Origin of the sequence: Streptomyces sp. NPDC008121, assembly GCF_042957155.1 — a bacterium.
In the GTDB taxonomy this organism is placed as follows: domain Bacteria; phylum Actinomycetota; class Actinomycetes; order Streptomycetales; family Streptomycetaceae; genus Streptomyces.
Window position 1 is genome coordinate 502,051 of record NZ_JBIBHT010000005.1, and the last position, 55,271, is coordinate 557,321.

Genomic DNA, 55,271 nt, shown 5'->3' on the forward strand with positions numbered 1-55,271 from the left:
TCACCGGACCACCCCCGGCTTTGATGCACTACTTCGCTGTCCTGCAAACACTCCTGGACTGAATCTCGTACGAGATCATCCAGATTTACCTCCCTATTGGGGGGGTTTCCGGCTGCCCATTCAATGACACAGGCAAGCCACTGGTCTGCGGGCCTGGTTCCAGCATCAACTTGCGGTTTGCTGTCAGTCGATAGCACTTTCAAAATCTCGAAAATCGCCTCAGCCGCACGAACCGATGCATTCTTTTGTGTTCCTTTGGCGTCATGTTGCGCCTTTTCTGCGTCAGCAAGATCGCTGATCCCCCGGACGACAAGGGTCGGGAGATCGTCTGCTACATGGGCGGCATGCGCAGCTCCAGAGCCTTCCATTTCGATGGCGCAGGCATCGTTGTAGTGCCCTCGCAGAAACTCTCGCAACTCAGACTCTTCACCTGCGATCACAACGTCCCCAGAGGCAATCGGCTTGTAATGTACACACACATCTTCCCGGAGGGCTGCCATTGCGGCCTGCAAAAGTCTGTAGGAAGCATGCCAGACTTCTGGCCTTACGGAGAATCCTTCCGCTGAAGCCTTACCACCGTGGATACCATAAATTTTAGTGCCGACTATAACATCTCCGATGGAAATATCAGATTTCAAGCTTCCGGCCACTCCGGAAAAGAGCATGATCTCTGGATCGATCCACGCGATAGCCTGCATTGTGGTCGCAGCAGCGTTGATGACACCAGGGCCCAATTGTACGAGTGCTACCCGCCACTCCGTGTCGTCCAAAGTGCCGAGCTCTATGCGGGTCCCATCCCTGTGAATTTTAGTCTCGATCTTGGCCAATCCTGAACGGACGGCGAGGTATTCGACGGGTAGTGCCGTAACGATAAGCGCGGTGCGATCTACGGAAGGCAAGAGGGCTCGTTTCGGAGGATGGCGATTAAATCAAGAAGTATGGCTGCTGGACGATTCCCACACTTTTTCGAATAGGCGAGCGAAGGAGCCGTACATTGGAGAAGTTGCCGGATACTTGAGCACTTTTGAATCGCGACCGTGTGAATCGCTTGAGTAGGGTGTGAAGTAAGCGACGCGATCGGTCAGAAGTATGCGACCCAGATGTGGAAAGTCGTAACGTCGTATCTCAACAAGCCCATCACGTTGGTGAGTTTCCAAATGTGAGATGTTCGTTTCGATTTGCCGATTAAGCTGTCCGTTGCCAAAACTTCTATCGAACGTGGCGAGCTCTGCTTCGCGATCAAGTGTCCACCTGGCACTTGGGCCCGACCCAGTACAAGGCAGAAGGACTCGCATGTTCGGACTGCCTCCTGTGGCGGTGCTCCTATTCAGGAATTGATCGAAAGTCGCTCGCTGCAGTTCATTGCCTCTGCCTGTGAGTAGGGCAACGCTTCTGGCTCGACGGAGCTCTCTGGATATATCGACTTCTGCGGCCTTTTTGTCTGTCCACGATTGGCCGAAATCGCCCGAACTTAGCCGCGACAGTGCTACGACGAGCATCCAGCGGAAACGTCCTGACCACAAAAATGCGGCAACCAAGCCTAGCCATGTAGCAGCGATCGATGAAAGTACACCGACCAGGAAATCCCCCAACGTGACCACTCCCACCTAGCCCAACGTTTGGGCAAGACTGTACTCAGAGTCGACGCGGCGAGTCCTGGTTTTGCTCGATGCGATGAGGCGATGCAGCGTCTCGCACGACGTCTACGCGAAGAAGGTAGGGGAGGCCTGTAGAAGTCTTGTTGAGTGTTGCCTGCACACGGCTGTCCGCGACACAACGAACGACCCCTGACCTACCACCCACCCCACCTCCCATCCCGTCCGCCGTCGACCCACACGTCTGTGGAGCGGGCGTGGTTCATGGCGTCCAGGTGGAGCGCGCCACTGTACGAACGACCTGGACGCCATGGGCCGCGTCTGCTCGGCTCTGCCTGGGTCAACGGTGGACGGGATGGGAGCCCACCACGCTCACCACGATGGGCCCGCGGCCGGGAACGGCGCCCCCTCCCACCCGGTGCCGGCCGATCCCCTGCCGGAGGCATGTCCTTGATCGTGGGCCGCGTGCGTCGGGTGATCGACTCATGACCTCCGGGCCTATCCACAGTGGGCGGGCGTCGGCGCAGCCGGGGCGGAGCGGGCCGAAGGCAGGAGCGGCGCCCGAGCGGAGCCGGGAAGTCCGCCCGGCGGAGCGGAGCGGAGCCGGGAAGTCCACCCGGCGGAGCGGAGCGCAGCCGGGTGCTTGATGAGGTAGAGAAATTTCCACCGTATTAGGAACGTGCGGCTTCCAGAGCCGCGATCACGGTCGCAGGGTCGCCGTCGTACAGGAGATGCGGTTCGTCTGCCTGGGGAGGGATGAAGCGGGTTCGGTACCGCTGTAGGTCGCTCTCGGAGAAGTAGATCGCGTTCGGATCATTCGCGTGGAACTCGTTGCGCATGCTGACCCGTGCCCACAACTCTTCGTGGCTGGCCGCGAGATAGACGAGGACGGGAGTCGCGCCGGCATCGGTGGCGATCGCTCGCAACCTCGCTCGGTCCTCCGGAGTCCAGAAGCCGTGGTCAACGACGATGTCGTGCCCAGCCATGAGCTGTTCCCTGAGATCAGCCGCCACGTCCTCCAGGACCGGCCGCTCAAGGGTCGGGAACCCCGGGGGAAGTCGATCCCGTAGACGCCGTGCCGACGGAACATCTCTTCGTCAGGACACAGGCGCGCGAAGCCGCGGGCAGTGAGAGCGCGAGACAGGGTGGTCTTGCCAGAGCCGGGGAGTCCGGCCATCAGGACGCAGAACGGCGGGTGCTGGGGCATGGGCCTTGTCAGAGTCCGGGAGATGGCGTCCATCTCCGTTTCAACTTCGGGCGTGCTTGCGCCTGCTCGGCGGACCGCGAGACGACTCAGGGCCGACGGTTCGCCGCCGTCGGCCCTGATCTTCAGTTCCGGGCTCTACGGCCCTGACCTGCGCTTACAGCACCGGCAGGTTCTTCCGCAGCTCGAAGGCCGTGACCTCGCTGCGGTACTCCTCCCACTCCTGCTTCTTGTTGCGCAGGAAGAAGTCGAAGACGTGCTCGCCCAGCGTCTCCGCGACCAGTTCGCTCTTCTCCATCAGGGCGATCGCCTCGCCCAGGTTCTGCGGCAGCGGCTCGATGCCCATCGCCCGGCGCTCCGCGTCCGAGAGGGCCCAGACGTCGTCGTCGGCGCCGGCCGGGAGTTCGTAGCCCTCCTCGATGCCCTTGAGGCCCGCCGCGAGGAGGACCGCGTAGGTGAGGTAGGGGTTGGCGCCCGAGTCGATGGAGCGGACCTCGACGCGGGAGGAGCCCGTCTTGCCCGGCTTGTACATGGGGACGCGGATCAGGGCCGAGCGGTTGTTGTGGCCCCAGCAGATGTACGACGGGGCCTCGCCGCCCGCGCCCGCGCTGCGGGCCGAGCCGCCCCAGATGCGCTTGTAGGAGTTGACCCACTGGTTGGTGACCGCCGAGATCTCGGCCGCGTGCTTCAGCAGGCCCGCGATGAAGGAGCGGCCCACCTTGGAGAGCTGGTACTCCGCGCCCGATTCGTAGAAGGCGTTGCGGTCACCCTCGAAGAGCGAGAGGTGGGTGTGCATGCCCGAGCCCGGGTACTCCGAGAACGGCTTCGGCATGAACGTCGCCTGCACGCCCTGCTCCAGCGCGACCTGCTTCATGACCAGGCGGAAGGTCATGATGTTGTCCGCCGTGGAGAGCGCGTCGGCGTAGCGCAGGTCGATCTCCTGCTGGCCCGGGGCGCCCTCGTGGTGGGAGAACTCCACCGAGATGCCCATCGACTCCAGCATGGTGATGGCCTGGCGGCGGAAGTCCATGCCCACGTTCTGCGGGGTGTGGTCGAAGTAGCCGGAGTTGTCGGCGGGGGTCGGCTTCGAGCCGTCCAGCGGCTTGTTCTTCAGGAGGAAGAACTCGATCTCGGGGTGGGTGTAGAAGGTGAAGCCCAGGTCCGAGGTCTTCGCCAGGATGCGCTTCAGGACGAAGCGGGGGTCCGCGAAGGACGGCGAACCGTCCGGCATCAGGATGTCGCAGAACATCCGGGCCGTGCCGGGGGCCTCGGCGCGCCACGGCAGGATCTGGAAGGTGCTCGGATCGGGCTTGGCGATCATGTCGGATTCGTAGACGCGGGCGAAGCCCTCGATCGCCGAACCGTCGAAGCCGATGCCCTCGTCGAACGCCTGCTCAAGCTCGGCGGGCGCGACGGCCACCGACTTCAGGAAACCGAGCACGTCGGTGAACCACAGCCGCACGAACCGGATGTCACGCTCCTCGAGCGTCCGGAGGACGAATTCCTGCTGCTTGTCCATTTCCACACCCATCTTTGCTGGTCAGGCCGCCTGTTCCCACCGCCTCGGGTACATCGGGGGGCACCTGAGCATCCCACCACTTGGTTTCGCGCACGTTGCATACCCATAGTGCCTGGTCGCTGTGGCGCAGGTAACAGGGGGACCGGCCGATTCCGGGTGCCCGCCGGGTGCCCCGCGGTGCCCACCGGAGGGGCCGCCCCCGTGCCCGCTCCCCCTCGGCCGCGACCGAGGGGTACCCCGTACGGCCCACACGCGGTCTTCTCCTACTACGATCTCGCCCCATGGGGGCCCCGCGGCTCGTACGGCCGCCTCGGCACGCGCGTCCCACGGCACTGGTGAGTGCCGTGGCGACGCTCCTCGCCGCGCTCTTCGTCTGCGCGGGCACTTCCGACGCCGCCGCGCACCACCCCGGGGAACGACGGGTGACGCTCGCCGCTCCGGCCGACCACTCCGGTGCGCCGCGGGCCGCGCTCGCTCCCGGCGGTCCGGCCGTCCCGACCGTACGGGCCGTCGAGTACGTCTGCCCGTACGACCGCGGCGACTGCTCCCTCTTCCCCTCGCTCGGCCCGGCGGTGCTCACCGCGCCGCCGCTCGACCCGCCGCCGCACGCGGAGGGCCGTCTCCCGCGCCTCGACACGCCGCACCACCCCGGCCGGGCGCCCCGCTCGGGCGCGCAGCCCCGCGCGCCCGACCTGCACGTCCTTCAAGTCCTGCGGACGTGACGGCCGGATCTGCCTCACCGCTCTTCCCGTACGCCACGTCACGTCATGACACCCCTCACCGAAGAAGGACGACATCACCATGGCCGCCAACCGCTCCTCCACCGCCGACCGCCGCGCCCGAATAGAGGAGATGCGCCGCGCCGAGCAGTCCCGCGAGCGCCGTGTCCGCTTCCTCACGATCGGCGTCGCCGGCGTCATCGTGCTCGGCCTCGTGGGCTTCGGCGCCTACGTGCTCAACCAGGAGTCCGAGAAGAAGGAGGAGAAGGAGGCCGTCGCGAAGGCCCCCATCAAGGACGAGAAGTCCTGGGACGCCAAGAAGCTCGGCCGCAACCACGTCACCACGGCCGTCTCGTACCCGATGAAGCCCCCGGTCGGCGGCGATCACGACCAGGTCTGGCAGAACTGCGACGGCGACGTCTACAAGACGCCGGTCGCCGAGGTGAACGCCGTGCACTCGCTGGAGCACGGCGCCGTCTGGGTCACGTACAACAAGAAGGCCCCCGAGGGCGAGGTGAAGAAGCTGGCCGAGAAGGTCGGGAAGACGCCGTACTCCCTGATGAGCCCGGTCGACGACCAGGCCGGCGCGATCATGCTGAGCGCCTGGGGCAAGCAGGTGTCGGTGGACAGCGCGACCGACCCGCGCGTCGACGCCTTCTTCACCAAGTACGTCCAGGGGCCGCAGACCCCCGAGCCGGGCGCCGCCTGCACCGGCGGGATCGGCCAGTGAGCGGCGTCCGGCCGAACCGTACGCAGTGGGCGGCGATCACCGCCGTCGTCCTCGCGCTGCTCTTCGCCGGGGGCGCCGTCACCGTCGCCTCCGCGGACCGCGAGGAGGCTCCGGCCACGCCCGCGTCGGACTCGGCGGACGCGGGCTTCGCCCGTGACATGTCGGTCCACCACCAGCAGGCCGTCGAGATGTCGTTCATCGTCCGGGACCGTACGACGGACGAGGAGGTGCGCCGGCTGGCGTACGACATCGCCAACACACAGGCCAACCAGCGCGGCATGATGCTGGGCTGGCTGGACATGTGGGGGCTGCCGAAGGTCGAGTCGGGCACCGAGCCGATGACCTGGATGGACATGGGCGCGGAGCACGGCGCGTCCGGCCACGGCGGGTCGGGACACGGCGAGGCCGGTCCGGCCGACGGGGCGCTGATGCCGGGCATGGCGACCAAGGCCGAGATGAAGCGGCTGCGGGAGGCCCGCGGCGAGGAGGCCGAGATCCTCTACCTCCAGCTGATGACCGACCACCACGAGGGCGGCGTCCACATGGCCCAGGGCTGTGTGGACAGGTGCTCGGTGGAGGTCGAGCGGGGCCTCGCGCAGGGCATGGTCGACGCCCAGGAGTCGGAGATCCGCCTCATGGCGGAGCTGCTGGAGAAGCGGGGCGCGAAGCCGCGTCCCTGAGCCGACGGAGCCGGTGACGCGCGTGACGCGTGGCGGCCCCCGCGACCCGCACCGGTCGCGGGGGCCGCCGCGTACGCGGAGAATGGATGGGGGCTCGGGGAGGCAGGCACCACCACGTTCGACGGAGGGACGCACCCCATGACCACGGCGAAGGACATCATGCACTCCGGGGCCCGATGGATCCCCCGGCACGAGACGCTCGACCGGGCGGCGCAGATGATGCGCGACCTCGACGTCGGCGCGCTGCCGATCGCCGACGAGGAGGAGCGGCTCTGCGGCATCATCACGGACCGGGACATCGTCGTCGGCTGTGTGGCCGAGGGCCACGACCCCTCGAAGATCACGTGCGGTGAGATGGCGCACGGCACCCCGCGCTGGATCGACGCCGGCTCGGATGTGAGCGAGGTCCTCGACGAGATGACGGGCCACCAGATCAAGCGGCTCCCCGTCATCGAGAACAAGCGTCTGGTCGGGATGATCAGCGAGGCCGATCTGGCGCAGCATCTGGACGACGAGCAGATCAAGGAGTTCTGCGCGCGCGTCTACGCCACCTCCTGATCAGCTCATCGGCCGAGCTCAAGCACCGCCCGCGCCACCGCGTCCGGCCGGTCCAGCATCATCAGATGGCCCGAGGGTTCGACCGCCTCGTAGCGGGCGTCGAGCCGTCGGGCCAGCGCGCGTTGGCGGTCGGCCCAGCGGGCCGAGCCGTCGGGGGCGGCGAGGACGGTGACGGGGACGTCCGGAGGCAGCGGGGAGCGCTCGCGCAGGGCGAGGAGTTCGGCGGCGACGGCGCGGTAGTGGGTGTTCTCCAGGAGCGCTCCCCGCATCACGCGGGAGGTGCCGTACACCCGGCGGAGCAGCGCGGCGGGCGCCGGGTCGCCGCCCGAGGCGCGGGAGAGCCGGACGGTGGCGCGCCGGACGGCAGGCCCGGCGGCGGCGGGGCCGCCGACGGCGCCGACCAGGGCGCCGAGCGCGCGGGCCGCGGCGGTGCGCAGGGCGGGGGCGGCGGGCGTACGGGCGTGCTCCTCGACGGAGGCGTCGACGAGGACGATCCCGGCGGCGCGGTCCGGGTGCAGCCGGGCGAAGGCCTCCGCGTGGAATCCGGCGATGGAGTGCCCCACGACGGTGGCCGGGCCCGGCATGCCGAGGGCGTCCAGGAGGGCCGCGATCCGGTGGGCCTCCCCCGGGGCGCTGGGGGCGACGGCGGCGGGGGCGGAGAGTCCGTGGCCCGGCCGGTCGAAGCGGACCACCGTGCGGTGCGGGGTGAGCAGCGGGACGACCCGGTCCCAGTCGAACCAGCTCATGGCGAGGCCGGCGCTCAGGACGCAGACGGGGCCCGAGCCCTCGACGACGACGTGGTGGGCCACGCCGCCGATCCGTACGAACACGCTCAAGAACGCTCCCTGGCCGACGAGTCGGAGAGTAGTCCGGCCAGCCTGCCACGTGCTCGCGCGGCGCCCGCCGCCGGGCACCCGGTGGGCGCCGGGACCCCTGTCCACGCCGGGGAGGCGCCGTGTGCCCAGGGGCTCCGGGGGGCGATCCCAGGACATCGCGTCGCTTTGACGATTACAATGGCCGGGTGCCTCAACTACGCCTCGCTCTGAATCAGATCGACTCGACCGTCGGCGATCTCGCCGCGAACGCCGAGGCGATCGTGCACTGGACCCGGCACTCCGCCGGGCAGGGCGCGCATCTCGTCGCGTTCCCCGAGATGGCGCTGACCGGCTACCCCGTCGAGGACCTGGCGCTGCGGTCCTCGTTCGTCGAGGCGTCCCGGGACGCCCTGCGGGCGCTGGCGCGGCGGCTCGCCGACGAGGGGTTCGGGGAGCTGCCCGTGGTCGTCGGCTATCTCGACCGCTCCGGGCGGGCGCAGCCGAAGTACGGTCAGCCCGCCGGCGCCCCGCAGAACGCCGCCGCGGTGCTGCACCGGGGCGCGGTGGTGCTGTCCTTCGCCAAGCACCACCTGCCCAACTACGGCGTCTTCGACGAGTTCCGCTACTTCGTCCCCGGCGACACAATGCCCGTCCTGCGCGTCCACGGGGTCGACGTGGCGCTCGCGATCTGCGAGGACCTCTGGCAGGACGGCGGCCGGGTCCCTGCGGCCCGGAGCGCGAAGGCCGGGCTCCTGCTGTCGGTCAACGCCTCGCCGTACGAGCGGAACAAGGACGACACCCGGCTCGAACTGGTCCGCAAGCGCGCCCGGGAGGCCGGTTGCGTCACCGCCTACCTCGCGATGACGGGCGGGCAGGACGACCTCGTCTTCGACGGTGACTCGATCGTCGTGGACGCGGCCGGCGATGTCGTCGCCCGCGCGCCGCAGTTCTCCGAGGGCAGTGTGGTCCTCGACCTCGATCTGCCGGCCGCCGCCGCCGACGCGCCGACCGGTGTGGTGGACGACGGGCTGCGGATCGACCGCGTGGTCCTCTCCGAGGAGCCGCTGCCGACGTACGAGCCGGAGCTGACGGGCGGGTACGCGGAGCGGCTCGACGACGACGAGGAGCTCTACTCGGCGCTCGTCGTCGGCCTGCGGGCGTACGCGGCGAAGAACGGCTTCCGGTCCGTCCTCATCGGCCTGTCCGGCGGCATCGACTCGGCGCTCGTCGCCGCGATCGCCTGCGACGCGGTCGGGGCGTCGAACGTGTACGGCGTCTCGATGCCGTCGAAGTACTCCTCGGACCACTCCCGGAGCGACGCCGCCGAACTGGCCCGCCGGACCGGGCTCGACTTCCGTACGGTGTCGATCGAGCCGATGTTCGACGCGTACATGGGCGCGCTCGGTCTCAGCGGCCTCGCGGAGGAGAACCTCCAGTCGCGGCTGCGGGGCACCATGCTGATGGCGATCTCCAACCAGGAGGGCCACATCGTCCTCGCGCCGGGCAACAAGTCCGAGCTGGCGGTGGGCTATTCGACGCTGTACGGCGACACGGTCGGGGCGTACGGGCCCCTGAAGGACGTGTACAAGTCGACGGTGTTCCGGCTGGCGCGGTGGCGCAACCGGGCGGCCGAGGCGCGCGGCCTGACCCCGCCGATCCCGGAGAACTCGATCGGCAAGCCCCCGAGCGCCGAGCTGCGCCCGGGCCAGGTCGACACGGACTCGCTCCCGGACTACGACGTCCTGGACCGGCTCCTGGAGCTGTACGTGGACCGTGACCAGGGCAAGGACGCGATCGTCGCGGCGGGCTTCGACGAGGAGCTGGTGGCGCGGACGCTGCGGAGGGTGGACGCGGCGGAGTACAAGCGGCGTCAGTACCCGCCGGGGACGAAGATCTCCGCGAAGGGCTTCGGCAAGGACCGCCGTCTGCCGATCACGAACCGCTGGCGGGAGTCGACGGCGGGCTGACCCGCTCGGCACGGGTCCCGGCCGCGGCCTCCGTCCCGGTCGTGGTCCCGGTCGTGAGCGGGCTTCCCGCGACGACCCGGGAGGCGCCCTCCGGGGCCGGGCGGCGGCCCGTCCGGTCGAGGAGGCCCGCCGCCACGGCGATCGCGAGCCCCACCACGGCCAGGGCCGCGCCCACCAGGGTCGGGGACGTCCAGCCCCACCCGGCGGCGACGGCCGCGCCGCCCGCCCAGGCACCGCCCGCGTTGGCGAGGTTGAAGGCGGAGTGGTTGGAGGCGGAGGCCAGGGTGGGCGCGTCCTTCGCCTTGTTCATCACCAGCATCTGCAACGGGGTGGTGGTCATGAACCCGACCGCGCCGAGGACGACGACGGTCACCAGCGCCAGCCACGGCACGTGGATGGTGAAGCGGAAGGCGACCAGGACGAGGGCGAGCGCGCCGAGGGAGCCGTAGAGCGTCGGCCGCAGCGCCCGGTCGGTCAGCGGGCCCGCGGCGAGCGCGCCGGCGGTCATGCCGATGCCGAAGAGGGCGAGGACGAGGGTGACGGAGGACTCGCCGAAGCCCATCACCTCCGTGGTCATCGAGGCGAGGTAGGAGTAGACGGCGAAGACGCCCGCGAAGCCGAAGACGGCGGTGAGCAGCCCGAGCAGCACCTGCGGGCGGCGCAGCGCGCGCATCTCCCGGCCGAGGCTCTGGTGCGTCTCGACGGGGACGTACGGGACGAGCCGTGCGAGCGCCGCCATGGCCACCAGGCCGATGACGGTGACGACGAGGAAGGTGGCGCGCCAGCCGAGGTGCTGGCCGAGCAGGGTCGCGGCGGGGACGCCGAGGATGTTGGCGACGGTCAGGCCGAGGAACATCGTGGCGACCGCCCGGGCCTGCCGGCCCTCGGGAACCAGGCGGGCGGCGACGACGGCGCCGACGCCGAAGAAGGCGCCGTGCGGCAGGCCGGCGAGGATCCGGCCGCCGATCAGCCAGCCGAAGCCGGGCGCGAACGCGGAGGCGAGGTTGCCGACGACGAAGAGGGCCATCAGCAGGAGCAGCATCCGCTTGCGCGGGACGCGGGAGCCGAGGGCGGTGAGCAGCGGGGCGCCGATGACGACACCGATGGCGTACGCGGAGACGAGGTGGCCGGCCGTGGGGACGGAGGTGCCGAGATCGCCGGCGACATTGGGCAGCAGGCCCATCATCACGAACTCGGTCGTGCCGATGCCGAAGGCGGAGACGGCGAGCGCGAGCAGCGCCAGGGGCATGAGGAGAGCCTTTCCGAGGGTTAGTTCTTCTTCGGAACAAATGCTCTCAGGCGGAATGTTCCCGCCGGCTTCGGCCGGGTGAAGGTGAGGTTGCGGGCGCGCGGCCGGGTCAGCGGGACCCGCGCGCGGGCGGTGGAGCGGGCCGGGCGCCGGGCGCGGGCGGCCGGGTCGTCAGAGGCGGACGGTCAGAGGCGGACGCGGGCGGCGATCGGGAGGTGGTCGCTGCGCGTCTGCGGGAGCGTCCAGGAGGAGACCGGTTCGAGGCCCTTCACCATGATCTGGTCGATCCGGGCCATCGGGAACGAGGCCGGCCAGCTGAAGCCGAAGCCGTCGCCCGAGGCGCCCTGGGTCGAGCGCATCTGGGAGGTCACGGCGTTGAGCGAGCGGTCGTTCATGGTGCCGTTGAGGTCGCCGAGGAGCACGACCCGCTCGTTCGGGTCGTGTGCGATGGCCTCGCCGAGCGCGTCGGCGCTGTTGTCGCGCTGGTTGGCGGTGAAGCCGGCGTTGAGCTTGACCCGCACGGACGGGAGGTGGGCGACGTACACGGCGACCTCGCCCCGGGGCGTGTCGACGGTGGAGCGCATGGCGCGGGTCCAGCCCATCTGGATGTCGACCTCGCGCGAGTCGCTCAGCGGGAACCTGCTCCACAGCCCGACCGTGCCCAGGACGGAGTGGTACGGGTACGCCTCGGCCAGGCCCCGCTCGTACACCGGGACCATCTCGCCCTTGAGCTCTTCCAGGGCCACCACGTCGGCGCCGGATCCGGCGATCTGGCGGGCCGTGCCCTCGGGGTCGGGGTTGTCGGCGTTCACGTTGTGGGTGGCGACGGTCAGGTCGCCGCCGGTGGCGGACTTGTCGCTGACCAGGCCGCCGAAGAGGTTGAGCCACACCACGGACGGGAGCAGCAGGGCGATCAGCGCGGTCGCGGAGCGCCGCAGCAGGGCCAGGACCAGCAGGACCGGGACGAAGAGGCCGATCCAGGGGAGGAAGGTTTCGGTGAGGCTGCCGAGGTTGCCGATCCGGTTGGGGATCTCGGCGTGGAAGACCATCAGGAAGGTCAGCAGCACCGCGCAGACGGCGAGGAGGATCCCGCGGCGCCAGATCCCCTGGTCACCGCGCCAGCGGTCGAACGCCGATCGGACCCGCGACGCGGAGCGCTCGTCCCGTGCGCCGCCGCTCTCGGTCTCCGTCATGTCCACCCGCGCCATATCCGCTGTCCTCACTGCCTTGCCGTCGTGCCGCCCGGCCGTCCGGCCGTGGTGCCTTCGTGCCGTACGGCGGTCGTGCCGTTCTTCTTCCGCGACCCGACGTCGACACTAGGTGATGTCGGGCCGGACCTCCTTCCCCGAGGACGTGGGAAGGCGCGCGGCGGGTTCCTGCGCGGGAGGCGCGCGCCGGGGCTGTGACAGAACGCGCACATTCGTGCGGGTCGCTCAGCCCGGCGGACGGACGCCCGCCAGGACGGCGTCGACCACCTGCTCCGGCAGGCCGGGGTCGAGCGGGGCGCCCGGCCGGATGATCGTGCGCACCAGGAGGGGGCCGACGAAGAGGTCGTTGACCAGTTCGATGTCGAGGTCGGCGCGGATCTCCCCGGTCTCCACCCCGCGCCGCAGCGCGTCGAGGCCCATCCGGCGGCGGGGCTCGATGACGGTGTGGTGGTACGCGTCCCAGAGCCGGGGATACGACTGCATCTGCGAGAACACGTTGTGGAGCAGGGCGGAGGTCCGCTTGGCCAGGCCGCGCCGCCGCAGCGCTTCGAGCAGGGTGACGAGATCGTCCCGGACGGAGGTGCCGGGCAGCACCGGGTCCGGGGGTTCGACGGAGCGCAGCAGGTCGACGAAGAGCTCCTCCTTGCCGGGCCACCGGCGGTAGATGGTGGCCTTGCCGACGCCCGCGCCGCGGGCGATCTTCTCGATGGAGAGATCGGCGAGCGGTATCCCGTCCTCCAGCAGCGCGACCGCCGCCGCGAACACGGCCTCCTCCACCCCTTCGCTGCGCGGCCGCCCGCGCCGGGGGGCGGGGGCGGCCCCGACGCCGGGGACCGGGGGCGCCGTCGGGTGCCGCTCGTCGCGCGGGTCTTCCGGGGCTCCGCCGTCATCCAGGGACACGTTCCGCTCCACCTCTCACCGTTCTCGCCGCCGCGCGGGGGGCGCGGGTCACCGCCGTACCGATTCTCCCGCCCCGGCCGAGGGCCCCGGCACCGAGCGCCGCGAGCCGGCGGGACCCGGCGTGCCGCCCCCCACGGCCCCCGGTCCCGCCGTACCGCCCCCGTCCCGCCGCGCGTCGCCCGGGCCCGGCGTACCCCCGCCGTACCGCCGTGCGTCGCCCGGGCCCGCCGTACCGCCGCCGTACCGCCGTGCGTCGCCCGGGCCCGCCGTACCGCCGGACCCCGGGCCGTCGGCGCCCGCGGGCCCGCCGGCCGTCGGGGTGCGGCCGGGGAGGAACAGCGCCACCACGACCGCGCCGATCAGGGCGACCGCCGCCGAGCCGATCGCCGTCACGTGCATCGCGTCCAGGAAGGCCTCCTGGGCCGGGGCCACCAGAGACCTCCCGGCCGGGCCCAGCTTCTCGGCGACGCCGAGGGTCGCCTCGATGGATTCGCCCGCCGTCGCCCGCAGCGCCGGCGGCAGCGCCCCCAGGTGTCCCTCGATCTCGCCCCGGTACGTCGTGGAGAGCACCGAGCCGAGGACGGCGACGCCCAGCGCCCCGCCCACCTGCCGGAAGGTGTTGTTGATCGCCGAGCCGGAGCCGGCCTTCTCCCGGGGCAGGGTCTGCATCACCGACACGGTCACCGGCGGCATGATGTGGGCCATCCCGGCGCCCTGGAGGAAGAAGACGATCTCCAGGACCCAGACCGGCGTCGACGCGTCGAAGAAGGTGAAGGCCGCCAGGCCCACCGCGACCGCCAGCATGCCCGCCGTGCACACCACCCGGGCGCCGAAGCGCTCCACCACCAGCCGGGCGCGGGGCGCGAAGACCATCTGGGCGACGGCCAGCGGCAGGATCAGCAGCCCGGACTCCAGCGCGCTGTAGCCGCGCACGCTCTGGAGGTAGAAGGCGGAGAAGAAGGTCACGCCCATCAGCGCGAAGAAGACCAGGGCGATCGCGGCGACGGCGGCGGAGAACGCCGGCTTCCGGAAGTACGCCATGTCGATCGCCGGATGGTCGCTGCGCCGCTCGTACAGCACGAAGCCGACGAGGACCGCCAGCCCGGCGAGGAGCGGCGCGAGGACCGTGGCGTCCGTGAAGCTCGCCAGCTCGCCGCCGCGGATGATCCCGTACACGAGCAGGACGAGGCCGACGACGGACAGCAGCACGCCCGGTACGTCGATCCGGCCCGGCTTCGGGTCCTTCGAGTCCGGAACCAGCCACATCATCAGCGCCAGGGCGAGGAGCACGACGGGGACGTTGACGAGGAAGATCGAGCCCCACCAGAAGTGTTCGAGCAGGATGCCGCCGGTGATCGGGCCGATCGCGATCGCCAGGCCGACGCTGCCCGCCCAGATGCCGATGGCCTTGGGCTGCTCGTCGCGCTCGAAGACGTTCATCAGGATCGCGAGGGTCGCCGGCATCACGAAGGCGGCGCCGAAGCCCATGACCGCGCGGTAGCCGATGAGCTCGGCGGGCGAGCCGGAGACCGCGGCGAGGGCGGAGCCGACGCCGAAGACCGTGAGGCCGAAGAGCAGGACCTTCTTGCGGCCGAGCCGGTCGCCGAGGAGGCCGGAGGTGAAGAGCAGGCCCGCGAAGACGAGCGTGTAGGAGTTGATCGCCCACTCCAGCTCGCTCTGCGTGGCGCCGATGCCGGTGGGGGCGGGGGCCGCGATCGTCTTGACCGCGACGTTCAGGATCGAGTTGTCGAGGACGACGATCAGCAGGCTGAGCATGAGGACCGCGAGGATCGCCCACCGGCGGCGGTGGACCGCCTCGGAGACGCGGGACGGGGGCGCGGGAGCGGTGGTGGACGGCTGAGACATGCGGTCCAGGCTAGATCGCATTTCGATACGAGACCGTCTCGTATAGGAATTCTGGGGAATTCTTTGCTCGACTTTGCGCCATCGTTGCCGTGGTGTGAACAGCGCCACTCCGCGCCACTTCCCCCGCTCCGGCACGAAGTGCCACCATGGATGTGGTCCGGGGACGCCGTGAGGGCGCCTCGAGATGACGAAGGAGCCGTTCACCATGACGCTTCAGGCTGCCCCGAAGCAGTCCCCCGACAGCAGCAAGGCGCTGTACGGCGGGACGGGCACACGCCGCATCACCGTCCACGACATCGCCGCCGCGAAGACCCGCGGCGAGAAGTGGCCCATGCTCACCGCCTATGACGCGATGACCGCCTCCGTCTTCGACGAGGCCGGCATCCCGGTCGTCCTGGTGGGCGACTCCATGGGCAACTGTCACCTCGGCTACGACACCACCGTGCCCGTCACGATGGACGAGATGACGCTGCTCTCCGCCGCCGTCGTACGGGGCACCAAGCGCGCCCTCGTCGTCGGCGACCTCCCCTTCGGCTCGTACCAGGAAGGGCCTGTCCAGGCCCTTCGCAACGCCACCCGGCTCGTCAAGGACGCCGGAGTCGGGGCGGTCAAGCTGGAGGGCGGCGAGCGGTCGCTGCCGCAGACCGAGCTGCTCGTCCAGGCCGGCATCCCCGTCATGTCGCACCTGGGCCTGACCCCGCAGTCCGTCAACACCATGGGTTACCGCGTGCAGGGCCGGAGCGACGAGGCCGCCCACCGGCTGCTCAGCGACGCCAAGGCCGCGCAGGACGCGGGCGCGTTCGCGGTCGTCCTCGAACTCGTACCGGCCGAGCTGGCCGCCGAGGTCACCCGCTCCCTGCACATCCCCACCATCGGCATCGGGGCCGGGCCCGAGACCGACGCCCAGGTTCTCGTCTGGACGGACATGGCCGGACTGACCGGCGGCAAGGTGCCGCGGTTCACCAAGCAGTACGCCGACCTGCGCCGGACGCTCGGCGACGCCGCGCGCGCCTTCGCGGACGACGTGGCCGGCGGGGCGTTCCCCGCGGAGGAGCACACCTTCCACTAGCCATCGCGGCACCAACGACAGCCCGCCGACATCCCCCATCGGCGGGCTGTCGGCCGTCGCGGCCCGAGCCGCGGGACGGCGGTGCGTCGGTGGCGCGTCGGTGGCTGCGGGCGGGCTGTCGGACGCCTGTCGGTGCTTTGTCAGTGGCGGCTGATGTAGTAGGGCCATGACGCGATCCGCACGCAACGCCGTCGAGGTACGAGGCCTCGTGAAGCACTACGGCGAGACGAAGGCCCTCGACGGGGTCGACCTCGATGTCCGCGAGGGCACGGTCCTGGGTGTCCTCGGCCCCAACGGCGCCGGCAAGACCACGCTCGTCCGCTGCCTCTCCACCCTGATCGTCCCGGACGCCGGCACCGCCGTCGTCGCGGGGTACGACGTGGTGCGCCAGCCCCGGCAGCTCCGCCGCACCATCGGCCTCACCGGGCAGTACGCCTCGGTCGACGAGAAGCTCTCCGGCTGGGAGAACCTCTACATGATCGGGCGGCTGCTCGACCTGTCCCGGGCGGACGCCCGGCGCCGCGCCGACGAACTCCTGGAGCGCTTCTCGCTCACCGAGGCCGCCAAGCGCCCGGCGATGAACTACTCCGGCGGTATGCGCCGCCGGCTCGACCTGGCCGCCTCGATGATCGGGCAGCCGGCCGTCCTCTATCTGGACGAGCCCACCACCGGCCTCGACCCGCGCACCCGCAACGAAGTGTGGGAAGAGGTGCAGCGGATGGTCGCGGAGGGGGTGACCGTCCTGCTCACCACCCAGTACATGGAGGAGGCCGAGCAGCTCGCCGACGAGCTGACCGTGATCGACCGCGGCCGGGTCATCGCCAACGGCCAGGTCGACGAGTTGAAGGCGCGGGTCGGCGGCCGGACCCTGAAGGTCCGCCCCGTCGACCCCTCCCAGCTGCCGGCCATGGCCGACGCGCTGCGCGAGACCGGTCTCGACGGCATCGCCGGCTCGACCGTCGTCCCCGACGAGGGCGCGCTGTACGTGCCGATCCTCAGCGACGAGCAGCTGACCGCGGTCGTCGGCCTGTTCGGCGCGCGCGGCTTCGGCATCGCCCACATCGGAACCCATCTGCCCAGCCTGGACGAGGTGTTCCTGGCCATCACCGGCCAGAAGACGTCCGTGTCCGACGCGATTCCCGAGGAGGTCGCCGCGTGAGCGCCACCACGACCACACAGCTCGCCAAGTCCCCCGTCGAGACCCCGGGCCCCGCCCCGGCGCGCGGGCCGAGCGGCGAGGGCCGGATCGGCCTGCGGGCCAACCTCCGTCACATCGGCGCGCTGGTCCGGCGCAACGCGCTGCAGATCAAGCAGGACCCCGAGTCGATGTTCGACGTCGTCCTGATGCCGATCATCTTCGTCCTGCTGTTCGTGTACGTCTTCGGCGGCGCGATCTCCGGCAAGGGCAACAACCAGGAGTACGTGAACTACGTCGTCCCGGGCCTGATGGCGATGATGGGCATGAACATCGCCATGGCCGTCGGCACGGGGATCAACGACGACTTCAAGAAGGGGGTCATGGACCGGTTCCGGACGATGCCGATCGCCCGGTCCTCCGTCCTCATCGCGAAGATCGTCGTCGAGATCGGCCGGATGCTGGTCGCCGTCGCGATTCTGCTCGGCATGGGCTTCCTGCTCGGTCTGGAGATCCGGACCTCGGTCGTGGACCTCTTCGCCGCGATCGGCCTGTCCACGGTGTTCGGCGCCTCACTGATGTGGATCTTCATCCTGCTCGGGCTCACCCTGAAGACGGCGCAGGCGGTCCAGGGGATGGCCATGATCGTGCTGATGCCGCTCCAGTTCGGTTCGTCGATCTTCGCCCCGCCGACCTCGATGCCCGGCTGGCTGGAGACGTTCACCGACTACAACCCGCTGTCCAACCTCGCCGACGCGGCGCGGAACCTCATCAACGGCGGTCCGGTCGCCGAGTCGGTGTGGATGACGCTCGGCTGGGCGCTGCTCATCACGGTCGTCACGGCGCCGCTCGCGGTCGCCAAGTTCCGCAAGAAGACCTGAGCCGTACGGGAGCGCCGGGCGCCCCGGCGCCCCGAGGGTCCGGAGGCGCCGGCGTCCGGGTGCCGGGAACAGGGCGCCGGGTCAGGGTTCGGCCGGGCCGGTGATCGCGTCGGCGGTGCGGCCGAGCAGGGCGGCGGCCTCCCCGAGGGAGAGGCCGCCGCCTTCGGCGTACGCCGCCTCGTAGGCCGCGTCGCCTAGGGCGGACCTGGTCAGCCGGGTGGCCTGGTCCAGGCTCTCCCGCTCGGGCGGCGTGAGCACATGGCCTGCCGGGCAGAGCGCGGCGCGGGCGCCGAGCAGCCGGGCGGCGACCTCCGCGTGGGGGCCGCCGATACCGGCCAGGGACCAGGCGGCGGTGACCAGATGGACCGTCGGCATATGGGGGGCGACCAGCATCGACAGGGAACCCTCCGCGCGTTCCAGGGCCTGCCGGATGAGCGGAAGCGCCGCTTCGTACCGCCGGTCCACATTGTCGAGCCAGCCCAGCATGCCGAGGGTGAACCCACCGAAGATCGACAGGGTCTCGGTGCCGAACTCGCCCAGGACCGCTTCGAGGTGCTCGCGCGCCTCGGCGGTGCGGCCGGTGCGGCCGAGGTGGAGCGCCAGGAAGATCCGGGCGGCGAGCATCTGCTCGTGCCCGCGCGCCGTTCCGGCCTCCAGGACCTCGCGCAGGATCGCCTCGCCCTCCTCGGACCGTCCGGTGGCGTTGAGCATGTCGGCGTACCGGGCCCGTAGCAGGACCTTCTGGGCCTGGGCGCCGATCCGTTCGGCGTAGCCGATGGCGGCGACGTAGTCCTCGGCCGCCTCCTCGAACGCGCCGCGCTTCTCACGGGCCTCGCCGCGCGCCGCGAGCGCCTCGGCCGCGCCCCAGGCGTCGTCGAGGCGGACGAAGAGGGCCAGGCTCTCATCCGCGTCGGCGTCGGAATCGCCCGCCCAGTCGGCGCGGTTGGCGGAGACGTTGGCACGCAGCCGGAGGGCGTGGGCGAGGTCCCAGTCGTAACCGTGGGCGCGGCAGGCCTCGACGGTGGTGTCGAGCATCTCCCGCAGGCGGCCCACCTCACCGGTCAGCAGGACGGCGAACACCACGAAGAAGCCCGGCAGTCGGCAGGTCTGCGGCAGCCCCGGGGGGTACATGTCGGTGATCCTGCGCAGGCGCCGCATCCCGTCGGGCGAGATCCAGTCGCCGCCCTGGTGGTCCATGTTGAGCAGCTCGATGAGCCGCACTCCTCGCCGGGCCTCCCACAGCCGGGCCTCGTCGAACGGGGGCGGGGCGGCGGTGCACGGCTCGTGGAGCGGTACGACGGGGGGCGCCGAGGGCCCGAAGGGGTCGGGGCCGAGGGCGGCGACGGCCTCGGCCCAGTGCAGGGCGTCGGCGCGCAGATCGCGCATCTGCCAGTACCAGAGCAGGGCGTGGACGAGGGCGAGGGCCTCGTGCTCGTCGCGGGCGGAGACGGCGCGGCGCAGGGCGGTGCGCAGGTTCTCGTACTCGCGGCCGAACCGGGCGATGGCTTGGATCTGCCCGGCGCCTCGGAGCCGCGGGTCGCCGGTGCGGGCGACCTCGCGGTAGTGGACGATGTGCCGCCGCTCGGCCTCCGCCCGCTCCCCCGCCTCGTCGAGCCGCTCGGCGGCGTACTCGGCGACGGTCTCCAGGAGGCGGTAGCGCATGGCGCCGCCGTCGACGGGCGTGGCGATGACGAGCGACTTGTCGACGAGGGAGCCGAGCACGTCGAGAACGTGGGGTGCGGGTGAGGCGGTGGGGGCGGGGGTGGAGCAGACCGCTTCCGCGGCCTCCAGGTCGCAGCCGCCGGTGAAGACCGACAGGCGGCGCAGGACGGCGCGTTCGGGTGCGTCCAGGAGGTCCCAGGACCAGTCGACGACGGCGCGGAGGGTCTGCTGGCGGGGCAGGACCGTGCGGGCGCCCGAGGTGAGCAGGCGGAAGCGGTCGTCGAGGCGGTCCGCGATCTGGCGCGCGGTGAGCATCCGCAGCCGGGCGGCGGCCAGTTCGATGGCGAGGGGGAGGCCGTCCAGGCGTCGGCAGATCTCGTCGGCGGCCAGCGGGTCGTCCTCGACGCGGAAGCCGGTGCCGGTGGCGGCCCCGCGGTCGGCGAGGAGCCGGAGCGCGGTGTCCTGGGGCAGCGGGCCGACCGGGCGGACCGCCTCTCCCGGCACGCCGAGCGGTTCGCGGCTGGTGGCGAGCACGGTCACGCCGGGGCAGCGGGCCAGCAGGGTCTCGGCGAGCCGGGCGGCCGCGCCGACGACGTGTTCGCAGTTGTCGAGCAGCAGGAGCATCCGGCGGCCGGCGCAGTGGTCGACGAGCCGCTCCGAGGGGTCGTCGGCGCCGCGCAGCTCCTCGGCGCCCGCCGCCCGCAGTACGGTCTCGCGCGCGCCGACGGCCCCGAGCACGGCCTCGGGCACGGCCTCCGGGTCGGTGACGGGGGCGAGTTCGACCAGCCACACCCCGTCGGGCCATCCCCCGCCGCCGGCCGCCCGCTCGGCGGCCTCCTGCGAGAGCCGCGTCTTCCCGGCCCCACCGGGCCCGAGGAGCGTGACGAGCCGTGCGCGCGCCAGTTCGTCGCGCACGGCGGCGATGTCGTCCTCCCGCCCGACGAAACTGGTCAGCCGGGCACGGAGGTTGCCGACGGAGGGCGGGGCGGGCGGGTCGCCCGTGACGGGTGGGGCAGGCGTGACGAACGGGGTGGGCGTGACGGGCGGGGTGCCGGTCCCAGGGGCGCCGGTCCCAAGTGTGCCGGTCCCAGGTGTGCCGGTCCCGGGGGCTCCGGCCGGGCGCTCCGGCTCCCGGCCGGGGCTCCGTCCCGCCGGGGCGGGCGCCGGGCCACCGGCGGCCCCGGGGAGGGCGGTGCGGCCGGGGCCGTGCGGCGCGGCCCGCCTGTCCGGATCCGCGGCCGGCGCGGGGCGGCCGTCCGGCGCCGCGGAGCCGTCCGGCGCCGCGGTGCCCTTCGGCGCCTGCGGGGAGAGGAGTTCCGCGTGGAGGGCGCGGAGGGCCGGGGAGGGGTCGGTGCCCAGGCGGGTGGCGAGTTCGCGGCGGAGCGACTCGTACGCCAGGAGCGCCTCCGCCGCGCGGCCCGTGTCCCGCAGGGCCCGGATGCGGAGCGCCTGGAGCGGTTCGTCCAGCGGGTGGGCCTCGCAGAGGGCGGCCAGTTCGGGGAGGGCCGCGGCCGCCTCGCCCAGGGTCAGGGCCGCGCCGAAGCGGGCGCGGCGGGCGTCCAGGCGGCGGGCCTCCCAGCGCGCCGCTTCCGTGGCCCGGTCGGGCAGGTCGGCGAGGGCGGGCCCGCGCCAGAGGCCGAGCGCCTCGTCGAGGACGGCCGCGGCCCGCGCCGGGTCGCCCGCCTCCAGCTCCCGTACGCCTTCCGCCGCCAGCCGTTCGAAGCGGTGGGCGTCCACGTCGTCGGGGCCCGCGGCCAGGGCGTAGCCGCCGTCCGCTGAGACCACCGCCTCCCGTCCGAGGGCCCGGCGTACCCGGCCCACCAGGGCCTGGAGCGCCGCCCCGGCGTCGGCCGGCGTCTCCCCGCCCCACACCTCGTCCACGAGGAGGGCGACGGGAACGGTCCGTCCCGGGCGGAGGGCGAGGACGGTCAGCAGGGCGCGCAGCCGCGGCCCGCCGACCGGGACGGGCGTCCCGTGGACGGTGTGGACCTGGGTGGGGCCGAGGACGGAGTAGCGCACAGGCCCTATTCTCCGTGAGCCGGGGATCACCGCAGGAACTCACCCCCGCTCCGGCACGTTCCCCGCTCAGACCCGCCGCTTCCCAGGGAGTCCCACCGATGTCCACGGCCACCACCCGCAGCCACGAGCGCAGGATCAGCCCGGTCTTCCTGGCGATCCTCGCCGTCATGGGCGTCACCGGCTGGGCCGTGTGGACCGGCTTCGCGGCCTCCCCCGGGCTCGCGATCTTCCTGTTCGTGACCTCGGCGTGGGTCGTCTCGCTCTGTCTGCACGAGTACGCGCACGCCCGCACCGCCCTGCACGGCGGGGACATCACGGTCGGCGCGAAGGGCTATCTGACGCTCAACCCGCTCGCCTACACCCATGCCGTCCTGAGCATCATCCTGCCCGTCCTCTTCGTGATCATGGGCGGTATCGGTCTGCCGGGCGGCGCCGTCTTCATCGAGCAGGGCCGGGTCAAGGGCCGGTGGAAGCACAGCCTGATCTCGGCCGCGGGCCCGCTCACGAACGTCCTGTTCGCGATCGTGTGCACGGCGCCGTTCTGGCTGGACGCGCTCGACGGCGTGCCGCTCGCCTTCCAGTTCGCCCTGGCGTTCCTGGCGTTCCTCCAGGTGACGGCCGCGCTCCTGAACTTCCTGCCGGTTCCCGGGCTGGACGGTTACGGCGTGATCGAGCCCTGGCTCTCGTACAAGGTGAAGCGGCAGATCGAGCCGTACGCGCCGTACGGCTTCTTCGTGGTGATCGCGCTGCTCTTCGTGCCGGCGGTCAACGGCGCGTTCTTCGACGCGATCGACGCGCTGATGCGGGCGCTCGGCGTGCCGGAGCTGTCCCGCTACTGCGGCTCGAACCTCTACCGCTTCTGGCAGGAGCAGCCGGACCTCTGCCGGATCTGACCCGCCAGGCCGGCCCTAGGGCCTGTCTGACAATTCCCTCCTGCCCCGCGACGCCATGCACGCACTCTCGCCGCACCGGGCGCAGAGCCAAGTACATCCAGTACGACGCTCTACGCCCGGCACGCCGAGAGCACGCACCTGACGCCGCGAGGCCGCCTGCCGGCGACGGCGGGAATTGTCAGACACCCCCTAGGAAGCGGGTGACTCGCGGGCGGCGAGCTCCTCGGCCAGTTCCATGCAGCGCAGGCGGGCCGGGGAGAAGCCGTAGGGCATCTTTGCGGTGGCTTCGCCGGCGCTCATGGACTCGTTGCCCCTGCCGGAGCTCCGGCAGGCCTCGTCCTCACACTCATCGGCGGCGACGGGGTGCGACGCGTCCCATGAGTCGAAGAGCGCATCGTCGCTCCGCGCCAGGCCGGAATCCTCGATGACGGCGTGCAGCACCCTTTCGAAGGCGTGCCGTTCGGCGGCCACCCGGGCCACGCGGGGGTCGTCGACAGCGATCGTGTCATCGAGTGCCTCCTCGGCGGCATCCACACGGTCGGATTCCTCCCGCAGATCCGGGTGAGTGGCCAGGGCAACGAAACGCGTGGCCTGGACCGCCGCACCGAGCGGGCCGAAGATCCGCTCGGTGACCAACAGGCTGTCCAGATCCGCCTGACGCAGGGAGCCTTCGGGAAGATTCTCGAGGCGGCTGGTGACGAGCTCGGAGAGCAGGCCCTTCCTGCTGCCTTCGGCGCGCATGCGCCGCACGGCGGTCCGCTTCCGCCGCAGCTCCGCCTCCTGGGCGACAAGGGTCTCCTCCAGCCGTTCCAGGACGACCGCGATGCCGTCCTCGCTGTCGGCACCGGCGGAAGCCGTGTCGGCGAACGCGTCACGGATGTCGTCGAGGGCGATCCCCGCCTCGGCCATCGTGCGGATCCACAGCAGCCGGATCATGTCGTCGTAGCCGTAGCGGCGGCGGTCGTCACCGCCCCGCTCGGGCTCGGGGAGCAGGCCGATCTCGTGGTAGTGACGGATCGCCCGCGGTGTGGTGCCGGCGAAAGCCGCCGCGTCACCGATCTTGACCTGGCGCGGCGGGATGAAGGACGCGAACACGAGCAGGGCCTTCCTCAGCGGGGCGGGACGTGGGTCCCCCTAGGGACGTGGGTCCACCGGACCACATACCGCTACGGAAGGTGCAACTCCCGGAAGACCCTGGTGCCCGCGAGCCCGGCCTGGTCCGAACGGAAGACCCTAGGCCTCGGCGCGCGTCTCGGACTTGGCGCGGCGGAGGTAGTACCAGGCCATGTTCGACGAGAGGCCGGCGAGCAGCACCCAGATCACGCCGAGCCAGCTGCCCGAGACGAAGGAGACGACGGCCGCGACGACCGCGAGGGCGCAGACGGCGAGGGCGTACAGAGCGAGGCGGGGCATGGGGGTCGGCTCCTGTCCGGGTACGGCTGAGTGCCCGTCCAGTGTCCCCCATGCCCGGGAGCGCTCAGACGTCGGTGACGCGCAGGCCCGCGTGGGCCTTGTACCGGCGGTTGACGGAGATCAGGTTGGCGACGAGCGACTCGACCTGGTGGGCGTTGCGCAGGCGGCCGGCGAAGACGCCGCGCATGCCGGGGATCCGGCCGGCGAGCGCCTGGACGATCTCGACGTCGGCGCGCTCCTCGCCGAGGACCATGACGTCGGTGTCGATCTCGTCGAGGGAGGCGTCCTGGAGGAGGACGGCGGAGAGGTGGTGGAAGGCGGCGGCGACCCGGGAGTCCGGGAGCAGCGCGGCGGCCTGCTCGGCGGCCGAGCCCTCCTCGGGCTTGAGGGCGTAGGCGCCCTTCTTGTCGAAGCCGAGGGGGTTGACGCAGTCGACGACGAGCTTGCCGGCGAGCTGCTCCCGCAGGGACTCCAGCGTCCTGGCGTGTCCGTCCCACGGGACGGCGACGATCACGATGTCGCTGCGGCGGGCGCACTCGGCGTTGTCCGCGCCCTCGACGCCGAGACCGAGCTCGCCTGCCGCCGCTTCGGCGCGGTCGGCGGCGCGCGAGCCGATGATCACCTTCTGGCCGGCCTTGGCGAGGCGGTAGGCGAGGCCGCGCCCCTGGTCGCCGGTGCCGCCGAGGACGCCGACGACGAGTCCGGACACGTCGGGGAGGTCCCAGGGGTCCTTGGGCGCGGGGGTGGGGTTCGTGGAAGTCATGGCCCCGACATTACTGGCCGGTCGGCCGGGTCCCCGTCCCTTCCGGGTGGAACCCCCGGCAACCGGCCCCGCGCCCGGTCCGGCTGCGGCAGGATGCGGCTCCATGGATGCCGTACGCGTCGCACTGCTGCGGGACGTGCTCGCCGGGACCGAGTGGCCGCGGGCCGCCCGGCGGTTCGCGGGCGCCCTCCGGTCGTCCGTGGTGCCGCACCGGGGCGGCCTGCTCCTGGTCGGGACGGAGGAGTACGAGCCGTGGCACCTGGCGGCGCACCTGGTGGACGAGGCGGCCTGGTCGGGACTGCCGGAGCTGGCTCCGACCCTCGTACGGCACCGGGCGCGGCCGGGAGACCCGGCGCATCTGGCGGTGGGGCTCGGCCGCCTGGAGTCGGCGGGGCGCGGGGCGACGCTGCTGATGGTGGCGCCCGAGCGGCCGGGCGCCGGGCTCCTGGAACGCGTCCACGATGCCCGGCGGGCGGGGGCGACGGTCCTGGCCCTGGACCGCGGGGACCCGGAGGTGCGCGGTCTGGCCCATGAGGCGCTGGTGGTGGGCGCGACGGCCGACGTCGATCTGGACCTGGTCCAGCACCTGGTGAGCGCGGCGGCGGGCGAGAACAGCTTGACGTCGCCGCGCGGGCGCCGCCGTTTCCGCGATCGTCTCTCCCGGCTGGCGGACCATCTGACGGCGCCACCGCCGCCGCGCTGGTAGCGGTCCGCCGGCCCGGGGGGCGGCGGTCCGGCGGCGGCCCGGAGCACCCTGCGGGGAAAAACGGTTTGCCCTCGATGCCCGGGCCCACGGAGCATGGCCGCTCGTGATGCCAAAGCTCTCCTCCCTGCTGCCCGACCCCGCTCCGTGGCGGGCCTCGGCCGACTTCCGGCTGCTGTGGATCCAGGGCCTGGTCACGTACTTCAGCAGCTTTATGGCGCTGATCGCCCTGCCGCTGCAGATCAAGGACCTGACGGGTTCGCCGTTCGCCGTCGGCGCGATGGGGCTCGTCGAGCTGGTGCCGCTGATCGTGTTCGGGCTCTACGGCGGCGCGCTCGCCGACGCCGTCGACCGGCGCAAGGTGATCGTCGCGACCGAGGCGGGGCTGGGGTTGCTGGCCCTGATCCTGCTGGTCAACGCGATGCTCCCGTCCCCCATGCTCTGGCCGTTGTACGTCGTCGCGGCCGGTGTCTCCGCGCTGGCCGGTCTCCAGCGGCCGGCCCTGGACTCCCTGATGGCCCGGATCGTGCCGCACGAGCACCAGACGGCCGCGGCCGCCCTGAACTCGCTGCGCTGGCAGATGGGCGCCATCGCGGGACCGGCACTGGCCGGCCTGGTGGTGGCGTACGCCGGGCACGCGACCGCGTACGGCGTCACGGTCGCCGGCTTCGCCGTCTCCGTGCTGCTCTGCCGCCGGCTGGCCCCCGCGCCGCCCGCGCACGACGCCGAGAAGCCGTCGCTGCGCGGGATCGCGGAGGGCGCGCGGTACGCCTGGTCGCGGCCGGTGCTGCTGGGCACGTACGCCATCGACCTCGCGGCGATGTTCTTCGCCTTCCCGAACACGATCTTCCCGTTCCTCGCGGACGAGCTGGACGCGGAGTGGTCACTCGGTCTGATGTACGCGGCGGGCTCGGTCGGCTCGCTCGTGCTGGGGCTGACCAGCGGCTGGACGTCGAGGATCCGGCGGCACGGGCTGCTCGTGGTGTGCGGCGCGGCCGGCTGGGGGCTGGCGATCGCGGCCGCGGGCTGGTTCTCGAACGTGTGGCTCGTGCTGCTCTGCCTGGGCTTCGCGGGCGCCGGGGACATGCTGAGCGGTCTGGGCCGCTCCACGATCTGGAACCAGACGATCCCCGAGGAGCTGCGCGGCCGGCTGGCCGGCATCGAGGTCCTGTCGTACAGCGTCGGTCCGCAGCTCGGGCAGGCCCGCGCGGGCGCCATGGCCGGCTGGACGGGCACGCGGGCGGCGGTGTGGACCGGCGGCGTCGCCTGTGTCGCCTCCGTGGGCCTGCTCTGCCTCGCCCTGCCGAAGCTCCTCACCTACGACGCGACGACGGACGAGGACGCGGCGCGCCGCAAGGCCCGCCAGGAGGAGGACCGCGACCGGCAGGACCGCGGACCGGGCGCCGGCCACGGGACGGGGCGCGGCGCGGAGGAGGCCGGGGCCGGAGCCCCGGCCTGACCGGCCGGTCCGCGCGACCGCGGGCCCGCCCGGCGGGCCCGCGTCCGGAGCTCGGCTACTCCTGCGCGCCGTCCGGCCTGGAGGCGTCGTGCCACTTGGGGTCGTTCTCCCACTCCTGGTTGCGCTCCCGCGCGGTCTCCATCGCGTGGGAGGCCTCCTCACGGCTCGGGTAGGGGCCGAAGCGGTTCTTGGAGGGGCACTCCGGTCCCTCCTCGACCTTCTTGTGCTCCAGGCAGTAGTACCACTCGCCCGCCTTGCCCGCCGTGCGCTTCTTGAACAGGGCCATCGTCGGCTCCTTCCTCTGTCGCCATGCTGCCCCAGACGCGGTCGTTAGACTCGCTGGTATGTCTGGCCAGTCGCTTCTCGAACCGGGGGAGCTCTCCCCCCACCGCTCCGTTCCCGGAGCCATCCGCCGTCCCGAGTACGTCGGCAAGTCCGCTCCTACCCCGTATTCGGGCCCTGAGGTGCAGGACTCCGACACCATCGAGCGGATGCGGATCGCCGGCCGCATCGCCGCGCAGGCGATGGAGGAGGCCGCCAAGCACATCTCGCCGGGTGTGACCACGGACGAACTGGACCGGGTCGCGCACGACTTCATGTGCGACCACGGGGCGTACCCCTCCACCCTCGGCTACCGCGGCTTCCCGAAGTCGCTCTGCTCCTCGGTCAACGAGGTCATCTGCCACGGCATCCCCGACTCGACCGTCCTGCGGGACGGCGACATCGTGAACCTCGACGTCACGGCGTACATCCACGGCGTGCACGGCGACAACAACGCCACCTACCTCTGCGGCGACGTCGACGAGGAGTCGCGGCTGCTGGTGGAGCGGACCCGGGAGTCGCTGAACCGCGCCATCAAGGCCGTGAAGCCGGGCCGGCAGATCAACATCATCGGCCGGGTCATCGAGTCGTACGCCAAGCGCTTCGGCTACGGCGTCGTGCGCGACTTCACCGGACACGGCATCAACTCGTCCTTCCACTCCGGTCTGATCATCCCGCACTACGACTCCCCGCACGCGACCACCGTCATCCAGCCCGGCATGACGTTCACCATCGAGCCGATGCTGACGCTGGGCACGCACGAGTACGACATGTGGGACGACGGCTGGACCGTGGTGACGAAGGACCGGAAGCGGACGGCGCAGTTCGAGCACACGCTGGTCGTGACGGACTCCGGGGCCGAGATTCTCACGTTGCCCTGACGCGTTCGCGGGGTAGCTTTTTACCGACAGGCGGTCGGGAACCAATTGACTTAGGTAAACCTAAGTAGCAGGATCTGAGCAGGTTCCCGTCCCCATCGGTCGTTCGGCCCCGGAGGCTCGCCTTGGACACGCCCTTCTCGACGCTCATCCGCACCGCCTCGCACGAGCAGCACACCGAGGCCGAGACGTCGACCTTCATGAGCGACCTCCTCGGCGGCCGGCTGGCCGTGGACGCGTACGCGCGCTACACGGAGCAGCTCTGGTTCGTCTACCGCGCCCTGGAGGACGGCGCCGAGGCGCTGAAGGACGACCCGGTCGCCGGGCCGTTCATACAGCCGGAGCTGTTCCGTACGGCCGCGCTGGAGCAGGACCTCGCCCACCTCCGCGGGCCGGACTGGCGCGCCGCGCTCTCGCCGCTGCCCGCGACCGCCGCCTACGCCGAACGGGTGGCCGAGTGCGCCCGCACCTGGCCGGCCGGGTATGTGGCGCACCACTACACCCGCTATCTCGGCGACCTCTCGGGCGGCCAGATCATCCGGGACAAGGCGGAGCGGACCTGGGGCTTCGCGCGCAAGGGCGACGGCGTCCGGTTCTACGTCTTCGAGGAGATCGCCAACCCGGCGGCCTTCAAGCGGGGGTACCGCGAGCTGCTCGACGGTGTGAACGCCGACGACCTGGAGAAGCAGCGGATCGTCGACGAGTGCAAGCGCGCGTTCGACTTCAACGGCGCCGTCTTCCGTGAGCTGGGGAGCGAGTTCCCGCTCAGCGCGTAGCCGCCGGGAAGCGGATCAGAGCCGAGCGGTCCGGGCGGAGCGGATCAGAAGGGCACGGATCAGAGGGGTACGGATCAGAGGGGCAGCACGAGGGTCCGCTCCAGGCGGACCCGTCCGCCCAGTTCGATCACGCCGTCCGGGCCGGGGGCCGTCAGGATCTGCGACCCCCGGCCCTGCGTGATGTTCAGGGCCCGGCCGAGGGCGGCCGTGAGCAGCAGGGCCGCCGCGCCGGTCGCCTCGTCCTCGTCGACGCCGTCCCCGCGGCCCGGGAACGCCCGCGCCCGGACCCGGCCCGCGGCCTCGTCCGCCCAGGCCCAGGCGTAGACCCACTCCCCCGGCGCCGGCACGTCGAGCGCGTCGACCTCGGCCGCGGAGCCGTACTGCCGCAGGGTGCGCGCCGGGGCCCACTCGGCGCGGGCCCCGATCCAGGTGAACTCGCCGTCGCCGGTCACCCACACCTCGCCCGCCGGCGGGCGGACGACCTCCAGGTCGAGCAGCCAGGCGGCGCCGACCAGCGGGTGTCCGGCGAAGGGCAGCCGGGTGCCCGGGGTGTAGATGTCGACGTCCCCGCGCTCCGGGTCGTCCACGAACACCGTCTCGCTGAAGCCGAGTTCCTTGGCGAGCGCCTGCCGGGACGCCTCGTCGGGGCGGGCCCGCCCGTCGCGTACGACCCCGAGGGCGTTGCCGTACCGGCCGTCGCCCGCGCAGAAGACGCGCAGGACGTCGATGTCGGTGGTGGTGGCGCGGTACCGATCGGACGTGTTCATGGCGGAATTCAAGCATTCGGGCGGCCTTTTCCGCCGGTCCACCGGAGACGGCCTCCCCGCACCGGCGCGCCGCCCGTCGCGCCTCGCCGGCCATCGCGGACAAATCGCCCTGCTTGAAGGGAGCCGGCGTGTTCGGCAACTATCCGATCGGCCTGCGCGAGGGTCCGGAGGCCGGCCTGGTCGTCTGCATCCTCGCGTCGGCCACGATCCCGCCGGACAGCTGGTACGGCACGCTCCTGAAGGGCGTCTTCGACTTCCAGCCCGAACCGACGGTTCTTCAGGTCACGGTGTGGGCGCTCTATCTGATCCCGACGCTCGCGCTGTTCCTGGCCCCGGTAGGGTCGGGTCCGTCCGAGAGGGACGAGCGGGTCGAGGGGCAGAAGGCAACCGATGAGAAGGCTGAGGCGGCGGCGACCGCTGACGGCGGTCGTGACGACGACGGTGCTGGCGCTGGCGGCGAGCGGCTGCGTGACGGTGCACGGCGAGCTGGAACTGCTGCCGGCGGCGACGAAGTCCGAGGCCGAGCGGGCGCTCGCCGACTTCACGGCCGCGTACAACAAGTCCGACAAGGCGAACGATCCGGCCTTCTCCGCGGGCCGGGTCACCGGTCCGCTGGGCGAGATCAACCAGGCGGGTCTGAAGTCCCGTTCGGTGACCAGCCCGGGCAACAACGCGAACCACCGGCCGTTGGAGCTGACCGACGCGAAGTTCGTGGTGCCGAGGAAGGCGGGCTGGCCGCGCTGGTTCGTGGCGGACACCGACTCCAACCGGGACACCGACCAGGGCGCGGGGGACAACCGCTGGCTCCTGGTCTTCGTGCGCAACGGCGCCGACCAGCTGTGGGAGGTCGCCTATCTGTCGGTGCTGACGCCGGACGAGATCCCGGTGTTCGCGGCGGACAGCGGCTACGCGGTGCCCGTCCCGGCGGACTCGGGGCGGCTCGTGGTCGCGCCGAAGGATCTGGGCGGGAGGTTCGCCGCCTTCCTGCAGGGGGGCGAACAGGCGCCGTTCGCGGCGGGCCCGCACACGACGGCGTGGCGCGAGCAGCGGCAGCGGTCGGCGAAGCGGGCGGGGCTCGCGACGCAGTATCTGGACCGGGCCGAGAACTCCGGGGACTTCGCGCCGCTGGCCCTGGCCACGGAGGACGGCGGGGCGCTGGTGTTCTTCGCGACGCGCTTCTTCGAGCGGCAGACGGCCGCGCAGGGCTACCGGCCGAAGGTGGGGCCCGAGGTGAAGGCCCTGATGACCGGTGAGGTGAGGAACACGGTCACGAAGGAGTGGGTGACGAGCCAGGCGGTCCTGGCGAAGCCGGTGGGCGCGGACCGGGACGGCATCACGGTCGTGAGCCGCCTCCAGGGCGTGACGGCGGCGGTCGGGTCCTAGGGCGTGTCCCGCCCACAGGCGGGAGCGCCCCCCTGCCCGGAGGGCCACCCGGAAGCAGGCCGGACGGGACTTCGGCACACGCCCTGAGACGCGCCCCCTAGGGGGTGCCTTGTCGATCAGGCGACCCCGGCAAGCTCGGCAAGCTCGGCAAGAGGCCCCTTAGCGGCCCAGGGGCCAGGCGGCCTCGTGGTCGGTGCGGCGTTCCTCTTCCGTCTGGACGGCGGCGTGCCGGGCGCAGGCCTCGGTGAGGGTCTCCAGGAGGTTCAGCGGGTCCGGCAGGGCGTGCTCGGGGCCGCGGACCCAGGCGACGGACGGCTGCGCGTCCTCGTCACCGAGCAGGCGCGCGGGCGGTACGAGCACATAGCTGCCGCGGCAGTGCCAGCGCAGCCCCGGGTGCTCGTCCATGGTCTCGGGGTGGCAGTCCAGCTCGCAGGGCCACCACTCGTCCTCGTCCTCGGGGGTGCCCCGGGTGGCGGTGAAGAAGAGCATCCGGCCGCCGTCGCCCGCGCTCTCGCCCGCCTCGGCGACGGGGCCCACGTCGACGCCGTCGGCGAGCAGGCGCTCCAGCGCGGCGCGGCCGGCCCGGAGGGGGACGTCGAGGACGTCGTGGACCATGCCGGTGGCGGTGACGAAGTTCGCCTCGGGCTGGGCGTGGGCCCAGCGCTCGATCTGGGCGCGGTCCGTGGTCGACTGGGTCTGCCAGGCGAAGGAGACGGGGTGCCGGGCCGGGGTGGGACAGCCGATGCGTTCACAGGAGCAGCGGTAGCCGACGGGGTACGCGGCGGGGGCGAGGGGCATTCCGGCGGCGGCGGTGGCCAGGAGCAGCGTCTCGCGGCTGTTCTCGTCTTCGGCGGGGCCCGTGCGTTTGGGGCGCCTGCGCAGCCATTGTGGGAGCTTGCTCTCCGTGCCGCGGTAGCGGCCGATACCGTCGCCCATCTATCCCCTCACACCTCGTGCTCGCCCGTTCGGCTCTGCCCATGGTCCCACCATCCTGCGCTCCGGGTGACCGGACCGCCCAACCGGGGTGGGTCAACCCCGCGGCGTGAGCCCGCGCAGCACGTACCGCACGAGGGTGTCGGCGTAGGCGTGGGTCAGCGGCAGGGTGCGGTGGAGCCAGCGGTGGTTCAGGGGGCCGACCAGGAGTTCGACGGCGATACGGGGGTCGACGTCCGGGTCGACGTCCCCGGCGGCCTGGGCCCGCTCGATGCGGCGTACGTAGTACTGGAGCTGGGGTTCGAGGAGCCGTTCCACGAACCGGGCGCCGAGCTCGGGGTTGACGATGCCCTCGGCGGCCAGGGCACGGGAGGGGCCGTCGTAGACGGGGTCGTTCAGCTCGTCGACCGTGGCGCGCAGGACGTACGACAGGTCGGCGGCGAGGTCGCCGGTGTCGGGGATCTCACTGCCGGCCTCGCCTCCGAGGGCTTCGTCGGCCCGGGCGGCGAGGTCGAGGAAGGCGTCGAGGAGGACGGCGGCCTTGGAGGGCCACCAGCGGTAGATCGTCTGCTTGCCGACACCGGCGCGGGCGGCGATGCCCTCGATGGTGGTCCTGGCGTAGCCGGCCTCCGAGACGAGGGCGAGGGCGGCGTCGAAGATCGCGCGGCGGGAGCGCTCGCTGCGGCGGGAGGCGTCGGGCGCCTTGGTGTCGGGCATGGGCCCAATCTAACAGCCTGCGAGACGGCACGTCTCGCGAGAGGGGTGGTGCGGAAGGGAGGGGAGGTACGCCGCCTCGCCGCGCGGTCCCGTCGATCCGCCGCGCGGCCCCGCGTCCGCCCGCCACACCCCGCCGATATTCGGCCGAATCACCCGAACGGTTCACTGCGCGGACGCCGGAGAGGGCGGACCATGGGGCCTATCCGACCCACGTCCGTGAGGAGCCCTCATTGCGCCACACTCCGCGCGAGGCTTCGCCCCGCCGTTATCTGATGTGCCCACCCACGCACTTCCAGGTGACGTACTCCATCAACCCCTGGATGGACCCCACGAAACCGGTGGATCTGCCGCTCGCCCTCGCCCAGTGGGAGGACCTGGTGGACCGCTACCGCTCGCTCGGCCACACCGTCGAGCTGCTCGACCCGGACCCCGCCCTGCCGGACATGGTCTATGCCGCGAACGGGGCGACCGTGGTGGACGGCCGGGTGCTCGGCGCCAGGTTCGCCTACCCGGAGCGCGCGGGCGAGGCGGCCGCGCACCTGGACTGGTTCCGTACGCACGGCTACACCGACGTGCGCGAGCCTGAGCACGTCAACGAAGGCGAGGGCGACTTCGCGGTGACCTCGTCGTGGATCCTGGCCGGCCGGGGCTACCGCGCCAGCCCGCTGTCGCACGGCGAGGCGCAGGAGTTCTTCGGCCGCCCGGTGATCGGCCTCGACCTGGTGGACCCGCGCTACTACCACCTGGACACCGCCCTGTGCGTCCTGGACGACACGCGCGACGAGATCATGTACTACCCCGGCGCCTTCTCCCCCGGCAGCCGGGCCGTCCTGGCCCGCCTCTTCCCCGACGCGCTGATCGCGACGGCGGAGGACGCCGCCGCGCTGGGTCTCAACGCGGTCGGCGACGGGCGGCACGTGCTGCTCCCCCAGGCCGCGACGGGCCTCTTCGGCCCCCTGCGGGAGCGGGGCTTCACACCGGTGGGGATGGACCTGATGGAGCTCCTCAAGGGCGGCGGCAGCGTCAAGTGCTGTACGCAGGAGCTGCGGCCCCCGGCCCCACGGCCCTGACGTTCCCGCCCCGGGCCCCCGCACCGCGTGGGGTGGCGCCGGCCTCATTCCGGGGGCCAGGCGTCGCCCCACTCCGCGTCCCGTGCCGCCTTGTACAGCGTCCCGTGGCGCTTGGTGACCGTCTCCCGGGCGAGGCCGTCCGGCCCGCAGAGGTCGAGCAGGACCTGGCCCTTGCGGATCTGGGGCCTGCGGACGACCCGGGCGGCGGCCGGGTCCACCGGGAACCTGGTCGCGGCGACGTAGCTGAACTTCTCGTCCTCGTACGGCAGCGAGCCGCCCTTGACCTGCCGGTGCAGCGACGACCGGCTGACCCGCGCCGCGAAGTGGCACCAGTCCGTGCCCGGCTCGATGGGGCAGGCACCGCTGTGCGGGCACGGCGCCGCCACCGTCAGACCGGCCTCCACGAGCAGCGTGCGGGCCGCGATGATCCGTTCGTAGCCGTCGGGCGTCCCGGGCTCGACGATCACGACCGCCCGCGCCACCCGCGCCGCCTCGGCGACGACCGCCCGGCGGTCGGCCTCGGTCAGCTCCTTCAGGACGTACGACACCGTCACCAGGTCCGTGTCGTCCAGCGTCAGGGAGCCGCTGATCCTGGCCCGCCGCCACTCCGCGTCGAAGGCCCCGTCGGCCAGCTCCCGTCCGAGGGCGAGCGCCGGCTCGGCCCAGTCGAGGACGGTCGTGCGCGCCGTACCCTCCCAGGCCTCCGCGACGGCCCAGCTCGCCGCGCCCGTGCCGCCGCCGATGTCGGTGTGCGTGGCGGGCTCCCAGTCGGGCGCCGCGTCCCGCAGGGCGTCGAGCGACGCCCGTACCGCCTCGAACGTCGCCGGCATGCGGTACGCGGCGTACGCGGCGACGTCGGAGCGGTCGCGCAGGACCGGGGCGTCGGTCGGGGTGGTCCCGCGGTAGTTGGCGATCAGCCGCTCGACGGCCTGGGCGGCCTGCCGCGGCGGCAGCCCGTCGAGGAGCCCGGCGAGGGCGGCGCGCAGCGCGTCGGCGGTGGGAGGGGGCGGGGGTGCGGCGTTCACCCCCGTATTTTAGGGCGCGTGTCGGAAGTAGCGTCGTCCGCCCGCAGGGCGGGGCCGGGGGCGTCTGGTGCGTGCGATCGCAGGCGGAGGGTGGGGGCACCTCCCGCGCCGCCAGGCGCAGGGGGAGAGAGCGCAGCGGGCTGCGCCGACGACCGACAACGCGGCGTGGGGGCACCTCCCGTGCCCGAAGGGCTACGGGGGAGCGCGTGCCAGGCGCCCCCGGCCAGACGGGACTTCCGACACACGCCCTAAGCGGCCGCCGGGGTCCGCCAGGGACGGCACAGTCCCAGGAAGCAGCCGAGGGCCGCGACCGCGCAGACCAGCTGGACCACGGCCATCGGGACGGCCGTCGCCTCCCCCGCGATCCCGACGAGCGGCGAGGCCACCGCCCCGACCAGGAAGGAGGAGGTGCCGAGCAGCGCGGAGGCGGAGCCCGCCGCGTGCGGGGTGCGCATCAGGGCCTGCGCGTTGGTGTTCGGCAGCGCGAGCCCCATCGCCGACATCAGCACGAACAGGCCCGCCGCGACCGGCACCAGACCGGGCTCGCCGAACACGCCGCTCGTCAGCAGGACCAGCGCCACCGCCGCCAGCAGGATCACGCCGAGGCCCAGGCCGAGCGCCTTGTCGAGGCTGACCCGTCCGACGAGCAGCTTGCCGTTGATCTGGCCGACGGCGACGAGCCCGATGGAGTTCAGCCCGAAGAGGAGGCTGAAGGTCTGCGGCGAGGCGCCGTAGATCTCCTGGACGACGAACGGCGAGGCCGAGATGTACGCGAAGAGCGCGGCGAAGGCGAGCCCGCCGGCCAGCATGTAGCCGGTGAAGACCCGGTCGGCGAGCAGTCCGCGCATGGTGCGCAGCGCCTCGCCGACCCCGCCGGAGTGCCGCCGCTCGGGCGGCAGCGTCTCGCCGAGGAACCGCCACACCACGACGGTGAGCAGGACGCCGATGACGGCGAGGACGTGGAAGACGCCCCGCCACTCGGTCACCCGCAGGATCTGTCCGCCGATGAGGGGCGCGATGATCGGGGCGACCCCGGAGATCAGCATCAGGGTGGAGAAGAACCGGGCCATCTCGACGCCGTCGTACAGGTCGCGGACGACGGCCCGGGCGATCACGATGCCCGCCGCTCCGGCCAGGCCCTGCAGCAGCCGGAAGGCGATGAGCAGCTCGGCTGAGGGGGCGAACGCGCAGACGGCGGTGGCGGCGACGTACACGATCATGCCGATGAGCAGGGGGCGGCGGCGGCCCCACTTGTCGCTCATGGGGCCGACGACGAGCTGGCCGAGCGCCATGCCGGCGAGGCAGGCGGTGAGGGTGAGCTGGACGGTCGCGGCGGGTGAGCGCAGCGACTCGGTGACCTCCGGCAGCGCGGGCAGGTACATGTCCATGGAGAGCGGCGGGAGGGCCGTGAGTCCGCCCAGGACGAGGGTGACGAGCAGCCCCGCGCGCCGGGCGGCGGCGACGGGGGTGGGGACTATCGGGCCTTGCGCCGTTGTCGGGCCGCTCTCCGGCATGGACTGCTCTCCGTTTCGTTGAAACTTTCCCTATGCTCTCAGCTCGTCCGGAGTGGTAGAGACCTTGTAGGGGTGGGGCATGGGCGGGACCGTACGGTGGGGCGTGCTGGCGACGGGTGGCATCGCGGCGCAGTTCACCACCGATCTGATGGCGATGGAAGACGCGGAGGTGGTCGCCGTGGCCTCCCGTACGGAGGCGTCCGCGCGGGTCTTCGCCGACCGCTTCGGGATCCCCCGGGCGTACGGCTCCTGGAGCGCGCTCGCCGCCGACCCGGAGGTCGACGTGGTGTACGTGGCGACCCCGCACCACGCGCACCGGGCGGCCGCCGGGCTCGCCCTGGAGGCGGGGAAGGCGGTGCTGTGCGAGAAGGCGCTCACGATCCACGCGGGCGAGGCGGAGGAGCTGGTCGGGCTCGCCCGGGAGCGCGGCCTGTTCCTGATGGAGGCCATGTGGATGTACTGCAACCCGCTGGTCCGGCGGATGCGGAAGCTGGTCGCGGACGGCGCGATCGGCGAGGTCCGCACGGTGCAGGCGGACTTCGGGCTCGCCGGCCCGTTCGCCGCGGACCACCGGCTGCGCGACCCGGCGGTCGGCGGCGGGGCGCTGCTGGACCTCGGGGTCTATCCGGTCTCCTTCGCCCAGCTGCTGCTCGGCGAGCCGGACTCCGTACAGGCGCACGCGCTGCTGTCCCCGGAGGGCGTGGACCTGAACACCGGGATGCTGCTGGGCTGGTCGGACTCCGGCGCGTCCGCGCTGCTGTCCTGCTCGATCGTCGCCGACACCCCGATGACGGCGTCGGTGACGGGCACGAAGGGCCGGATCGACGTCCCGCACGGCTTCTTCCATCCGGAGCGTTTCACGCTGCACCGCGCCGACGGGAGCGCGGAGGAGTTCGCGATCGCGGGCGACGGGCCCGTCGAGCGGCACTCCCTCCGGTACGAGGCGGCGGAGGTCATGCGGTGTCTGCGGGCGGGCGAGACCGAGTCGCCGCTGGTGCCGCTGGACGGGTCGCTCGCGGTGATGCGGACGCTCGACGCGGTACGGGACCGCATCGGCGTCCGCTACCCCCAGGAGGCGGCTCACCCGGCGCGGGCCCTCCCCTCGGCGCCCCGCACGCCGCCGCCGACCGCGGGCCTCGCGGTCACGCCGGCCTGAGGCCCGGGTCGCCGGCCTCGGTGACGAAGGACCCGGCGGTGGTGACCGGGGCGCCCGGGGTCGTGACGGCCGCGACCGTACGGAAGTCGGCGCGGGCACTCCGCTCGCCGAGCGCCACCGTCACGTAGCCGCGCCGCCCGTTGTAGAACCGCAGGTGCGGGTTGGCGCCGGTGAGGTCGTCGTAGTTGGCGGGCCGGTCGGCGCCGTCCTTGCCGCTGCTGATGGAGGTGGCGACGATCTCGGTGCCGACGGTCCGGGAGGCCGGGTCGCGGAAGTCGGCCTTGATGTCGAGGCCGTAGCCGACGTGGACGTCGCCGGTGAGGACCATCAGGTTCTCCACTCCGGCGGCGGCCGCCCCGTCGAGGACGCGGCGCCGGGAGGCCGGGTAGCCGTCCCAGGAGTCCATCGACACCGTGTGGCCGGGGGTCGAGTTGCTGCGGCGCTCGGAGAAGACGACCTGCTGGGGGACGACGTTCCAGCGGGCGTCGGAGGCGCGCCAGCCGTCGAGCAGCCAGCGCTCCTGGGTCGCGCCGGTCATGGTGCGCGCGGGGTCCTCGGACTCCGGGCCCGGCACCCGCCAGCCGTCGCCGTACGCCTGGTCGGAGCGGTACTGGCGGGTGTCGAGGATGTCGAACTGGGCGAGCCGGCCGAAGCGCAGCCGGCGGTAGAGCCGCATGTCGGGGCCGTCGGGCCGCTGGGGGGCCCGCAGGGGCTGGTTCTCCCAGTAGGCGCGGTAGGCGGCGGCGCGGCGGAGCAGGAACTCCTCCGGCGGCACGTCGTTCTCGGGGGTCTCGTCCGCGTAGTTGTTCTCGGTCTCGTGGTCGTCCCAGGTGACGACGAAGGGGTGGGCCGCGTGGGCGGCCCGCAGGTCGGCGTCCGACTTGTAGAGGGCGTAGCGCAGCCGGTAGTCCTCCAGGGTGAGGGTCTCCCGGGCGAAGACGGCGGGCAGGCGCCGGTCGGTGTAGGCACGGGCGCCGCCGGTGGCGTTCACGGCGTACTCGTAGAGGTAGTCGCCGAGGTGGAAGACGACGTCCACGTCCTCCTGGGCGAGGTGGCGGTAGGCGGTGAAGTAGCCGTCGTGGTACGCCTGGCAGGAGACGGCGGCGAGGGTGAGCCCCGCGATCCGGGCGCCGGGGGCGGGCGCGGTGCGGGTGCGGCCGACGGGGCTGATCCGGTCGCCGACGCGGAAGCGGTAGAAGTAGGGCCGGTCGGGGGCGAGAGCGGTGACCTCGACGTGGACGGTGTGGTCGAACTCCGGGTGCGCGGTGGCCGTGCCGCGACGCACGACGCGCGTGAAGCGCTCGTCGTGGGCCAGCTCCCAGCGGACGGCGACCCGTGCGCGGGGCAGTCCGCCGCCGCTCTCGAAGGGCCGGGGCGCGAGCCGGGTCCACAGCAGGACGGAGCCGGGCAGCGGGTCGCCGGAGGCCACGCCCAGGGTGAAGGGGTCCTCGGTGATCCGGCGGCCGTCCAGCTCGGCGGCGCTCGCCGCGCCGGCGGCCGGGAGGTTGACGGCGAAGGCGAGCGCGGCGGCGGCGCCGGCGGTGGTGAGGAATCTGCGGCGGCCGTAGTGCCGGGCGGCCGCGCGGAGTTCGTCGGTGTGGGTCTGTGCGTACGTCATGTGCCCCTCCCCTGACGGATGGTGTCCCTCCGGTATTGGAGTGGGGCGGGACGTCCCAGGGTTGTCGGGTACAGAACATCCGCGTGTCGGACGGATGAGTTCCCTGTGCACCGATCTCCCGTACGCTGCGCGCCCATGAGCACTGAGTCGCGCATCGCGGTGGTGACGGGAGCGGGATCGGGCATCGGCCGGAGTGTGGCCGTGGCCCTGGCCGAGGCGGGCTGGTCGGTGGCGCTGGCGGGCCGCCGGCGCGAGCCTCTGGAGGAAACGGCGGCCTCCGCCCCGTCCTCCGACGTCCTGTGCGTCCCGACGGACGTGACCTCACCGGATCAGGTGACGGATCTCTTCGCGGCGGTACGGGAGCGGTTCGGCCGGGTCGACCTGCTCTTCAACAACGCCGGCACCTTCGCGGGCGGCGGGGTCCCGGTCGAGGAGCTGACGTACGAGACCTGGCGCTCGGTCGTGGACGTGAACCTGACGGGTTCGTTCCTCTGCGCCCAGGCCGCCTTCCGGGCCATGAAGGAGCAGGACCCGAGGGGCGGCCGGATCATCAACAACGGCTCGATCTCGGCCCATGTGCCGCGCCCGCACTCGATCGCGTACACGGCGACGAAGCACGCCATGACGGGACTGACGAAGTCGCTGTCGCTGGACGGCCGGCCGTACCGGATCGCGTGCGGGCAGATCGACATCGGCAACGCGGCGACGGAGATGACGGCGCGGATGCAGTCGGGGATCCTGCAGGCCAACGGGGAGCTGGCGCCGGAGCCGGTGATGGACGCGGCGGACGTGGCGGCGACGGTGGTGCACATGGCGGGCCTGCCGCTGGAGGCGAACGTCCAGTTCGCGACGGTGATGGCGACGTCGATGCCGTACATCGGCCGGGGGTAGGGCGGAAAGGCCCTCCCTCTCCGCGACCCGGGGCGGGGTACGGACGGCGGGCCCGGAGGGCACCGGGCCCGGAGAGGGGCGTGGCCCTACGCCTGGCCGGTCTCGAAGCGGAGGATCTTGCCGTCCTCCACGACGAAGCGCCAGCGGGTGCGCATCTCGCCCCAGGTGTCGTTGCGGAACCGGGCGACGAGGGCGTGGCCGTCCTCCTTCACGGACTCGATCTCCATGTGCCCGCGCGAGGAGAAGATCTCCTTCTCCGTCCACTCGGCGAGGTCACGGTCGGAGCCGTCGTCGGACATGGTCGCGCCGGGGGCCAGCGCGGCCTGGAAGGCAGCCTGGTCGTTGGCGTTGAGCGCGCTCACGAAGGCGCGCACGGCGGGGTCGCCGAGCTTCTCCACGGGGATGGTCATGGGCCTACCCGTACACCGGTCCGCCCGGATCCCGGCGGATCCCGGGCCGCGGCACGGCCCGCGCGGGGGGACGGACTCGGCCACCTGGACGAGCCGACCGGTCCCGGCCCGCAGGGGCGTCCGCCCTGGCACGCTGGGCACCATGACCGACACCTGGGCCACCATCACCCGCCTGCACACCTGGCTGAACGGCCACCAGGACCTGCCGCCAGGCCAGGACGTCCTGCTGCGCGTCCTGAAGCTCTCGGAGGAGGTCGGCGAGGTGGCGGAGGCCGTGATCGGGGCGACGGGGCAGAACCCGCGCAAGGGGACGTCGCACACCTGGGGGGACGTCGAGGCCGAGCTGTGCGATGTGATCATCACGGCGATGGTGGCCCTGCGGACGCTGACCCCGGACGCGGCCGAGGTCTTCGCGGGCCACGTCCGGCGGGTGGCGGAGCGGTCGTCGACGGACTGACGCACCGCGTCGGGAACGGCGGGCGCGGCCGGGGCGGCGATGGCCGTCGCCGGTGGCGGCGCCGCGCGGCTGTCGCGCTGTCAGTGCCGTGCGCGATCCTGGGAGCATGCCCATGCCCCGAGCAGCCTGCCCCGTCTGTGGCCGTACCGTCGCCCTCATGCCCACGAAGAGGGTGGGGCACGGCGTGGTCGTCGACCACAAGCGCGAACGGAAGTCCCTCATGCTCTGCGCCGGTTCGGAGACCCACCTGCCCCTCGCCGAGGCGACGGCGTGGCAGCTGGCACTGGAGGGGGGCGAGCCGACGCCCGCCCGTCCCGACGAGACGATGCCGCTCTTCTGAGGTCGCCCGTCCGGGGGGACGTTCCCGGCGAGGCGTTCCACCGTCCGGCCGGGCCGGCACCGACCCGGCGGAGCGTTAGGGGACGCCTCGGCCGGCCCCTCCACCGGGGCCGGCCGAGGCACATCGCGTTCAGGCGGCCGTCGGCGGCCCGGGCGGGAAGGGGATCTCGGAGAGCAGCGGCAACAGCGACTCCTCCTCGTAGTCAAGGTGGGCGTTCAGCTCCGAGGACATCCGGGCCAGCTCCTTGCGGAACCGCTCCGGGTCGGCACTGGTGATGTCGGAAAGCAACGCGCTCAGCTCCTGCTGCAGCCGCGCCACCGTGACGTGTTCGGTCCGCAGCCGCTCGAAGACGTCAGCCAGGTGCGGGTTGTGGGCCGCGAGCGCGGGCAACAAGTGGGCGTCCTCACCGGTGTGGTGGACCTCCAGCGTCTGGCAGAAGGCCAGGCAGTGCTGGCGGATCTGGAGCCCGAGCCCCACCGTCGGCACCGCCCCCTCGCCCTCGTGCGCGGCGGCCTTCGCGAAGTACTCGTCCACCTCGGCACTCACGTGCCGCAGCTGTCCGCGCAGCCACACGTGCACCTCGACCACCTTGTCGGCCAGGCTCCGCACCTCCGCCGGGCCCTCGCCCGGAGCGGGGTCGCTCTTCTGCAGCGCCACCACGGGCAGGACACGGCTGGTGTTCTTCTGGTACTCGGCGTAGCCCGGCTGCGAGGCCACCACGTGTGCGAACAGCCGGTCGCGGTCCGCGCCTTCGGCCGGCACCGCGACCGCCTCGAAGGAGTCGGCGCCGATCTCCACCTGCACCAGTGGGTTCGCGAGCACGTTGTGGTACCAGTCGGGGTGTTTGGGTCCGCCCAGGTTGGAGCCGACGACCAAGAGCGCGTCGCCATGGGGCACATAGCCCAGCGGGGTGGTCCGCTCCTCGCCTGACCTGGCGCCGGTGGTGGTGAGCAGCAGCAGGTCACTGCCCTCGAAATAGCCGCCGACCTTTCCCTGGTTCGCGCGGAACTCGGCGATGACGGACTCATTGAAGGACATACGAGGTCGGACTCCTTGTGAGGCGACAGAAGAAGGAAGAGGGAGGGGAGGGGGGAGGTGCGAGCCCGCGCATGGGGCCGCACCAGCGACAGAGGTGCTGGAAACGGCACGCCGGAACGGCAGTGCGGACACGGAGTAAGGGGGCACGGCCGACTAGAGCAGCGGTGCGGGCACGCCGAGGTGCCTGTCAGGCAGAGCCTGTGAGGAGAGAACCCATGGGATGGTCCCTGCTGTGCGGGTGGTCACCCGATCACCGGCCGGGCCAGATCTCTTTGGCCGGTGCCACGCGCCACAGTTCGTATTAGAACGAGCGCTCAGGAACCGTGTCAACGCGGCCCGATCAATCCCAGTCGCGCGCCCGACGCTCGTGAGCATGCCCGTCCGGGGCCAGGGGCCGGAGAACGTGGGGTGCCTGTCGCTACCCACGCGGCAAGCCCCCCGAAAGACAGGAAAGGGCCTCCGACGCAGGTCGGAGGCCCTATCCCAGGCAAAGCCGCAGGTGAGCGGCAGACGAGTCGGGCTGTACGCCGGGTTCTGTACCCCGGGACCTCGCGGTCGTCGGGGTGACGGCCATCCATCTAGGACCGGCGTTGCCGCCGGTCTCGTGCGGTCTACCCGCGAACTCGGGCGGGCCGCCCTCGATCGTTCGCGCAGGGACACCGAGGTGTCCCCTCTTGACCTTGCTCCGGGTGGGGTTTACCTAGCCGCCTGAGTCACCTCAGGCGCTGGTGGTCTCTTACACCACCGTTTCACCCTTACCGAGGACCGAGGTCCCCGGCGGTCTGTTTTCTGTGGCACTGTCCCGCGGGTCACCCCGGGTGGCCGTTAGCCACCACCCTGCCCTGTGGAGCCCGGACGTTCCTCGGGAGGATCCGGGGATCCCCACGCGGCCGCCCGCCCGGCTCGTCTGCCGTGCCGACCATGCTACCCGCCGCGCCGCGCCCGCTTGACCTTGTCGCAGCGTCAGGGTTTGTACTGGGCTCATGCGAATCGGCGAGATCGCCGCCCTCGTCGGGATCACCCCGCGGGCCGTGCGGCACTACCACCACCTCGGGCTGCTGCCCGAGCCCGTACGGCGCCCCAACGGCTACCGCGAGTACGGCATCCGGGACGCCGTACTCCTCGCCCGGATCCGCCGGCTGACCGAGCTCGGCCTCGGGCTCGACGAGGTGCGGGACGTGCTCGCCGAGGACGCCGGGCGGGAGCTGGTGGAGGTCCTGGAGGAGCTGGACGCCGACCTCGGCCGGCAGGAGGCCGTCATCCGGGAGCGGCGGGCCCGCCTCGCGGATCTGCTCGGCGAGGCGAGGGCCGGGCGGCTGACCGCCGAGGGCCCCGTCTCGCCCGAGCTGGCCGGCCTCTTCGCCGGCCTCGGTGAGGTCCCGGAGTCCCCGATGGCCGCCAAGGACCGGGAGCTGCTGGCGCTCCTCGACACGGTGGCCCCGGACGAGGAGCGGTCGCAGCTCATCGGTGCCATGCGCGCCATGACCGAGGACCCGCTGATCGTCGCCCGTGCCCACGAGGTGTACGCCCGGCTCGACGCCCTCGCCGACGCGGACGCGGACGACCCGCGCGTGGCGGAGGCGGGCCGGGCGCTCGCCGACATCCTGCCGGACACGCTCGCCGCGCAGATCGGGGACGGGGACGGCCTGCCGTCCGGGCGGCTCACCGACGCCTTCTTCGGCGACTTCTCCCCTGCCCAGTCCGCCGTCGTCCACCTCGCGATCCGCCTCGTCCAGGAGCGGTCCCGGTGACCGCCGTGATCCGCCTCCTGCGCGGCACCGGGTACGCCCTGCTGCCCGCCGAGGCCGTCCTCCTGGTCTGTCTGGTCAGCGGCGTGCGGATACCCGCGCCCGTCCTGGCCGCCACCGAGGCCGCCGGCCTCCTGCTCCTCGCCGCCGGACTCCTGGTGTACGCACGGCTCCGGCGGAGCGGGCTCTCCGCGCGCGGCGCCCTCGGGGAGCTGGTGCCCCTGCCGGTGCTGCGGCTCGTCGGACACGAGCTGCGGCTGCTGGCGAGCCTCGGCCTGTGGGCGGCCCGGCGCCGGGCCGGTGTCCGCCCCGGCGACCGCGTGTTCCCGCACGCCCGCGACCAGGCCGCGCTCCTGTACGGCTTCGCCTTCGTCTGCCTCGTCGAGACCGTCGGGATGTCGTACCTGCTCGCCGACTGGCCCGTCGTCCACGCCGTCGTCCTCGTCCTCGACGTGTACACGGTGCTCTTCGTCCTCGGGCTGCACGCCGCTTCCGTGACCCGGCCGCACGTCCTCGGGCCGGGCACCCTCCGTCTGCGGCAGGCCGCCCACGTCGACCTGCTCGTCCCGCTCGACCGGATCGCCTCCGTCCGGCACGAGCTGGTGTTCTCCCACGAGAAGAAGGAGGGGGAGCTGAACCTCGCCGTCGGCTCGCAGACCTCCCTCACCCTGGAGCTGACCGAGCCGCTCGACGCGCCCCGGTTCCTCGGCGGGCCCCGGGCCGTACGGATCGTGCGCTGCCACGCCGACGACGCGCGGGCGCTCTACCGCGCGCTCACCCAGGCCACGCAGGCCGCGGCGGTCGCACCGGCCACGGGAGCCGCGCACGGCACGGACTCCCCGGAGGTCACGCGGGAGCGAAGCGCACCTTCGCCGCTCCCGGGTCCGCCTGCGTCAGCCTGACCCGGAGCCATTCGCCGAGCGGGAGCCGGTCCGTGCCGCCCTCGATGCGGGCGACGACCGCGGGATCGTCCAGGTGGACGGTCCCGACGGCCGGTTCGCGCTCCTTCACGTCGATCACGTACGCGTCGAAGATCTCGCCGACCCGGCCGCTCATCAGCGCGGCCTCGACGATGTCGACGGAGTCGCGCTCGACGGCGTTCGCGCGCCGCGAGCCGGTGGCCATCTCGTCGGGGAGGGCGCCGAGTGCCGCCCGTACCCATTCCGGCGGCTCCTCTCCCGCCACGGCGGCGACGCACAGCTCTCCCGCGTACCGGTCGACGAGCCGCCGCAGCGGCGCGGTGCAGTGGGTGTACTCGTCGGCGACGGCGGCGTGGACGGCCGGGGAGGGGATGTCGCCGTCGGTGAAGACGGTGTAGCCGGCGCCGCGCAGCAGGGTGGTGCACTCCTGGAGGAAGGCGGCCTGGCGCGGGTCGGTGGGGTCGGCGGCGCGCACCACGTCCGCGTACGAGACGTGGTGCGGCCAGTCGACGCCGAGGGCGTGCGCGGAGCGGCGCAGGCGGGCGACGGCGCCGTCGGGGGCGGTGGGCAGGGTGCGGAGGATGCCGGTGCCGGCGGCGGTCATCAGGTCGGCCGCGGCCATGCCGGTGAGCAGCGAGATCTGGGCGTTCCAGCCCTCGGCGGGGAGCGGGGCGCGGTAGGCGAGGGAGTAGGAGCGGCCCTGCTCGACGACCTCCTGTTCGGGGACGTTGAGGGAGATCCCGCCGCGTTCGGTCTCCAGGGCCTCGCGGAGCAGGCCGATCTCGCGCAGCAGGGCGAGGGGTTCCTCGGCGGTGCCGGTGTCGATCCGCCGCTGCACGTCCGCGTAGTCGAGCTTGGCGCGGCTGCGGACGAGGGCGCGGCGGACGTCGGTGGCGACCCGGCGCCCTTCGGCGTCGAGGTCGATCCGCCACAGGAGCGCGGGCCGGGTCTCGCCGGGCAGGAGGCTGGCGGCGCCTTCGGAGAGGACGGCGGGGTGGAGGGGCACCTTGGCGTCGGGGAAATAGAGGGTGAGGATCCGGCGGTGCGCCTCGGCGTCGAGGGCGGAGCCGGGGGCGACGAAGGCGGCCACGTCGGCGATGGCGTAGTGGACGCGGTAGCCGCCGTCGGCGCGGCGGGCCAGGTGCATGGCCTGGTCGAGGTCGGTGGAGTCCGGCGGGTCGATGGTGAGGAGCGGCAGGTCGGTGGCGTCCTGCCCGGGGAGCGCGGGTGCCTTCGCCACGGCCTCGGCCTCGGCGAGGACGGCGGGCGGGAAGGCCTGCGGGATCTCCGGCTCGCTGCGGAGCGCGCGCAGGGCGGCCCGCAGCGGAGCCTCGGCTGCGCCGGTCACGTGAAGGGGGCGGCGGGGCATGGGTCGAGCGTAGGGGGTGCCGTGTCGATCCGGCCGGATTCAGGGAGCGGCGTCTGGTGCCGTGGATCGCAAGGCGGAGGAGGGAGTCAACGCGGAGCGTTGGCGACCGACGACAACGCGGCGAGGCAGGGTGCCAGACGCCGCGACCCCGGCAGGATCGGCACGGCGCGCCCTAAGGGGTGCCGTGCCGATCCTGCCGGATTCAGGGAGCGGCGTCTGGCCGAAGCCCGGTCCCCACGCCCCCCAGGGTGTGGACGGGGGACGGCGGGTGGTGCGGTGCTTTGTAGGCTGAACAGTCGGGGCCGCACCCCCACCCCGTTCGTACGAAGGAGAACCGCCGTGCTCGTGCTGTTGCCGCCCTCCGAAGGAAAGGCCTCCTCGGGCCGCGGTGCGCCGCTCAAGCCGGAATCGCTGTCGCTGCCCGGTCTGGCCGGGGCGCGGGCGGCGGTCATGGACGAGCTGGTGGAGCTGTGCCTCGCCGACGAGGAGAAGGCGCGCGATGTGCTCGGTCTGAGCGAGGGGCTGCGCGGTGAGGTCGGCAAGAACGCCGAGTTGCGGACGGCCGGGGCGCGGCCGGCCGGGGAGATCTACACGGGTGTGCTGTACGACGCTCTGGGCCTGGCGACGCTGGACGCGGCGGCCCGGAAGCGGGCGCGGGCGTCGCTGCTGGTCTTCTCGGGGCTGTGGGGCGCGGTCCGGGTGGACGACCGGATCCCGTCGTACCGCTGCTCGATGGGGGTGAAGCTGCCGGGGCTCGGGGCGCTGGGCGCGCACTGGCGCGGGGCGATGGCGTCCGTCCTGCCGGAGGTCGCGGGGGACGGGCTCGTCCTGGATCTGCGGTCGTCGGCGTACGCCTCGGCGTGGAAGCCGAAGGGCGAGGTGGCGGCGCGGACGGCGTCGGTGCGGGTGCTGCACGCGCCGACCCGGAAGGTGGTCAGCCACTTCAACAAGGCGACGAAGGGCCGGATCGTACGGAGCCTGCTGGAGGCGGGCGCGGAGCCGGCGGGGCGGGAGGAGCTGGTGGCGGCGCTGCGGGACCTCGGGTACGTGGTGGAGGAGGGCAAGGCGGGCGTGCTCGACGTGCTCGTGGACGAGATCCACTGACGCTTCCGTCTCCTCGCCACCATCTCGTCGTTGCACTGTGCGCAACGCTCGTTGCGTGGATCGCTCGTCGTCGGCAGGATGGGCGCCATGCCGAGCGTGTATGACCTTGCCCCCGAAGCCCCTGTCGTCCCGGTCGTCGTGATCGAGGACGCCGCCGATGCCGTGCCCCTCGCCCGCGCCCTCGTCGCGGGCGGGCTGCCGGCGATCGAGGTGACCCTGCGGACGCCCGCCGCGCTGGACGCCGTCCGCGCGATCGCGGCGGAGGTCCCGGACGCGGTGGTGGGCGCGGGTACCGTCATCTCGGCGGCGGGGGTGGCGGACGCGGTCGCCGCGGGGGCGCGCTTCCTGGTGAGCCCCGGCTGGACGGACGGCCTCCTGGACGCCATGCGGGCGTCGGGGGTTCCGTTCCTGCCCGGGGTGTCGACCACCTCGGAGGTGGTGGCCCTCCTGGAACGGGGGGTGCGTGACATGAAGTTCTTCCCGGCGGAGCCAGCGGGCGGCGTCCCGTATCTGAGGTCGCTCGCCGGGCCGCTCCCCCAGGCCCGCTTCTGTCCGACCGGCGGGATCTCGCTCGCCTCGGCTCCGTCCTACCTCGCCCTGCCGAACGTCGGCTGCGTCGGCGGTACGTGGATGCTGCCCGGGGACGCCCTCGCGGCCCGCGACTGGGCCCGGGTCGAGTCCCTGGCGCGCGAGGCGGCCGCACTGTCCCGGGGCCCGCAGGGCGCCCCCGCCTGACCCGGCGCGACGGTGCCGGAGCGACCGGGCGGCCCGGCCGAGTGCTTGGGGGGGTCGCCCTGCCGTGAGCGGGGGGCTCCGGTTGCCCGGGCCCGCCGCTCACCGCCGGCCGCGGGTCACCTCAGGTGCGAGGTGTCGTTCAGGAGCCGTACGGAGGCGTTGCCGTCGGCGTAGTACGCGACCGCCGACAGCGAGGCGGCCGAGAGCTCCATCCGGAACAGCGACTCCGGCGGGGCACCGAGCGCCAGCCGGACCAGGGTCTTGATCGGCGTGACGTGCGTGACCAGCAGGACGGTCCGGCCCGCGAAGGCGGCCGTCAGCCGGTCGCGGGTCGCCGAGACGCGCCGCGCGACCGTCGCGAAGCTCTCGCCGCCGCCGGTGGGCGTGGCCTTCGGGGAGGCGAGCCAGGCGTCGAGGTCCTCGGCGTACCGCTCCCGCACCTCGGCGAAGGTCAGGCCCTCCCACGCGCCGAAGTCGGTCTCGCGCAGCCCGTCCTCGATCCGGACGTCGAGGCCCAGGCGGGCGGCGACGGTCTCGGCGGTCTGCCGGCAGCGCTTGAGCGGCGAGCTGACGATCTCCTGGACCGTCCCGCGCGCGGCGAGCGCGGCGGCCACCGCCTCGGCCTGCCGCGATCCGGCGGCCGACAGTTCCGGGTCCGTCCCGCCGCTCCCGGAGAACCGCTTCTCCGGTGTCAGCGCGGTCTCGCCGTGCCGCAGCAGCACGAACGTCGCCGGGGCCCCCAGGTCGGGCGCGCCCCAGCCAGGCGTGGACACGGAGCCCGCGGCGGCCTGTCCGGCGTGGGCCAGGACCCCCGCCTCCGCCTCGAAGTCACCGCCGGCCACGGCAGCGCCGCTCGCCTCGCGCTCGGCCGCGCCGGCGGAGGCGAGGGACGCCCGCGCCCGGGCCGCGACGGTCTCGTCGGCGGCGAAGAGCCCGCCGTCGGACGCACCGCCCGTCCCGGAGACCGCACCCCGGTCCGGGGCCGCCCCGCTCCTCGCACCGCCACCGGCTCCGGAGAGGGCCGCTCGGGCACGGGCCGCGCCCGCGGTGGCGTCGCCGGGCGGGCCCGAGGGAGCCGGGGCCGCGGCGTTGCGCGCCGCGCGGCTGTCCAGGCCGGCCGTGGAGGCCGAGGGCTGCCACTGCCGGCCCTGCTTGCCCGCGTCCATCGCCTCGTTCGCGAGGCGGTCGGCGTGCTTGTTCTCCGCGCGCGGAATCCATTCGTAGCGGACCCGGCCGGCGGGGAAGACCCGGGCCGCCTCGGCGGCCAGGGGCTTCATGTCCGGGTGCTTGATCTTCCAGCGGCCGGACATCTGCTCGACGACCAGCTTGGAGTCCATCCGCGCGTGCACCGTCGCGTCGGGGAACAGCTCGCGCGCCGCCTTCAGCCCGGCGATCAGGCCCCGGTACTCGGCGACGTTGTTGGTGGCGACGCCGATGTACTCGGCCGCCTCGGCGAGCGTCTCGCCCGTCACCGGGTCGAGGACCACGGCGCCGTAACCGGCGGGGCCCGGGTTGCCCCGGGAGCCTCCGTCGGCCTCGACGATCAGTTCCCGCACCGCCATTACAAGCCGGACTCTGCCGTGCGGACCAGGATGCGGCGGCAGTTCTCGCAGCGGACCACCGTGTCGCCCGCGGCCGCGCGGACCTCGTTCAGCTCGGTGATGTTCAGCTCGATGTGGCAGCCCTCGCACTTGCGCTGGTACAGCCGGGCAGCGCCGACGCCGCCCTGCTGCTCGCGCAGCTTCTCGTAGAGCTTCAGCAGGTCGGCCGGGACCGAAGCGGCCACCAGCTCCCGCTCCTTGCCGACGGTGGCCGCCTCGCCGTCCAGCTCGCTCTGCGCGGCGTCGCGGCGGGCGACCGCGTCGTCGGCCTTGGCCTGGACGGCGGTGGCGCGCTCGGTCAGCTCGGCGACCCGCTCCTGCGCGGACTCACGGCGCTCCATGACCTCCAGGACGATGTCCTCCAGGTCTCCCTGGCGCTTGGCGAGGGAGGCGATCTCCCGCTGCAGGCTCTCCAGGTCCTTCGGGGAGGAGACCGCGCCGGAGTCGAGGCGCTGCTGGTCGCGGACGGAGCGCTGGCGCACCTGGTCGACGTCCTGCTCCGCCTTGGTCTGCTCGCGGGCGCAGTCGCTCTCCTCCGTCTGCGCGGCGACGAGCAGGTCGCGCAGCTGGGTCAGGTCCTTGGTCAGCGACTCGATCTCGGCGTGCTCGGGGAGGGACCTGCGCTTGTGGGCGAGCTGCTGGAGGCGGACGTCCAGGGCCTGGACGTCGAGAAGTCGGATCTGGTCGGCGGGCGCGGCGTTCAGTTGGGGGCTCCAGGGGAGTGGTGGTGGGAAGACCAGGGGTCGGTGACCGTCGTCGAGACGTGGACCCGGAGGTCCCAGCCGTGGCGGTCGGAGATCTCGTCGAGCTGGGCGGCGGCCTGCTGGCACCAGGGCCACTCGGTGGCCCAGTGGGCGGCGTCCACCAGCCCCAGCGGGGAGTGCTGGGTCGCCTCGGACACCGGGTGGTGGCGGAGGTCGGCGGTGAGGAAGGCGTCCACGCCGGCGGCCCGCACGGCGTCGAAGAGGCTGTCGCCCGAGCCGCCGCTGACGGCGACCCGGCGCACGGTCATGGCCGGGTCCCCGGCGACGCGGATGCCCTGCGCGGTGGCGGGCAGCCGCTTCGCGGCCCGGGCGGCGAACTCGCCGAGCGTCTCGGGGTGGTCCAGCTCGCAGATCCGGCCGAGGTTGTTCTCGGGGACCAGCGGGCCGGTGACCCGCAGGTCGAGGGCTCCGGCGAGGGCGTCGGAGACGCCGGGGTCGGCGGTGTCGGCGTTGGTGTGCGCGACGTGCAGGGCGATGTCGTGCTTGATCAGACCGTGCACGACCCGGCCCTTGAAGTGGGAGGCCGCGACCGTCGTCGTACCGCGCAGATAGAGCGGGTGGTGGGTGACGATCAGGTCGGCGCCGAGCTCGACCGCCTCGTCGGCGATCTCCTGGACGGGGTCGACGGCGAACAGCACGCGGCGGACCTCGGCGTCGGGGTCGCCGCAGACCGTGCCGACGGCATCCCACTGCTCGGCCCGCTCGGGCGGCCAGAGAGCGTCGAGTTCGGCGATGACTTCAGACAGACGGGGCACGAGGAAAGGCTACCTGCCCGCCGCGCCGCGCCGTCCTGCCTGTGGGCAGCAGGGATTCCGCTTGCTCCCGGGCCGCTCCGCGCGAGTCCTGCGGCGGCGTCGGGAGGGGTGTCCGGCGGCTCCGGTCGTCGGCGCCGTCGCGTCGTCAGGGGGTCGCGACGCGGCCGCCGGGCGCCGTGCGCGCCGGCCGGATCCGGCCGACGAGGCACAACCGTCCCGTCCCCCTCAGCCGAACCGGCACACGGCCACCCTTATGTGTGAAGTGACAGGGGTCGTGTTGTCCGGCTGGACGTGCGAAAACTAGCTTCGGTGGCCGGAGGTGACGAGTCGATGACAGCCTGTGCCATCGAGACGGCGGCGGAGGACGACGGCGCGATGTGGCCGACGAGGTTCACGATCACCGCGAACGGCGCGTACGCGGCCCGGCTCGCGGGGTCGGGAGACGCCCTGTACGCGGAGCGGTGGACCCTCGACGGGCCCGAGCCGTACGCCGTGCCGCTTCCCGTCGGCCAGCCCGAGGAGCCGACCGCGCGGCTGCTGCCGCTGGCGGACGGGCGGGTGCTGGTCGAGCGCCGGGTGGACGGCGACCGGCACACGTTCTCGCTGCTGTACCCCACCGGCCCGGGGACGGGCGAGCTGCCGCTCGGCGCGGTCGCGGCCGAGGAGCTGACGCTGCTGCCGCCGTCGCCGGACGGCATCTGCGCGTACGCGATGGTCGTCGGCCGGGACACCACCACGCTGTGGCTTGTGGCGGGCGGGGCGTTCGGCCCGGAGCAGGTCGCGGAGATCGAGGGCCGCTGTACGGGCGGGGTCTGGCTGGACCGTACGGGGCGGATGCTCGCGCTCGACCGGCGGCTCGACGGCGGGCCGGTGAAGGCGGTGGCGGTCGACCTGGAGCGGGGCGGGGAGGTGACGCCGCTGCTCCAGATCACCGACGGGAGCACCGACCGGCTGCTGATGGCGGATCCGGACAGCGGGCTGCTGCTGATCCGATCCGACGCGCCGTCCCCGGGCCACGAGCGGCTGGGGTGGGGGGTCCTGGGGAGTCTGATGCCGATCCACTTCCCCGAATGCCTACGTCTGGACGACGCGGCGGTGACGCCGTTCGCGGTGCAGCCGGGGCAGGTGCTGCAGCCGGAGAGCTGCTCGGTGGCGCTGCGGATCGACGGGGCGGCGGGCAGCTGGGTGGGCGTGTGGCGGCCGTCGGGCCGCCGGATCCACCACCTCGCGGCGCCACCCGGCTGGCTGGCGGGCGCGGGGCTCTGGACACCGCAAGGGGTCCTGCGGCTGCCGTACACGACCGACGGGGTGCGGTGCGGGCTCGCCGCGGTCGAGGCCCCGACCGAACCGGAACCAGCGCCGCCGGAGCCGGTGGTGTGCCGCCCGGTCCCGTTGCAGCAGGCACCCCTCACGGACCGCAAAGCGGCTGGTTAGACTCACGGCCGCAGCAACAGCGATCAGTACGGGGTGAGTTCCACCATGTCGGAAGCACGCACGGACGGGATGGAGCCGCACGGCTCCGGTAGGCACCGCGGTGAGGCGGCGCCGTCGGAGGACTCCGGGTCCTCCGCACGCGGCCGCCACCGTCGCGACCCGGAAGAGCAGTGACAGGGACGGGCCCCGGGGATCTCCCCGGGGCCCGTCCCTTTCCGACCGTCCCGCGCGCGGGGCCGTACCCGCCGCGGCCCCGACCGCCCGTCAGCCGGCGCTGTCGAGGAGGAGTTTCGCGGCCACCGCCGCCCCGTCGCGGCGGACCGCGCCGGCCACGGCCTTCGCCCGGGCGCCGGTCTCCGGGTCCAGGGCCGTGGCGAGCGCGGCCGACAGGGAGGCGACGGTCGGGACCGGGCCGTCGTGGGCGACGCCGATGCCCAGTTCGGCCACCCGGCCGGCCCAGTACGGCTGGTCCGCCAGCTGCGGCACGACCACCTGCGGGGCGCCGGCCCCCGCGGCCGTCGTCGTCGTCCCCGCGCCGCCGTGGTGCACGACGGCGGCCACCCGCTCGAACAGCCGCTGGTGGTTGGCCTCGCCGACGGCGAAGCAGTCGTCCCGGTCGTCGACGAGGCCCAGATCCGCCCAGCCGCGCCCGACGAGGACGCGGCGGCCGTGCGCGCGGACCGCCTCGACGGCCGCCCGGGCCGTGTCCTCTCCCCCGCTGACGGCCATGCTGCCGAAGCCGACGTACACGGGTGGCGCGCCGGCGTCCAGGAAGGCGACCAGATCCGCCGGGAGCGGCCGCTCGTCGGGCAGGACCCACGCGCCGGTCTGGACGACGTCGAGGTCGGGCGTCTCGCGCCACGGGTCCAGGACCGGGTCCGTCGCCAGCCAGGGCCGGTCGCCGAAGGCGTAGTCGCGGACGCCGTCCACCGGGGGCAGGCCGAGCGAGCTCCGGTTGGTGTTGAGCGCCTCGCGGAACAGCGCGTCGATGCTGCGGGCGTCCAGCTCCCACAGGGCCCGGTTGTCGGTCACCTCCGGCGGGAACGGCCGTCCGGGGTACGCCAGCGGCGGGCGCTGCGGCGAGGGCAGGGTCAGCTGCTGGAAGATCGCGGACTCGTAGCGGATGCCCAGCTTCTCGGCCACCGACCGCGCCCCGGCGATGGCGGGCATCGCGCCGGTCGCCACCAGCACGTCGCAGCCCTCGGCCGCGGCGGGTATCACCTCGAACTGGCCGGCGATCAGGGCGGCCGCGCGCTGCGGCAGATTGGCCGCCGAGGGGCGCGTCGCCGAGGTCGTCAGGGCGCGCGCCGACGGCCCGACGGCCACCACGGACACGCCGACGCCGGCCAGCCGCTCCGCGAAGTCCTCGTCCGGCGGCGCGCACACCCGCACCTCCGCGCCGTGTTCCCGCAACCGGACCGCGAGTCCCACCAGCGGTTCGACGTCCCCCCGCGACCCGTAGGTCGACAACAGCACACGCACGTCGTGCATCTCCTCGTTCGCGTCTTCTCGCGGCCGGGCCGGCCGTCGTGACGTGCGGCCCGGCCGTGCCTCACCTCCGGAGATCCAACCACCTCGAAGATCATTCCGTGCGACGTTCCCGGCCCCGCGCGCTCTGCCCGGCCTGGTTCGGTCCCGGTCAGCCCTTCTTCAGGGCCAGGACCTCCGCGGCCGCGAACGTCTCGCCGGCCGGGCGCCCCGCGTAGTACGGGGAGAGCAGTCCGTCCAGCTCCTCGTAGGTGAAGGCGTCCTTGGCGGTGTCGAACTTCGCCGCGACCCTCGGCCGGTCCACGATCGCCACCATGCCGCCGTGGACGACGAGGAGTTGCCCGTTCACCCCGGCCGCGGCCGGTGAGGCCAGGTACCCGACCAGCGGGGCGACGTGCTCGGGTGCCAGCGGGTCCGTTTCGCCCGCCGCCGGCTCGGCGAAGCCCGCGAAGACGTCCTCTGTCATCCGCGTCCTGGCCCTCGGGCAGATCGCGTTCGCGGTGACGCCGTACTTGGCGAGGGCGAGCGCCGTGGACGTCGTCAGGCCCACGATCCCGCCCTTCGCCGCCGCGTAGTTCGGCTGGCCCGCCGAGCCGGCCAGGAAGGCCTCCGACGAGGTGTTGACGATCCGGCCGTACACCCCGGGCTCGCCCGCCTTCGCCCGGGCCCTCCAGTGCACCGCCGCGAAGTGCGTGGTGTTGAAGTGGCCCTTGAGGTGGACCCGTATCACCGAGTCCCACTCGTCCTCGCTCATCGAGAAGACCATCCGGTCCCGCAGGATGCCCGCGTTGTTGACCAGGACGTCCAGCTTTCCGTACGTGTCCACCGCCAGGTCGACCAGGGCCCGGGCCGTCTCGAAGTCGGCGACGTCGCCGACGTGCGCGACCGCCCGGCCGCCGGCGGCCCGGATCTCCTCGGCGACCTCCTCGGCGGGTCCGGCCGAGGCCGCGCCGGAGCCGTCGCGTCCCGGTCGGCCGTAGTCGTTGACGACGACGGCGGCGCCCAGCCGGGCGAGTTCCAGCGCCTCGGCCCGGCCGAGCCCGCGCCCGGCG

Annotated in this window: 51 protein-coding genes, 1 other RNA gene and 1 pseudogene (2 of these 53 only partly in view); 25 read left to right on the forward strand and 28 right to left on the reverse strand. The window is 72.8% G+C overall.

Features of this window, described 5'->3' with window-relative positions; all coding sequences use genetic code 11:
- The 3 genes from ACFZBD_RS19830 to ACFZBD_RS19840 all read right to left on the reverse strand — a co-directional run.
- Positions 1-899: the beginning of a hypothetical protein gene (locus ACFZBD_RS19830; protein WP_391140894.1), read on the reverse strand. Its footprint begins 973 nt before the window's first position; only the first 899 of its 1,872 coding nucleotides appear in the window; it begins with the start codon at positions 897-899; its stop codon lies off the left edge, out of view.
- A 1,367-nt stretch (positions 900-2,266) separates the two neighbouring features.
- The gene (locus ACFZBD_RS19835; protein WP_391140896.1) at positions 2,267-2,581 is read right to left on the reverse strand and encodes an AAA family ATPase; all 315 of its coding nucleotides are present in this window, start codon (positions 2,579-2,581) and stop codon (positions 2,267-2,269) included.
- A 375-nt stretch (positions 2,582-2,956) separates the two neighbouring features.
- Positions 2,957-4,318 (reverse strand): glutamine synthetase beta-grasp domain-containing protein, encoded by a 1,362-nt coding sequence (locus ACFZBD_RS19840; protein ID WP_391140898.1) that lies wholly within the window; start codon positions 4,316-4,318, stop codon positions 2,957-2,959.
- A 344-nt stretch (positions 4,319-4,662) separates the two neighbouring features.
- Here ACFZBD_RS19840 and ACFZBD_RS19845 point away from each other — a divergent pair, with 344 nt between their 5' ends.
- From ACFZBD_RS19845 to ACFZBD_RS19860, 4 genes are all read left to right on the forward strand, one after another.
- Positions 4,663-5,040 carry a hypothetical protein gene (locus ACFZBD_RS19845; RefSeq protein ID WP_391140899.1) on the forward strand — a complete coding sequence of 126 codons (378 nt, stop codon included), beginning with the start codon at positions 4,663-4,665 and terminating at the stop codon, positions 5,038-5,040.
- A gap of 79 nt (positions 5,041-5,119) precedes the next feature.
- Positions 5,120-5,767 carry a DUF3105 domain-containing protein gene (locus tag ACFZBD_RS19850; RefSeq protein ID WP_391140900.1) on the forward strand — a complete coding sequence of 216 codons (648 nt, stop codon included), beginning with the start codon at positions 5,120-5,122 and terminating at the stop codon, positions 5,765-5,767.
- Positions 5,764-6,447 (forward strand): DUF305 domain-containing protein, encoded by a 684-nt coding sequence (locus tag ACFZBD_RS19855; RefSeq protein WP_391140902.1) that lies wholly within the window; start codon positions 5,764-5,766, stop codon positions 6,445-6,447. Before ACFZBD_RS19850 ends, ACFZBD_RS19855 begins: the two co-directional genes overlap by 4 nt.
- A 138-nt stretch (positions 6,448-6,585) precedes the next feature.
- Positions 6,586-7,005 (forward strand): CBS domain-containing protein, encoded by a 420-nt coding sequence (locus tag ACFZBD_RS19860; RefSeq protein ID WP_391140904.1) that lies wholly within the window; start codon positions 6,586-6,588, stop codon positions 7,003-7,005.
- Between the two features lie 5 nt (positions 7,006-7,010).
- On the opposite strand, the gene ACFZBD_RS19865 is transcribed toward ACFZBD_RS19860, so the two are convergent.
- Entirely contained in the window at positions 7,011-7,841 is an 831-nt protein-coding gene (locus ACFZBD_RS19865; RefSeq protein ID WP_391140906.1) for an alpha/beta fold hydrolase, read from the reverse strand.
- Positions 7,842-8,026: 185 nt separating this feature from the next.
- On the opposite strand from ACFZBD_RS19865, the gene ACFZBD_RS19870 reads away from it, so the two are divergent.
- Entirely contained in the window at positions 8,027-9,787 is a 1,761-nt protein-coding gene (locus ACFZBD_RS19870) for an NAD+ synthase (RefSeq protein ID WP_391140907.1), read from the forward strand.
- Here the strand turns inward: ACFZBD_RS19870 and ACFZBD_RS19875 are convergent.
- The 4 genes from ACFZBD_RS19875 to ACFZBD_RS19890 form a co-directional block, all read right to left on the reverse strand.
- Positions 9,753-11,036, reverse strand: a complete 1,284-nt coding sequence (locus ACFZBD_RS19875) for an MFS transporter (RefSeq protein WP_391140910.1) — start codon at positions 11,034-11,036, stop codon at positions 9,753-9,755. The two genes, ACFZBD_RS19870 and ACFZBD_RS19875, sit on opposite strands and share 35 nt — an antisense overlap.
- A gap of 185 nt (positions 11,037-11,221) precedes the next feature.
- Positions 11,222-12,244 (reverse strand): endonuclease/exonuclease/phosphatase family protein, encoded by a 1,023-nt coding sequence (locus ACFZBD_RS19880; protein WP_391140911.1) that lies wholly within the window; start codon positions 12,242-12,244, stop codon positions 11,222-11,224.
- Positions 12,245-12,469: 225 nt separating this feature from the next.
- The gene (locus tag ACFZBD_RS19885; RefSeq protein ID WP_391140912.1) at positions 12,470-13,144 is read right to left on the reverse strand and encodes a TetR/AcrR family transcriptional regulator C-terminal ligand-binding domain-containing protein; all 675 of its coding nucleotides are present in this window, start codon (positions 13,142-13,144) and stop codon (positions 12,470-12,472) included.
- 48 nt (positions 13,145-13,192) lie between these two features.
- On the reverse strand, positions 13,193-15,010 hold the full coding sequence (locus ACFZBD_RS19890; RefSeq protein WP_391140913.1) for a DHA2 family efflux MFS transporter permease subunit: 1,818 nt from the start codon (positions 15,008-15,010) through the stop codon (positions 13,193-13,195).
- A 205-nt stretch (positions 15,011-15,215) separates the two neighbouring features.
- Between ACFZBD_RS19890 and panB the strand changes: the two genes are divergently transcribed.
- The 3 genes from panB to ACFZBD_RS19905 all read left to right on the forward strand — a co-directional run bounded on the left by panB (position 15,216) and on the right by ACFZBD_RS19905 (position 18,095).
- Positions 15,216-16,079 carry a 3-methyl-2-oxobutanoate hydroxymethyltransferase gene (panB, locus tag ACFZBD_RS19895; RefSeq protein ID WP_391140914.1) on the forward strand — a complete coding sequence of 288 codons (864 nt, stop codon included), beginning with the start codon at positions 15,216-15,218 and terminating at the stop codon, positions 16,077-16,079.
- 166 nt (positions 16,080-16,245) lie between these two features.
- Complete coding sequence (locus ACFZBD_RS19900; RefSeq protein ID WP_391140916.1) at positions 16,246-17,238, forward strand: ATP-binding cassette domain-containing protein; 993 nt, start codon at positions 16,246-16,248, stop codon at positions 17,236-17,238.
- The gene (locus ACFZBD_RS19905) at positions 17,235-18,095 is read left to right on the forward strand and encodes an ABC transporter permease (RefSeq protein ID WP_391140918.1); all 861 of its coding nucleotides are present in this window, start codon (positions 17,235-17,237) and stop codon (positions 18,093-18,095) included. The genes ACFZBD_RS19900 and ACFZBD_RS19905 overlap by 4 nt, the downstream gene beginning before the upstream one ends.
- An 81-nt stretch (positions 18,096-18,176) precedes the next feature.
- Here ACFZBD_RS19905 and ACFZBD_RS19910 read toward each other — a convergent pair whose 3' ends face one another.
- Positions 18,177-21,776 (reverse strand): BTAD domain-containing putative transcriptional regulator, encoded by a 3,600-nt coding sequence (locus tag ACFZBD_RS19910; protein WP_391140920.1) that lies wholly within the window; start codon positions 21,774-21,776, stop codon positions 18,177-18,179.
- 98 nt (positions 21,777-21,874) lie between these two features.
- Between ACFZBD_RS19910 and ACFZBD_RS19915 the strand changes: the two genes are divergently transcribed.
- Positions 21,875-22,669 carry a site-2 protease family protein gene (locus ACFZBD_RS19915; protein ID WP_391140922.1) on the forward strand — a complete coding sequence of 265 codons (795 nt, stop codon included), beginning with the start codon at positions 21,875-21,877 and terminating at the stop codon, positions 22,667-22,669.
- 189 nt (positions 22,670-22,858) lie between these two features.
- Here the strand turns inward: ACFZBD_RS19915 and ACFZBD_RS19920 are convergent, their stop codons facing one another.
- From ACFZBD_RS19920 to npdG, 3 genes are all read right to left on the reverse strand, one after another.
- Positions 22,859-23,764, reverse strand: coding sequence for a MerR family DNA-binding transcriptional regulator (locus tag ACFZBD_RS19920; protein WP_391140924.1), 906 nt, complete (start codon positions 23,762-23,764; stop codon positions 22,859-22,861).
- Between the two features lie 138 nt (positions 23,765-23,902).
- Positions 23,903-24,082 (reverse strand): hypothetical protein, encoded by a 180-nt coding sequence (locus ACFZBD_RS19925; protein WP_391140925.1) that lies wholly within the window; start codon positions 24,080-24,082, stop codon positions 23,903-23,905.
- 64 nt (positions 24,083-24,146) lie between these two features.
- Positions 24,147-24,845, reverse strand: coding sequence for an NADPH-dependent F420 reductase (gene npdG / locus ACFZBD_RS19930; RefSeq protein WP_391140927.1), 699 nt, complete (start codon positions 24,843-24,845; stop codon positions 24,147-24,149).
- Positions 24,846-24,948: 103 nt separating this feature from the next.
- Here npdG and ACFZBD_RS19935 point away from each other — a divergent pair, with 103 nt between their 5' ends.
- Both ACFZBD_RS19935 and ACFZBD_RS19940 read left to right on the forward strand, forming a co-directional pair.
- Complete coding sequence (locus ACFZBD_RS19935; protein ID WP_391140928.1) at positions 24,949-25,551, forward strand: hypothetical protein; 603 nt, start codon at positions 24,949-24,951, stop codon at positions 25,549-25,551.
- A gap of 106 nt (positions 25,552-25,657) precedes the next feature.
- Complete coding sequence (locus ACFZBD_RS19940; RefSeq protein WP_391141221.1) at positions 25,658-27,007, forward strand: MFS transporter; 1,350 nt, start codon at positions 25,658-25,660, stop codon at positions 27,005-27,007.
- A 55-nt stretch (positions 27,008-27,062) separates the two neighbouring features.
- Here the strand turns inward: ACFZBD_RS19940 and ACFZBD_RS19945 are convergent, their stop codons facing one another.
- Positions 27,063-27,293, reverse strand: a complete 231-nt coding sequence (locus ACFZBD_RS19945; RefSeq protein ID WP_391140930.1) for a hypothetical protein — start codon at positions 27,291-27,293, stop codon at positions 27,063-27,065.
- A 58-nt stretch (positions 27,294-27,351) separates the two neighbouring features.
- On the opposite strand from ACFZBD_RS19945, the gene map reads away from it, so the two are divergent.
- Together map and ACFZBD_RS19955 are read left to right on the forward strand one after the other, a co-directional pair.
- On the forward strand, positions 27,352-28,209 hold the full coding sequence (gene map, locus ACFZBD_RS19950; RefSeq protein WP_391140932.1) for a type I methionyl aminopeptidase: 858 nt from the start codon (positions 27,352-27,354) through the stop codon (positions 28,207-28,209).
- Between the two features lie 122 nt (positions 28,210-28,331).
- Positions 28,332-28,982 (forward strand): biliverdin-producing heme oxygenase, encoded by a 651-nt coding sequence (locus ACFZBD_RS19955; protein WP_391140933.1) that lies wholly within the window; start codon positions 28,332-28,334, stop codon positions 28,980-28,982.
- A gap of 74 nt (positions 28,983-29,056) precedes the next feature.
- On the opposite strand, the gene ACFZBD_RS19960 is transcribed toward ACFZBD_RS19955, so the two are convergent.
- Positions 29,057-29,749, reverse strand: coding sequence for a PhzF family phenazine biosynthesis protein (locus ACFZBD_RS19960; protein ID WP_391140934.1), 693 nt, complete (start codon positions 29,747-29,749; stop codon positions 29,057-29,059).
- 197 nt (positions 29,750-29,946) lie between these two features.
- On the opposite strand from ACFZBD_RS19960, the pseudogene ACFZBD_RS19965 reads away from it, so the two are divergent.
- Together ACFZBD_RS19965 and ACFZBD_RS19970 are read left to right on the forward strand one after the other, a co-directional pair.
- Positions 29,947-30,091 (forward strand): annotated as a pseudogene (locus ACFZBD_RS19965) (iron transporter); the annotation flags it as partial.
- Positions 30,092-30,139: 48 nt separating this feature from the next.
- Positions 30,140-31,132: a hypothetical protein gene (locus tag ACFZBD_RS19970; protein ID WP_391140935.1), complete on the forward strand. Its 993-nt coding sequence runs from the start codon at positions 30,140-30,142 to the stop codon at positions 31,130-31,132.
- Positions 31,133-31,291: 159 nt separating this feature from the next.
- On the opposite strand, the gene ACFZBD_RS19975 is transcribed toward ACFZBD_RS19970, so the two are convergent.
- Together ACFZBD_RS19975 and ACFZBD_RS19980 are read right to left on the reverse strand one after the other, a co-directional pair.
- Positions 31,292-32,068, reverse strand: a complete 777-nt coding sequence (locus tag ACFZBD_RS19975) for a bifunctional DNA primase/polymerase (protein WP_391140937.1) — start codon at positions 32,066-32,068, stop codon at positions 31,292-31,294.
- Positions 32,069-32,161: 93 nt separating this feature from the next.
- Positions 32,162-32,782, reverse strand: a complete 621-nt coding sequence (locus ACFZBD_RS19980) for a TetR/AcrR family transcriptional regulator C-terminal ligand-binding domain-containing protein (protein ID WP_391140938.1) — start codon at positions 32,780-32,782, stop codon at positions 32,162-32,164.
- A gap of 230 nt (positions 32,783-33,012) precedes the next feature.
- Between ACFZBD_RS19980 and ddaH the strand changes: the two genes are divergently transcribed.
- A complete protein-coding gene (ddaH, locus tag ACFZBD_RS19985) occupies positions 33,013-33,852 on the forward strand; it encodes a dimethylargininase (RefSeq protein WP_391140939.1) in 840 nt (279 codons plus the stop codon).
- Positions 33,853-33,896: 44 nt separating this feature from the next.
- On the opposite strand, the gene ACFZBD_RS19990 is transcribed toward ddaH, so the two are convergent.
- Both ACFZBD_RS19990 and ACFZBD_RS19995 read right to left on the reverse strand, forming a co-directional pair.
- Positions 33,897-34,877, reverse strand: a complete 981-nt coding sequence (locus tag ACFZBD_RS19990) for a small ribosomal subunit Rsm22 family protein (protein ID WP_391140941.1) — start codon at positions 34,875-34,877, stop codon at positions 33,897-33,899.
- Positions 34,878-35,125: 248 nt separating this feature from the next.
- The gene (locus tag ACFZBD_RS19995; protein ID WP_391140942.1) at positions 35,126-36,391 is read right to left on the reverse strand and encodes a Bcr/CflA family multidrug efflux MFS transporter; all 1,266 of its coding nucleotides are present in this window, start codon (positions 36,389-36,391) and stop codon (positions 35,126-35,128) included.
- A gap of 79 nt (positions 36,392-36,470) precedes the next feature.
- Here ACFZBD_RS19995 and ACFZBD_RS20000 point away from each other — a divergent pair, with 79 nt between their 5' ends.
- Positions 36,471-37,547, forward strand: a complete 1,077-nt coding sequence (locus tag ACFZBD_RS20000; protein WP_391140944.1) for a Gfo/Idh/MocA family oxidoreductase — start codon at positions 36,471-36,473, stop codon at positions 37,545-37,547.
- Here ACFZBD_RS20000 and ACFZBD_RS20005 read toward each other — a convergent pair.
- A complete protein-coding gene (locus ACFZBD_RS20005) occupies positions 37,534-39,165 on the reverse strand; it encodes an alkaline phosphatase D family protein (RefSeq protein ID WP_391140946.1) in 1,632 nt (543 codons plus the stop codon). The genes ACFZBD_RS20000 and ACFZBD_RS20005 overlap by 14 nt on opposite strands.
- 135 nt (positions 39,166-39,300) lie before the next feature.
- On the opposite strand from ACFZBD_RS20005, the gene ACFZBD_RS20010 reads away from it, so the two are divergent.
- Positions 39,301-40,056, forward strand: a complete 756-nt coding sequence (locus ACFZBD_RS20010) for an SDR family NAD(P)-dependent oxidoreductase (RefSeq protein WP_391140948.1) — start codon at positions 39,301-39,303, stop codon at positions 40,054-40,056.
- Positions 40,057-40,142: 86 nt separating this feature from the next.
- Here the strand turns inward: ACFZBD_RS20010 and ACFZBD_RS20015 are convergent, their stop codons facing one another.
- Positions 40,143-40,466 carry a nuclear transport factor 2 family protein gene (locus tag ACFZBD_RS20015; RefSeq protein WP_391140949.1) on the reverse strand — a complete coding sequence of 108 codons (324 nt, stop codon included), beginning with the start codon at positions 40,464-40,466 and terminating at the stop codon, positions 40,143-40,145.
- A gap of 142 nt (positions 40,467-40,608) precedes the next feature.
- Here ACFZBD_RS20015 and ACFZBD_RS20020 point away from each other — a divergent pair, with 142 nt between their 5' ends.
- Together ACFZBD_RS20020 and ACFZBD_RS20025 are read left to right on the forward strand one after the other, a co-directional pair.
- Entirely contained in the window at positions 40,609-40,923 is a 315-nt protein-coding gene (locus ACFZBD_RS20020) for a MazG-like family protein (protein WP_391140950.1), read from the forward strand.
- 157 nt (positions 40,924-41,080) lie between these two features.
- Positions 41,081-41,263 carry a hypothetical protein gene (locus ACFZBD_RS20025; RefSeq protein WP_391140951.1) on the forward strand — a complete coding sequence of 61 codons (183 nt, stop codon included), beginning with the start codon at positions 41,081-41,083 and terminating at the stop codon, positions 41,261-41,263.
- Positions 41,264-41,392: 129 nt separating this feature from the next.
- On the opposite strand, the gene ACFZBD_RS20030 is transcribed toward ACFZBD_RS20025, so the two are convergent.
- Positions 41,393-42,301, reverse strand: coding sequence for a nitroreductase/quinone reductase family protein (locus tag ACFZBD_RS20030; protein WP_391140953.1), 909 nt, complete (start codon positions 42,299-42,301; stop codon positions 41,393-41,395).
- 507 nt (positions 42,302-42,808) lie between these two features.
- An RNA gene (rnpB, locus tag ACFZBD_RS20035) (RNase P RNA component class A) lies at positions 42,809-43,207 on the reverse strand.
- A 77-nt stretch (positions 43,208-43,284) separates the two neighbouring features.
- Here rnpB and ACFZBD_RS20040 point away from each other — a divergent pair.
- Complete coding sequence (locus ACFZBD_RS20040; protein WP_391140954.1) at positions 43,285-44,052, forward strand: MerR family transcriptional regulator; 768 nt, start codon at positions 43,285-43,287, stop codon at positions 44,050-44,052.
- The gene (locus ACFZBD_RS20045; protein WP_391140955.1) at positions 44,049-44,951 is read left to right on the forward strand and encodes a hypothetical protein; all 903 of its coding nucleotides are present in this window, start codon (positions 44,049-44,051) and stop codon (positions 44,949-44,951) included. Before ACFZBD_RS20040 ends, ACFZBD_RS20045 begins: the two co-directional genes overlap by 4 nt.
- Here ACFZBD_RS20045 and ACFZBD_RS20050 read toward each other — a convergent pair.
- Positions 44,896-46,338 carry an RNB domain-containing ribonuclease gene (locus tag ACFZBD_RS20050; RefSeq protein ID WP_391140957.1) on the reverse strand — a complete coding sequence of 481 codons (1,443 nt, stop codon included), beginning with the start codon at positions 46,336-46,338 and terminating at the stop codon, positions 44,896-44,898. The two genes, ACFZBD_RS20045 and ACFZBD_RS20050, sit on opposite strands and share 56 nt — an antisense overlap.
- Before the next feature lie 339 nt (positions 46,339-46,677).
- Between ACFZBD_RS20050 and yaaA the strand changes: the two genes are divergently transcribed.
- Complete coding sequence (gene yaaA / locus ACFZBD_RS20055) at positions 46,678-47,442, forward strand: peroxide stress protein YaaA (protein ID WP_391140959.1); 765 nt, start codon at positions 46,678-46,680, stop codon at positions 47,440-47,442.
- 87 nt (positions 47,443-47,529) lie between these two features.
- Positions 47,530-48,177, forward strand: coding sequence for a bifunctional 4-hydroxy-2-oxoglutarate aldolase/2-dehydro-3-deoxy-phosphogluconate aldolase (gene eda / locus ACFZBD_RS20060; protein ID WP_391140960.1), 648 nt, complete (start codon positions 47,530-47,532; stop codon positions 48,175-48,177).
- A 116-nt stretch (positions 48,178-48,293) separates the two neighbouring features.
- Here eda and ACFZBD_RS20065 read toward each other — a convergent pair whose 3' ends face one another.
- From ACFZBD_RS20065 to ACFZBD_RS20075, 3 genes are read right to left on the reverse strand one after another with little or no spacing between them, the layout of a single operon-like run.
- Complete coding sequence (locus ACFZBD_RS20065; protein ID WP_391140961.1) at positions 48,294-49,733, reverse strand: bifunctional RNase H/acid phosphatase; 1,440 nt, start codon at positions 49,731-49,733, stop codon at positions 48,294-48,296.
- A gap of 5 nt (positions 49,734-49,738) precedes the next feature.
- Complete coding sequence (locus tag ACFZBD_RS20070; protein ID WP_391141224.1) at positions 49,739-50,482, reverse strand: C4-type zinc ribbon domain-containing protein; 744 nt, start codon at positions 50,480-50,482, stop codon at positions 49,739-49,741.
- A complete protein-coding gene (locus ACFZBD_RS20075) occupies positions 50,479-51,297 on the reverse strand; it encodes a Nif3-like dinuclear metal center hexameric protein (protein WP_391140967.1) in 819 nt (272 codons plus the stop codon). Before ACFZBD_RS20075 ends, ACFZBD_RS20070 begins: the two co-directional genes overlap by 4 nt.
- 330 nt (positions 51,298-51,627) lie before the next feature.
- Between ACFZBD_RS20075 and ACFZBD_RS20080 the strand changes: the two genes are divergently transcribed.
- Entirely contained in the window at positions 51,628-52,731 is a 1,104-nt protein-coding gene (locus ACFZBD_RS20080) for a hypothetical protein (RefSeq protein ID WP_391140969.1), read from the forward strand.
- 264 nt (positions 52,732-52,995) lie between these two features.
- Here ACFZBD_RS20080 and ACFZBD_RS20085 read toward each other — a convergent pair whose 3' ends face one another.
- Complete coding sequence (locus ACFZBD_RS20085) at positions 52,996-54,222, reverse strand: nucleotide disphospho-sugar-binding domain-containing protein (protein ID WP_391140970.1); 1,227 nt, start codon at positions 54,220-54,222, stop codon at positions 52,996-52,998.
- A 148-nt stretch (positions 54,223-54,370) separates the two neighbouring features.
- A protein-coding gene (locus tag ACFZBD_RS20090; RefSeq protein WP_391140972.1) for a 3-oxoacyl-ACP reductase crosses the window boundary here: on the reverse strand, positions 54,371-55,271 show its 3' portion. It continues 41 nt past the right edge of the window; the window shows 901 of its 942 coding nt (coding positions 42-942); its start codon lies beyond the right edge, outside the window; the stop codon is at positions 54,371-54,373.

Bases quoted from the DNA above. Each gene is read 5' to 3' on its own strand.
- ACFZBD_RS19835 (WP_391140896.1), bottom strand. From the start codon at position 2,581: ATGGCTGGGCACGACATCGTCGTTGACCACGGCTTCTGGACTCCGGAG.
- ACFZBD_RS19840 (WP_391140898.1), bottom strand. From the start codon at position 4,318: ATGGACAAGCAGCAGGAATTCGTCCTCCGGACGCTCGAGGAGCGTGAC.
- ACFZBD_RS19850 (WP_391140900.1), top strand. From the start codon at position 5,120: ATGGCCGCCAACCGCTCCTCCACCGCCGACCGCCGCGCCCGAATAGAG.
- ACFZBD_RS19860 (WP_391140904.1), top strand. From the start codon at position 6,586: ATGACCACGGCGAAGGACATCATGCACTCCGGGGCCCGATGGATCCCC.
- ACFZBD_RS19875 (WP_391140910.1), bottom strand. From the start codon at position 11,036: ATGCCCCTGGCGCTGCTCGCGCTCGCCGTCTCCGCCTTCGGCATCGGC.
- ACFZBD_RS19880 (WP_391140911.1), bottom strand. From the start codon at position 12,244: ATGGCGCGGGTGGACATGACGGAGACCGAGAGCGGCGGCGCACGGGAC.
- ACFZBD_RS19890 (WP_391140913.1), bottom strand. From the start codon at position 15,010: ATGTCTCAGCCGTCCACCACCGCTCCCGCGCCCCCGTCCCGCGTCTCC.
- panB (WP_391140914.1), top strand. From the start codon at position 15,216: ATGACGCTTCAGGCTGCCCCGAAGCAGTCCCCCGACAGCAGCAAGGCG.
- ACFZBD_RS19900 (WP_391140916.1), top strand. From the start codon at position 16,246: ATGACGCGATCCGCACGCAACGCCGTCGAGGTACGAGGCCTCGTGAAG.
- ACFZBD_RS19915 (WP_391140922.1), top strand. From the start codon at position 21,875: ATGTCCACGGCCACCACCCGCAGCCACGAGCGCAGGATCAGCCCGGTC.
- ACFZBD_RS19925 (WP_391140925.1), bottom strand. From the start codon at position 24,082: ATGCCCCGCCTCGCTCTGTACGCCCTCGCCGTCTGCGCCCTCGCGGTC.
- npdG (WP_391140927.1), bottom strand. From the start codon at position 24,845: ATGACTTCCACGAACCCCACCCCCGCGCCCAAGGACCCCTGGGACCTC.
- ACFZBD_RS19935 (WP_391140928.1), top strand. From the start codon at position 24,949: ATGGATGCCGTACGCGTCGCACTGCTGCGGGACGTGCTCGCCGGGACC.
- ACFZBD_RS19940 (WP_391141221.1), top strand. From the start codon at position 25,658: ATGCCAAAGCTCTCCTCCCTGCTGCCCGACCCCGCTCCGTGGCGGGCC.
- ACFZBD_RS19945 (WP_391140930.1), bottom strand. From the start codon at position 27,293: ATGGCCCTGTTCAAGAAGCGCACGGCGGGCAAGGCGGGCGAGTGGTAC.
- map (WP_391140932.1), top strand. From the start codon at position 27,352: ATGTCTGGCCAGTCGCTTCTCGAACCGGGGGAGCTCTCCCCCCACCGC.
- ACFZBD_RS19960 (WP_391140934.1), bottom strand. From the start codon at position 29,749: ATGAACACGTCCGATCGGTACCGCGCCACCACCACCGACATCGACGTC.
- ACFZBD_RS19970 (WP_391140935.1), top strand. From the start codon at position 30,140: ATGAGAAGGCTGAGGCGGCGGCGACCGCTGACGGCGGTCGTGACGACG.
- ACFZBD_RS19975 (WP_391140937.1), bottom strand. From the start codon at position 32,068: ATGGGCGACGGTATCGGCCGCTACCGCGGCACGGAGAGCAAGCTCCCA.
- ACFZBD_RS19980 (WP_391140938.1), bottom strand. From the start codon at position 32,782: ATGCCCGACACCAAGGCGCCCGACGCCTCCCGCCGCAGCGAGCGCTCC.
- ACFZBD_RS19995 (WP_391140942.1), bottom strand. From the start codon at position 36,391: ATGCCGGAGAGCGGCCCGACAACGGCGCAAGGCCCGATAGTCCCCACC.
- ACFZBD_RS20000 (WP_391140944.1), top strand. From the start codon at position 36,471: ATGGGCGGGACCGTACGGTGGGGCGTGCTGGCGACGGGTGGCATCGCG.
- ACFZBD_RS20005 (WP_391140946.1), bottom strand. From the start codon at position 39,165: ATGACGTACGCACAGACCCACACCGACGAACTCCGCGCGGCCGCCCGG.
- ACFZBD_RS20010 (WP_391140948.1), top strand. From the start codon at position 39,301: ATGAGCACTGAGTCGCGCATCGCGGTGGTGACGGGAGCGGGATCGGGC.
- ACFZBD_RS20015 (WP_391140949.1), bottom strand. From the start codon at position 40,466: ATGACCATCCCCGTGGAGAAGCTCGGCGACCCCGCCGTGCGCGCCTTC.
- ACFZBD_RS20020 (WP_391140950.1), top strand. From the start codon at position 40,609: ATGACCGACACCTGGGCCACCATCACCCGCCTGCACACCTGGCTGAAC.
- ACFZBD_RS20025 (WP_391140951.1), top strand. From the start codon at position 41,081: ATGCCCACGAAGAGGGTGGGGCACGGCGTGGTCGTCGACCACAAGCGC.
- ACFZBD_RS20030 (WP_391140953.1), bottom strand. From the start codon at position 42,301: ATGTCCTTCAATGAGTCCGTCATCGCCGAGTTCCGCGCGAACCAGGGA.
- ACFZBD_RS20040 (WP_391140954.1), top strand. From the start codon at position 43,285: ATGCGAATCGGCGAGATCGCCGCCCTCGTCGGGATCACCCCGCGGGCC.
- ACFZBD_RS20050 (WP_391140957.1), bottom strand. From the start codon at position 46,338: ATGCCCCGCCGCCCCCTTCACGTGACCGGCGCAGCCGAGGCTCCGCTG.
- eda (WP_391140960.1), top strand. From the start codon at position 47,530: ATGCCGAGCGTGTATGACCTTGCCCCCGAAGCCCCTGTCGTCCCGGTC.
- ACFZBD_RS20080 (WP_391140969.1), top strand. From the start codon at position 51,628: ATGACAGCCTGTGCCATCGAGACGGCGGCGGAGGACGACGGCGCGATG.
- ACFZBD_RS20085 (WP_391140970.1), bottom strand. From the start codon at position 54,222: ATGCACGACGTGCGTGTGCTGTTGTCGACCTACGGGTCGCGGGGGGAC.